Genomic DNA, 57,671 nt, shown 5'->3' with positions numbered 1-57,671 from the left:
AGTTGCTGCCTGGAGCCGTTGGGTGGAATGGGAAACCTGTTTTTCATGGGGCTGCAGGGGGGGGAATTTGCCGTAAATGGAAGGGTAACTCTTCCGTCATTATCTCATGCGCCCCCGGCTGCGTCCAGAGCAATTACCGGCTTCCTTCGGGTGTGTGTTTTCTTACGCGCAGCGTTTGCGGCGATTGCGCTGTGCGGGTATCCCTTTTCCCGGCATTGTCATCGGCAAGAGGAATGGAAGAGGACAGGCGCCGGGAAACGCGGAAGGAACCGGAACATTTGTCTTGTCCCTGCCGTTTTCCGAGCCTGTTCCCACCAGCCGCGACAACGTTCCGCAGGGTAGAAGATAGCGTCTTCCCCATCTGCCCGCGTTCCTTTCCCGGAAGAGGAATGCCCGGGCTTGCGGCATTGACACGGCGGGAGGCACGGGGGACTCTTCTGCGGCATATAATGATCAGTTTCACCAATATCAGCGGAGCCGAGGAAATTGGGGCCAATTGCTATTTGCTTGAGATGGACGGCACCAGGATCGTGCTTGACAGCGGGATGCACCCCAAGAAGGAGGGGAAGGCGGCCATGCCGGACTTTGATTCCCTGGAACCTAATTCCGTGGAAGCCGTTTTTTTAAGCCATTCCCACCTGGACCATCTGGGGACGCTGCCCGTGCTTCAGGAGAAACAGCCTGCGGCGGAGGTGTTCATGACGCCCGCCGCGGCAGCCCTGTCTGAAGTGATGCTGCACAATTCCGTGAATGTGATGAGCGCCAAGAGGCTGGACCTGGGCATTGTGGAGTATCCTTTTTTCACCCATAACGATCTGGACAGATTGAGCGACGCCTGGAATGCCAAATCCTGCAACGAAGTGTTCCGCGTGGGCTTTCGTCAGAACGTGCTGGCCACGTTTTATGATGCCGGGCACATCCTGGGGTCTGCCGGCGTGATGCTGGAGAGCGAGAGCGGCCATACCGTATTTTACACGGGGGACGTGCAGTTTGAGGACCAGAGCATGATTCCCGGGGCTGATTTTCCGGAATCCGGCGTAGATACGCTGGTGATGGAGTGCACGCGCGGCGGTTTCCAGCGCAGCGCCCACTATTCCAGGCCGGAAGAGATGGTGAGGTTCGGGAAAGCGATTGCGGAGACGCTGGAGCGCGGCGGCGCCGTACTGATTCCGGTATTCGCCATCGGCAAGAGCCAGGAGATGCTGTTCAATATCCACCGTTTCAAGCAGATGGGGGTGATTCCCGCCAATACTCCCGTGTACTTCGGCGGTCTGAGCGCGAAAGTTTCCCTGTTGTACGACCGTTTTGCCGGGTCAACGCGCAGGCATGACCATGAATTCAAACTGAAGGAGGAGATTCAGACCGTGCCCCTTCCGCGCAAGGGAAAAGCTCCGCTGGTGTGTTCACCGGGGAATATTTACGTGGTGTCCAGCGGCATGATGACGGAAAACACGCTTTCCAACGTTATGGCGGAACAGGTTCTTCCCCAGGAGAAGAACGCTATTTTGTTCGTAGGATATGCGGATCCTGATTCTCCCGCGGGACTGTTGAAGGCAACGCCTGAAGGGGAACTGGTGAAAATGCGGCCCAAGGGGCAGCCGGTGCGCCGCAAGTGCACCGTGGACTGTTTTGATTTTTCCGGGCATGCCACCCGGGATGCCCTGGTCAATTATGCCGTGAAGCTGAATCCCAGGCAGGTGGTTCTGGTGCACGGGGACCCGGATGCCGTGGAGTGGATGCGCCATACGTTATCCGCCAAAATGCCGGATTCCACCATCGTCGTTCCTGAGCCGGGGCGCCGCTACACTTTTGAGCCATGAGTTTTACAGGAGAAAGAAAGGGGAGGCTGGTCGTCTTTGAAGGTATTGACGGCACGGGCAAGTCCACCCACATCGGCCACTTGCGGAAGTATCTGGAGGGGAAGGGGCTGGAAGTGGTGCAGAGTTTTGAACCCACGCGCGGCCGGTGGGGCCGGATGCTCCGGGATTCCGCCGTGACCGGACGCCTTTCCGCAGAGGAGGAAGTGGCCCTGTTCCTGAAAGACAGGAGGGAACATGTAAAGACGCTGATTGCTCCCGCATTGGCGCGGGGGGCATGGGTTCTGCTGGATCGCTACTATCTTTCCATGATGGCTTACCAGGGCGCGCGCGGCATAGACCCGCAGGACATCCGCGCCGCCAATGAAGAGTTTGCCCCGGTGCCGGATGCCGTGGTCTGGCTGGATATTCCCGTTTCCGCGGCGTTGGAACGCATCGGAAACCGCGGGGAACGCGACGCTTTTGAGACGGAAGAGGGTCTGGCGGCCTGCCGCAGCGTGTTTGCTTCCGTCCATGCTCCCTGGATGCTCCGCGTAGAAGCAGACGCCGGAGAGGAAGAAGTGGCGGCAAGAGTGCGGAGGTCTCTTGCCGCGCGTTTTCCCGATGTCATTGAAGCATAGGCGCATCCCTCCGGCCGGAGGCCGGGGATTTTCCCTTGGCGGGTCATTACTGGCATTTAACTGCTATTTCGCAGGCGCATAAGCCGTTGGATCCGGAATCCCGGCTTCCCTGAAGGCTTCCCGGCGTTCCATGCAGGTGGAACAGACGCCGCAGTGGACGGCTCCGCCCTTGTAGCAGGAATAGGTGCGGGAAAAGTCCACGCCCAAATCCTGGCCCATGGCGGCGATGCCGCTCTTGGACATGTGGATGAAAGGGCGCAGGATGCCCAGACCGGCGTAGGTTCCCAGGCGAATGGCCTCCGTCATGGCGGCCATGAATTCCTCCCGGCAGTCCGGATAGATGCTATGATCACCGGAATGGGCCGCAATGACGAGCTGCTGCGCTCCGCAGCTTTCCGCAACCCCGGCGGCGATGGACAGGAAGATGCCGTTGCGGAAGGGGACGACGGTCTGTTTCATCAGTTCTTCATCATAGGAACCGTCCGGAATATCGTCCGCGCCGGAGAGAAGGGCGGATTTCAAATGGGCGGAGATGGAGGAGATGTCAATCACGCGGTGCTCTATACCCAGGCTGGCGGCCTGCCAGGCAGCGCATTCCAGTTCCCGTTCCGCGTGGTTGGAGGCATAGTCAAAGCTGAGGGCCACCCGGACGCGGTGGTTCCTGTGCGCCCAGTGCAGGGCTACGCTGGAGTCCAGGCCCCCGCTGAGCAGTACGGCTGTTTCCATCTTGTCCATGGTCTGGATTAAAGAGGGCGGTTTTCCGGATTGTGTTCGGCAACAGCGGTCAGCTGGATGCCGCCGCGGGGGGAGAAACGTCCTTCCACCTTCAGCCACCGCGGGGAAATGGCGGCCACCAGATCATCCGTGATGCGGTTGACGATTTGTTCGTTGAAAGCCGGGTAGTTGCGGTAGGAGGCCAGATAGTATTTGAGGGATTTGGTTTCCACGCACTTTTCCGCGGGAACGTAGGTGATCGTCAGGCGGCAGGAATCCGGTTGCCCGGTAACGGGGCAGAGGGAGGAAAATTCATGGGTGTCCAGCGTGATGGTGTAGGGACGCGTGCCGCGGTTGGGGAAGGATTCCAGCCTGGCGTCGTCAGGGCTGGTGAAGAAGGAGCTTTGAGAGCCTAATAGAGTCAGATGGTCGTCGGACATGGTTGATGTAGTATGGTAATGGATGGTTCAGGCCCCCTGGACGGGGGCGCCTTTTTCCAGGACGGGTTCTTCGCCGGGGAATTCTTTCACGTACAGGTCCTGTTGAGGGAACGGAATGGAAATGCCGTGTTCGTTGAACGCATTATAGATGTGTTCCCGCACGGAGGAAAGACTGGAGGATTTTGTCATGACGGGAACCCAGACCCATACGCCCAGATTGACGGCACTGTCTCCGAAATTGTCCAGCACCACGCTGGTTTTTTTGACCTTGGAAAGGAAGGGCAGGGAAGCCAGCGTTTCCAGAATGATTTTACGCGCCCTTTCCACGTCCGTTCCGTAGGAAATGCCCACTTCCACCTTCACGCATTCGAATTTATGGTTGCGGGTCATGTTGCGGAAGTTCTTGTTGAAGAGCTGGGAGTTCTGGAAGGCGATGATAGAGCCGTCCAGCGTCTCGATCATGGTGGAGCGGTAGCCCAGGGAGGAGACGCGGCCCCGGTAGCCGTCGCATTCAATCATGTCGCCCTGGCGCAGGCGCCCCAGCATCAGGGAGAGGCCGCAGATGATATTCTCAATGGTGTCTTTCAGGGCAAAGCCGATGCCCATGCTCAAGCCCCCCATGACCATCAGCAGCCCGTTGTAATTGGCGTTCATGATGATGAGCGCCGTAAAGACGAAGAGCCCCCAGAGAAAAAGGGAGGAGAGCGTCACGAAGGTGGGGATGATGCCTACTTCATAATCTTCTCCATAGACTTCGTGCAGCGTATTTTTCCCCAGGAATATCAGGTAGTTGAGAACAATGGCAATCAGGATGACCGTGATGACGCTGCTCCAGCTGAAAGTGAACAGATCCTTGATTTCCGTGGCGGCGAAAATTTTATTGATGATGAGGTCCCCCATGTCGAAGGTGGCGGCGGGCCAGATGAGGCTGAACAGGATGAGGAAGATGGTCAGGCAGGGAAGCGCCAGCTTGGAGACGAAAGGGCGGAACCACAGGATGACCCGCTTGTTCCGTTCCTTCCGGCGTTTTTCATAGTGGTGGAGCAGATCCCACAGGCCCACCAGCAACAGGATGCTGGTCATCAGCATGATCCAGGTCATCAGCACCAGGAAGGCCATGAAACTGAATCCAGTCCAGCACAGAACGCTGCCCAGGATAGTAAACACCAAAGATACGGTGGAGAAGAAACGGTCCAGCCGGGGCAGCTTGTGCCGCTGCCGCACCCAGGTCAGCAGGGAGAAGAGGGAAACCAGCGTGAACAGGATGGGCATGGAAATATCCACGATAATGTTGGGGGCCATGAACATGCGCAGAAGCATGAAGAATCCGCCCAGAAGAAGGTAGGGCATGTAGATGCGGATGCCGGAGTTAATGGTGCCGTAGGGGAGGCGCGTGACCAGGGAGAACAGGATGGCGCTGACCAGCAGAAGGAATTCCGCGCCCAGGGAAGCCGCGCTCTCCAGCAGGTAGTTCGGCGTGCGCAGTGAGGCAATGACGAGGATCAGCGCCACGATAAGAATGGTGGTGACGTTGGTGAACGCATGACGCTTGTTGTAGTTGCCCGTCTTTTTCAGCGTTTTTTTGAAGCCCAGGAAGACAATGAAGCGGGCAAGGCAGTAGGAGCACAGGATGATGCCCAGCAGGATAAGGCCGTAGTGTTTGAGCGTTTCCGAGTCTGATGGAAGCTGGAGCTTGCTGTCCGCGGATGTTTCCCATACGCTCATGCATATTTCATACGTCTTGAGCGGCTTGAGAAAGATATACCTGGCCGCATGGGACGGGGTGTAAAATATCCTGTTGAACAGGGAGGTGAACATTTGGGCGCTTTCATAGTTCAGCGTGTCTATCTTCCTGTTCAGATTATTGAAAAGTTCCTTAAGGTAAATGAACTGCTCCTTTTCTTCCTGAAGGGATTTTTCCAGTTCCTGGCAGGCATACAGAGCTTCATCCCTTTGCACCAGGGATGGTTCCGACAGGTTGGCCGTGTCGACTTCCTCCAGGGATTCCGCCAGTTTTTTAATGCGTTCTATTTCCTTGCCCAGCCGCTCCTCCTGTTCCTGGAAGTCCGGTTTTTGGGCGTAATACATTTCCACCAGCCTGGTGGCTGCCTTGCAGTAAAAAGCCAGCGTAAAGATTTTTTGATCGTCCAGGGCGTAAAGCACGGCGGACATTTCATATACCCTGGTGTCAAAATAATTGTAGGTGGCGTCCGCGTTCTTCACCAGCACTTCCCGGACGGCCATCCTTTTTTCCTCATTCTTTTTCAGGATGGTGATTTCATGGCACAGGGCCATGATAACCGCATCCATTTCCGATTGATCCGGCTGCGCCTGGGGCTGTTCCGGGGCGGCGGAAGGCGGTTCCGCCTGCTGTGCGGACACAGAACCTGAGGCCAGAAACCCCGCCAGAAAAAAGGCGGCGCAGAGGCGGAAAAAGATCCGGTAATCAGGGATGCTCATGAATGGTCCCTGTTCTAGGGGCTGCGGGCATTACGGTCAAGGTTATATATTCTCCTGCTGACGGAGGGGAGCTTCACAAGGAGAAGCCCGTTTTTTCAGAGCAAGCCGTATGGAAAGGGCGGGGCATTTTCCAAATTCCCGGGGAATGCCCCTTTGTAAACAGGAAACGCTCCGGAAATCCTCCGAAGCGTTTGAAGAGAAAGCTGATTCCTGCGGGAATCAGTTCAGAGAAAAGGAGCGGATTCTCTTTACGGTTTCCTCCCGGCCCAGCAGGGAAAAGACGGAGGAAAGATCCGGGCCTCCGCTTAACCCGGTGAGAGCCACCCGGGCAGGGAACATCACGGCTCCCATTTTGACGCCGTTTTCCTTGGCAAAGGCTTTCAGCACGCCGATGAGTTCATGTCCGTCCCATTCCGGTTCCTGTTCCAGCCTGTCAGCCAGTTTGGAAAGCAGTTCCAGCGCTTCCGGCTGAACCTTGGAGACAGCTTCCGGATCCATGTCCAGGTCAAAAAAGAAGCGGATTTTATCCGGAACTTCCGCCAGGGTCTGCACTTTCGTTTGCACGGTGGCGATGGCGGCGTCCAGAATCGGGGAATCCGGCAAACCGGATTTCAGACAGAAAGGCCGTGCCCGGAGAGCGAATTCTTCCGCAGGCAGGGCGATGATATGCTGCTGGTTGACCCAGCGGCATTTGGTGATGTCAAATTTGGCTGCGGAGTGGTTGACGGCTTCCAGAGAGAAGCGTTCGATCAGCTCCTGCGGGGAGAAGATTTCCGTATCGTCCTTGGGGGACCAGCCCAGCAGGGCCAGGAAGTTCATGACGCCTTCCGGCAGAAAGCCTTCTTCCGGGTAAGTTCCCAGGGCGGCGCCCACGTCGCGCTTGGACATTTTGGAGCCGTCCTGGTTCAAAATCAGCGGCATGTGGGCGAAAACCGGGGGGGTGACGCCGAAAGCCTCAAACAGCTGGATGTGCTTGGGCGTGTTCATGATGTGGTCTTCCCCGCGGATGACGTGGGTCATTTTCATCTCAATATCGTCCACCACGTTGACAAAGTGGAAGATGTAGGAACCGTCCGCACGGCGGATAGCCATGTCCGGCGTGTTGGAAGCGTCCCGGTAGTCAATGGTGATGTCTCCGCAAATCAGGTCATGGAAGGTGACGGGTTTGGAGCGGTCAAAGCGGAAACGCCAGGCTCCGCCGTCTTCGTACACGCGGCCGGCGTCCTGAAGCTTCTTGAAGTAGGCGTCGTAAATGTCGTTGCGCTGGCTTTGGAAATAGGGGCCGCAATCGCCGCCTTTCATGGGGCCCTCATCCCAGTCCAGCCCCAGCCATTCCATCCCGGTGAAGATTGCGCGGGTAGCCTCCTCCGTGTTGCGGGCGTTGTCCGTATCTTCAATGCGGAGGATGAAGGTTCCCCCCATCTTGCGGGCGAACAGCCAGTTGAACAGGGCGGTGCGGGCGCCCCCAATGTGAAGGTAGCCCGTGGGGGAAGGTGCGAATCTTGTTCTGACGTGACTCATGATGGGTAAGAGAGTAAGGGCCTGTCTGCCCGCGTCAAGCAGATACAGGGGGTGCATGCCAAAAAACGGGGGTGCGGAGGCAGTGGATTTTTTAGGACGTTGTCGGCCTTGCGGCTTGCCTGGAGAGGGTTTTTAGGCTTCATTTAACGCCGTGTTCTTTTTAAAACACATATTCCGTCTGCGGGAGAAGTGGCAGATTAAGAGGGAAGATGAGGAAAAGCCCTTTCTGGAGCATCTGGACGACCTGCGGACCATGCTGCTGAGGATGGCGCTGTGCCTGACCGTCAGCACGATTCTGTGTGCCGGGTTTGCGTCCAATCTGATGGATATCCTGAGACGCCCCGTCAACCAGGTGTGGGATATGTTTGAGGAATCCCATCTTCCGGCAGGGATTGGCCTGGAGGCCTGGGGTAAGGCCAAGGAAATGGCAACGGCCATGACGGGCCTGGGAGCTTCCCAGCGGGAATTGTTTCTCCGCCAGGTTTCCCCGTCCCAGGCAGATTTGACGGAGGCGGCCCTGGTGCTTCGCGGCGCGCAGCCGCTGCCGGAGGACAGGAAACAGATTTTCATCAGGGAAGGAAGCCCTTCCGCGTCCGTGCGGGATCTGGCGGAAGCCCTGTATGCCCAAGGAGCCGTTCTGGCGGACGGAACGGGGCGGGGGGCCCTCAAGATGATGAGCGCGTTCCAGCCAGGGGAGGCATTCATGCTGACCATCAAGCTTTCCCTGTATGCCGGGGTGGTGATTTCTTTCCCCCTTCTGCTGTACTTCCTGCTTCAATTCATCATTCCGGGATTGCTGGAACATGAACGCCACCTGTTGTATAAGTGCATGGCTGTCGGTTTCGGCCTGTTCCTGGCCGGGACGCTGTTTTGTTATTTCATTGTGCTTCCGCGGGTACTGGCGTTTTTCTACACTTATTCCCTGGAATTCGGCATTTCCAATGAATGGCGCATCGGTTATTATCTGTCCTTCGCCACGCAGATGATTTTGATGTTCGGCCTGGCTTTTGAACTGCCTGTGGTGGTGATGCCCTTCGTCAAGCTGGGAGTGCTGACCTATGATATGATGAAGTCCACGAGACGCTATGCCATTGTGGCTATCGCTATCCTGGCTGCGATCATCACCCCTACGCCGGACGTGGCCACCATGATGCTGATGGCCGTTCCCATGTATGCGCTGTATGAAATATGCATCATTCTCGCCTGGATGCATGAACGCAAGGAGGCCGCGCGCACCCGGGAGGAAATCGCCCGGTTTGAAGAAGATTTCAACAACAACAATTCTCCCTACAACCAGTAACTACATCCAACACGCATCAACATTATGAATCTTCTGGAAATTATTATTCTGGGTATTGTGGAAGGCCTGACCGAATACTTGCCGGTCAGCTCCACGGGGCATCTGCTCCTGACGGAATCCCTGTTGAACATGTCTCAGAGCAAGGAAGCCCTGGACGCCCTGGCCGTCTGCATCCAGGGGGGAGCCATCCTGGCGGTGCTGAGCCTGTATTTTCCCCGGGTAAAAACCATGGCGCAGGGCGTGCGCGGCAAGAACCCCGCCGGGCTGAAACTGCTGGTCAACATTATTCTGGCCTTTCTTCCGGCCGCCGTGGTGGGCCTGTGCTGCGCCTCCCTGATCAAGGAGTATCTGTTCAATACGTACACGGTGGCTTATTCATGGATCGTGGGGGGAGGCGTTATTCTGGCGTATTGCGCCTGGCGCGCCAGGGAGGGCCGTTCCAATGAAGGGAACTCCGGCGCTTCCATTGAAAGCCTGACGCCGGCCAAAGCGCTGACGGTGGGCGCGCTCCAGTGCGTGGCCATGATCCCCGGCACCAGCCGGAGCCTGATGACCATGCTGGGAGGCATGTTCGTGGGGTTGAGCGTGGAGGCGGCCGTGGAGTTCAGCTTTTTGCTGGGATTGATAACCCTGGGCGCAGCCACGGTCCATGATGCGTATAAGGACGGTGCGCTGATGCTTGAATCCTTCGGCTGGGAAGCTTTGGCCGTGGGAACGGCGGTCAGCTGGCTTTCCGCATGGCTGGCTGTAAAATGGATGGTATCCTATTTGCAAAGGCACAGTTTTTCCATATTCGGCTGGTACCGTATCGCCATTGGCATTGTGACCCTGGTCCTTCTGTCTATGGGACTGGTGCATTGAAAGACGTTTTCCGGCGTTTGAATGCCGGAAAACGCTTCTTCCCAGGCAAGGCGGATCCCCCCACAAGGAAACGGGTCTGGAACAATCCCGGAGAAGAATGACCGCTGTCTGGACAAAACCATGACGCAGGGCTATCTTGCATCCCCGGAGCAACACAGCCCTGCAATGAATGGCAGTTCAGGAAAGCTTATCTTCTGTGCGTTCCGTGGGAATGCCCGGGATTGGAAGGTTTAGGAGAAGGAGACGGACGGGATGGCGCAGATGAAGGGCGGGAGGACGGCCTGCCAGGTGCGTTGACGGAATGGGGCGGGGAAGAAGGCCTGGAAACGGAAGAGGGCCTGCCGGGACGGTTGACGCCGGAGTGTCCCGGATTGTGGGAGGAAGGCCTTGAAGCCGGCGGGGAGGAAGGTCGGCTGGGACGTCCGAAATCCGGTCTGGAGGGACGATTGACTTCCGGGCGGCTGATGCCGGGACGATTCGAGCCGCCGGGACGGGAAGGATGATTGGCGGAAGGGCGCGAAGGCCGTCCGGGCTGGTTGATTCCCGGATGGTGTACCGGAGGCCGATGAGAATTGCCGGGTTTTCCGACGTTCGGCCGCTGATTGGGCCGTACGGGGTGTGGGGCCGGCCTGTTGTTTCCCGGACGGAAGTGGTCGGGCCTGAACTGGGGTTTCATCGGCGGTCTTGCCATGGGCCGGCAATGGTGGGAACGGACATAATGCCCGCGGTAATAAGGAGCCGGCCCCCACGTGGGGATATAATAATTCGGACGAATCAGGTTGATGGAGTAAATGGGGCTTCCGAACGTGTCATAGGCATAGATGGGCCTTCCTCCATAATATCCGTAAATAGGATAGCCGGAGCTGTCATACATGTACGATACGCTGGAACCGCCGCTGCTGTAGGAGCCTGACACGCTGAAATGGTCATAATAAGGATCGTAGCAGCTGGACAAAGCACAGCCGATAGCGGCCGCCAGCAGTGAGTTTTTTAAGATAACGTATGCTTTCATGATGACGAAACGGGGTGAATTATCTTTTCCCTTCGCCTGAAAAGCGGCAAGGAAAAAGTACATTTGTTTAAAATTATTTTGCTTGGAAACGTGCTTCCTGTTGTCTTAGACTGCAAAAACGCTCTACGTGATGGGAATTCTCTTTCAAGATAAAACAGTCGGCTTGGCCCTGCTGTGTGATAACGCCCCTTATACGCTGGCCATGACTCTGGCTTCCTATGGCAGGTCCGGGCTGCTTGGCTATTTTGACAAAGCTTGCGCCGTTTTTCCGGAAAGCGCCGCCAAGGTGCGGGAGACGGCCCTTTCCCATGGACTTTCCGCGGTGGCCTCTCCGGTGGAAGGCGGTTTTATAGGGGCTCTCCATACGGCGGTCAACGCTCTTGATACGGATTACGTGCTGCTGGCGGAGGATGATTGCATGATCTGGGAGCATCTGCGCGGGGAAAATCTGGAAAAGCAGTTGAAACGGGCCTTGGAGCTGCTGATTTCCGGCCAGGCGGATATGGTGCGCCTGCGCCATGCATGGCGCGGTTGCACGCGTTACAAGGCCGCCTATACATATTCCTATTTTTATCCCGTGGAGCAGCTGGCTACCATGTGGGTGCATGCGGAAGGGTTGTCGGAAGCGCCTGACTGGATTAAAAGCATCCGGCGCTTTTTCCATCCTTTCCGCTCCAAGCGTTCGATAGGCCGCTGCGTTTATGTGGAGCAGAACCCGCATCTTCGCTTTCCCCAGTACATTACCAGGATTGATGAAGGCTATATCATTGACAGCGAGGTTTTCCAGTGGACCAATCAGCCTACGCTCATCGCGCGTTCCAGAATCAGGCAGATTCTGGCGGGGCTGGAGCAGGCTCCCGGCTCCATCGGGAAATTGCCGCAGGATTTTGAACATGCCGTCAATAGCCCGCGATGGAGGGATGCCCATATGAACATAGGCGTCATCAGCGGAATTTTCACTTAAATGCGTATGGAGGACGGAGGAAAAGCGGTGCGGTATGAATGCACCAGATGCGGCGCATGCTGCCGCTGGGCCGGGGATGTGTGCATTGAAGCGGATGAAATCCGCGAGATTTCCCGTTTCCTGCACATGGACGAACAGGTTTTTATTGACACATGCTGCCGGTTGAGAGCCAACCGGCGCGGATTGTCCATCAGGGACGCGGAGGACGGAGCCTGCATGATGCTGACGAAAGACGGCTGCCGGATCAATCCCGTTAAACCCCGCCAGTGCCGGGATTTTCCCAACAAATGGAATTTTCCCGGCTGGCGGGATTTATGCCGCGCCAGAGAAGTGGGGGAGGAAGGGAAAGTATAACGCTGCCGGAATGCCGCAAGATTCTTTTCCTGTTCCGGTATTATTCCATGAACAGGGTAAAATCCGGCTGGAATGTTGCGTTTTTTACAGGAACTGAGCCAGATCCCGTTCAAAACCGGGATAGGACGTATTGATGCATTCCGTATCCGTCACCACGGTTTCTCCCTGTGCGCTGAGCCCGGCCACCAGGAAACTCATGGCGATGCGGTGGTCCCCATAACTGGATAATTCCGTTCCTTTCAGTGGGGTGCCGCCGTGAACAACCATGCCGTCGTCAAATTCTTCCACATCCACGCCCATGAGCCGGAGATTGGCTGCCGTGGTGGCGATGCGGTCCGTTTCCTTGACGCGCAATTCGCGGGCGTTTCGGACGATGAAGTCTCCCCGGCCCAGGGCTCCCGCTACGGCCAGGATGGGTATCTCGTCAATGAGATTGGGGATTTCTTCCGGGAGGAGGCTGGTGCCGTGCAGGGAATCCGAGCCGTACACGGTAATATCTCCGTATGGTTCGCCGGCATCTGCCGGAGAAGTGGTCACAATGTCCATTCGTGCGCCCATCCTTTGCAGCGCGCTGATGACGGCGTTCCGCGTCTTGTTCAGCCCCACCTGGCGCAACGTCAGGCGGGAGCCCGGCCGGCCGGCGGCGGCCACCATCCAGAAAGCTGCGGAGGAAATATCTGCCGGGACTGTCAAATCATGGGCGACGGGGAGAGCCGGCCCGCAGGTTCCGACGGTCAGGCCGTCCACGGTGCAGGGAATGCCGAAATGACGGAACAGGCGTTCCGTGTGGTCGCGGGTGACGGCCGGCTGGCGCACGGTGGTGGCGCCGTCCGCAAACATGCCCGCCAGTAGAATGGCGCTTTTTACCTGGGCGCTTGCCATGGGAAGCGTGTAGGAAATCGGGTGCACCCGCCCGCCGTGAATGCTCAGCGGCGCACAGCCCGATTTGGTTCCCCTGGCCTCAATCCGCGCTCCCATTTGTTCCAGCGGCTGCATGATGCGGCCCATGGGGCGGGAACACAGGGAGGCGTCCCCAAACATTTCCGAATCAAAAGGGCAGGCGGCCAGCATCCCGGCCAGCAGTCTCATGCCCGTGCCGGAATTGCCGCAGTCAATGGGCCGTTCAGAGGCCTTGGGGCTCATGGCGACGCCCGTTATCCGGAAGCGTACTGGGCCATATCCCTGCCGTTCTTCCAGCACATCCACTTGGGCGCCCAGCTGCTCCATGGCGCGCAAGGTATTCAGGCAATCTTCACTGCATAGGAAATTATCCACTTCCGTCACTCCTTTCGCCAGGCCACCCAGAATGGCGGCGCGGTGGGAAATGCTTTTGTCTCCGGGTACGGTCAGTACCCCTTGCAGGGAGGGAATGGAATGGGAATGAAGGTTCATGAGCGTCCGGAAGAACTACCCTGTATCGGCTGCCGAATCAAGCCAATTACGAGGCGGACGGCCGCATCAGGGGGCTTCCCAGAATGGAGTTGATTTTCCGGAACGGTGGCGTATATTCATGTGCGTTATCGGCTGCATCCCCCTGAAAAGAAGGAGAGAGCTTTTCAGGATCAATGGATCAAGCTGGTTTTCATAGGTAGTAAGTTGGAGCGGCCACGGGAGCAGTCCTGTGGCCGCTTTACCTTGTTCAGGAAAGAGGGCGCCTGTTGGCTTGAAGAAGGAAGAAAGAAACAAAATGTTCTTCATGCCCGCTTTGGACTTTACCGCGAGCCGATGAAAGCGTATGTAGTCCCTGCCGATCAGGTTCGGGTGGTCGCTGTTCCGGTCTTCAGACCGGAGTAGAGGAAAGTCCGGACATCACAAGGCAGCGTGTCCCGTGAAAGCGGGAGACGGGAATCTCCCAAGGGTTCCCGGACGGAAAGTGCCACAGAAAACAAACCGCCCGGATGGGGTTCTCCCCCGTGCCGGGCAAGGGTGAAAAGGGGAGGTAAGAGCTCACCGCTCCGAGGGCGACCAAGGAGGCATGGTAAACCCCGCGCGATGCAAGACAAACAGGGGAAGGGTCGCCTGCCCGCCGGATCCCCGGGTATTAGTCGCATCCGTTTCGTGAAAACGAACGGGCGCGCGGAACGCCTGACCGCAGTCCGCGTGAGAAAAATGACCGCACAGCCGGCTCTGGCCGGCGGACAAAATCTGGCTTACAGAACCTGGTCGGTTCCTGTTTTATTTATCGTGCTGTTTTCATCCTCTCTTTTCCAGGGAAGAGAACCACTTGGAAATTGTCCCGTTCTGGGGGCTCTTTGGGGTTGCATGGGCGTGTCAAATGTGTAGAATCCGTCACTTAATTGCCACCCACTATGGAGAAGCTTGTCGTACATGGAGGTTTTACGCTGAGGGGAGCCGTCAATATCAGCGGTTCCAAAAATGCTTCCCTGCCTATTTTGGCCGCATCCCTGCTGACGGATGAGCCTGTAGTGGTGCGCCGTGTGCCGGATGTTTCCGATACCAATTTCATGGTGCAGATCATGGGCCAGCTGGGAGCCTCCGTGGAGCGGTCCAGTGGCAATGTGCGCGTGGAGGCCAGGAACCTGCATTCCGAAGCCGCTTATGAACAGGTGCGCAAGATGCGCGCCTCCATCTGCCTGATGGGGCCTTTGATGGCCCGCATGCAGCGGTGTGTGATTCCCCTGCCGGGCGGCTGTGTGATTGGCGACCGTCCTGTGGATTTGCATATCAGGGCCATCCAGGCATTGGGAGCGCAGGTGCAGATTGAGCGCGGCAACCTGATTATTGAAGCTCCCGGGGGATTGAAAGGAGCCACGGTGGATTTGCGCGGCGACCACGGCCCCACCGTTCTGGGAACGGACAATTTAATGATGGCCGCCGTATTGGCGAAAGGCACCACCGTTATTGAATCCGCAGCCTCCGAGCCGGAAGTGGTGGATCTGGCGAACTTCCTGATTAAGATGGGTGCCAATATTCAGGGTGCGGGAACGCGCCGGATCGTCATTGAGGGAGTGGAAAAGCTCCGCGGCTGCAACCATACCGTTATCCCGGACCGCATTGAGGCCGGCACCTTTATGGTGGCGGCGGCCATGATGGGGGATGGCGTGACCCTGCGGCGCGTCTGTGAGGAACATATGACCGTGGTGACGGATTTGCTCCGGAAATGCGGCCACCACGTGGAATTCAACGAACGGGGGGATACGGTCACCATCATTGCCGGGAAAACTCCCAAATGCGGAGAAATCAAGACAGCCCCGTATCCCGGCTACCCCACGGACATGCAGGCTCAGATGACGGCTCTCTTCGCCACGACGCCGGGCATTTCCGTGGTGAAGGACACCATTTTCCCGCAGCGTTTCATGCACTGCTCCGAACTCAAGCGCATGGGGGCGGACATCAAGGTGGACAACGGCACTGCCGTCATCTCCGGGGTGGAAACGCTCAGCGGCGCACCCGTCATGGCCTCCGACCTGCGGGCTTCCGCCGCCCTGGTGCTGGCAGCCCTGAAGGCGGAAGGCACCACGGAGATTCACCGCCTGTATCATATTGACCGGGGCTATGAAATGATTGATGAAAAACTCCTGGCAATCGGCGCCGCTGTGGAAAGATTGCCGGATGATGACAATTAACGCTGTTTTAAGTCCGGATTTTTCATCACACCACATTTTTTCTTTACTGTCAGAGTTCCATATGCTATTCACCGAAGTCCTATGAACAAGGCTCAACTGATTGAACTGATTCAAAGCAAGCTGGGTGCCGATACGACCAAGAAGCACGCTGAAGAAGCTCTGGCCGCTGTGCTGGAATCCATTAAGGAAGGCGTGAAAGAATCCGGCAAGGTGCAGATCATCGGCTTTGGTACGTTTGCTACCAAGACCCGTGAGGCCCGTACCGGCCGTAACCCGAAGACCGGCAACACGATCAATATCCCCGCCTCCAAGACGGTTGCTTTCAAGGCCTCTTCCGCCTTGAAGGACTAAGACGGCAATTGCTTTCTAAAGGAGCACTTTTCTTTCAGCACCCCGTCCTTTGCGGACCGGGGTGTTTTTTATGTCCCGCTGCGGATGCCGGCGACTTGACCGGATGAACGCCTCCGTCTAGAATGCCGCCATGTCCAGCAGCTTTGGTCAGGTGTTCAAGATTTCTACCTGGGGTGAATCCCATGGAACCGGGGTAGGCGTGGTGATTGACGGCTGTCCGTCTCTCGTTCCGGTGACGGAAGAAGACATTCAGCGGGAGCTGGACCGGCGCAGGCCGGGGCAGAGCGACATCGTAACCCCCCGCAAGGAAGAGGACCGCGCGGAAATCCTTTCCGGAGTGCTGGACGGCAAAACCCTGGGAACGCCTATAGCCGTCAGTGTCCGGAACAAGGACCATCGCTCCTCCGCCTATGACGAGATGGCCAGCACGTACCGGCCCTCCCATGCGGATTATACATACGACGCTAAATACGGTATTCGCGCCTGGGCGGGCGGCGGCCGGGCCTCCGCACGGGAAACTATCGGCCGCGTCGCAGCCGGAGCCGTGGCAAAAGCCGTCTTGAAGCAGGCTTTTCCCGATATGGAGGTTCTGGCCTGGGTGGACCAGGTTCACCATGTGAAAGCTTCCGTGGACTGGGGAGCCGTGACGGCTTCAGCCATTGAAAGCAATATCGTCCGTACGGCGGATCCCTCTGCGGCGGAAGCCATGATCGCCGCCATCAAGGAAGCCCGTGATTCCGGCAATTCCTTGGGCGGCGTGGTCAAATGCATGGTGCGCGGCTGTCCTCCCGGCCTGGGGGATCCCGTCTTTGACAAGCTGGACGCTACGCTTGCCCACGCCATGATGAGCATTCCCGCCACCAAGGCTTTCGCCGTGGGTTCCGGTTTTGAAGCGGCGGACATGACCGGCCTGGAACATAATGACCCTTTTTACATGCAGGGCGGCCGGGTGCGTACCGCCACCAACCACTCCGGCGGTATTCAGGGCGGCATCTCCAACGGAGAGGACATTCTGATGCGCATCGGCTTCAAGCCTACGGCCACCTTGATGATCGACCAGCAGACGGTCAACAGGGATGGGGAAGATGCCCGGCTCAAGGGCAGGGGACGGCATGACGCCTGCGTGCTGCCGCGCGCCGTGCCCATTGTGGAAGCCATGGCCTGGCTTTGCCTGTGCGACCACTACCTGCGCCAACGCTGCCAGCGGGCGCTGTAACAACCGGGTTCACGGCTTCTTTCCCGTTACTCATGGATTCCTCCCTCACATTTTACCTGGTTCTGGGCGCATTGCTGCTGGGCTTCATTGTGCTCGGCATGCTGAAGGGGATGATCAAGATGCTCCTGTTCGGCGCGGCAGTGCTCTCTTCCGTAGCCGCTTACTTCTGGTTATCCAAATATGGTTTCACCTATCTCTCTTTCATCACCAGTGACCCGCGGGAATGGATGGTCACCGTGCTGTCCGTCGGAGGCGCGGCGGCGGTCTTCTTTGTCTTTATGCACGGTCTCTTCTGGTTCAGCGATGTCTTTTCCTGGGGGAGGCGCATGGGTTTCGGGGGTGCCAAGGGAATCGTCACAACGGTACTGATGGCGGCAGTCGTATGCTGGGTGGGAGTCATGTGCATCTTCTTTTACGGCTCCATGGCGGAAATGACCCGCGCCCGTGAACTGGCCCTGTACCACATGGACCCCAACCGCACCATTTCCCTCCCTGCCATTTATTCCGTCAAGAAGTCCATCATGGACAATCCCCGCCTGAGCTGGCTGGAAAAGATATCTCCGGAGCACGATCCGGAACGGCTTTCCCTGGCAAAAATGATCGCCTATCTGGTGACGCTCCAGCCGGAGCTTTCTGACCAGCGGCGCGCTCAGCTGGACTGCTACATGCCCCGCTCCCGCATTACCAGCCGCGTGCTAAGCCTGAAAAGCCTGAGCGAAGACCCCGCCATCCGCCTTCTGGTGCAGAAGGGGGATATGCAGGGCCTTTACAACGATGTCAAGCTGACCCGCTTTCTGGAAGATCATGATGTCCGCTCCGTCCTGTCCCAACTGGATGTGGACCGTGTGCTGGGCTTCGTCACGGAAATTCGCCGGACGGCCCCAGCCGGGAATGAATACATTCCCGAAGCCACGCCAATTGAGGAATAAGCCCGGATTTTTTGTTCCGCCGGAATGGGTTTGTTCCTTTTATCCTCCTTTAATCCAAAATACAGGGGATTATCTTCCCTCCCGTGTCCGAACTGGAAAAAGAGAGTTCCGGCTTGTTTCTAGGAAAAAGCGCCTGTTCTGATGATTGGTCTGATAACGAAGCTTGATTAAATTAACTGCTCAGGCAAGGCAAAACAGCTGGACGACAGTTGAATTTTTCTTCCTTCAGGGCAGCTGGTTTTCCGGGATTTTTTCCGATATCTACACTAATTTTTTCTGATTATCAATGTGTTCGGATGCTGTGGAAAGGTGAAGCACCAGCCGAAAAGACGTGCAAAACGGTAGTACAGTCCCTTGCAGCGGGCATTTTGGCTGGTCATGATATCGTAAAAAGCCAGGTCAATCTGGCTTCTGGAAATGGGCGCTCCGTTCATTTTGGCGTGTAGCATGGCGTCGTGGAACAGGGAAGGGAGGAGCATATCCGGAGGGGTGGAACTACACGTGACGCCGTCCCAGCCATAGCCGGGAGTAATGCAGAAACGACCGCCCTCCGCCTGCATGCGTATGGATGAGTCATATGCGCTGACGGCCGTCCAGCGGCCAAAATCCGCTTTTTTTCTTCCGCTGGTCCAGCTGACGGCATTTTTAGTGATGTAGAAAGGCTTGTCTTCATAGATGGTTCCTTCATACCAGCCGGCCACGGGTACCGGAGCCGCAGCCGGAGTGGAGCAGGATTCCAGAAACATGGCTGCGCACATTGATGTGAACAATATGTAAATATTATGTGAATAAGAGATAAGGGGCATGAGGGGACGGCGCGTTATCCGGATAGTTGTTTCTTATTGAATTTCCAGCACGATGATTTCCGGAGGGCAGCAAAAGCGCAGGGGAAGAACGCTGCATCCCAGACCTCGGGTAATGAGGAAGGGGGTTCCGTTCAGCTGGGACCAGGGATAGGAAAATTGGACCTTCTCTCGTGAGATGTTTGCCAGGGGCCTGCCTCCGGGAAGGCATATCTGGCCTCCGTGGGTATGCGCGCTGATGACGGCGTCCGCCACGCCGGGAGCCAGCAGGGGGAAAATATCGGGTACATGTGAAAGAAGGATATGCGGAATATCCGGAGAAAAACGCAGTGGCAATTCCTCCTGCCTGATTCTCTGGTGATAGTCGTCCCTGACGGAGGAGAGCTGCAGCTCCCGCCCTCCGGGAAGGTGCAGCAGCAGGGAATCATTCCACATGGGCAGGATGCCCAGCCCGGCAAACATGTTGCGCCATAAGTCCCAGCCGTAATACTGGTCATGGTTGCCCTGCACGGCAAAAATGCCGAGAGGCGCTTTCAACATCTTGAAATATTCCCGGGCCGTTTCCGGGGCCATGCTGCTCTCCCGCGTGTGGCCGTTGGCGTAATCTCCCAGCAGGAAAATCATATCCGGCCGGGCTTCCATGATTGTTTCCATGTACCTGCGGGCCAGATCCCCGCCGTTTGGACGCAGATGAAAATCTCCGGCAATCACGATGCGGAGGGGCTGGCCTTCTTTTCCCTTCCACTGAGGCATCTCCATCACAGTCGTGACGGTTTCCACACGACTGGGTTCCACCTGCCATGCCCACATGAATAAGGAGAAGCCGATCATCAATACTGGGATAAGGATGATCGCCAATTTGTTGAGAAAGGGGCAGTGTGGGCGTGACTTCATGCAGGGCAGGACTCCTTACTGATTATGAGGCCTTTTACCCGCTTTTCAATCATTCGTGTTTGCTAATCGGGAATTTTGCTGGTATGATCCGTCCCGCTCAAGGTAGAGGCTGTCCGACGACTGCGGCTCTACTTCATATTAACATCCTAATACCATGCAGTTTACACACGAAATCGAACAAATGTGTTGCGTCAAGAAAGGCTGCAACCATGGTCCGGCCCCTATCCCGCAGGAAGGCAACTGGACGCAATCCAGGGAAATCACGGATATCTCCGGCCTGACCCACGGCGTGGGCTGGTGCGCTCCCCAGCAGGGCACTTGCAAACTGACGCTGAATGTCAAAAACGGCATTATTGAAGAAGCACTTGTGGAAACCAGCGGTTGCTCCGGCATGACCCACTCCGCCGCTATGGCTGCGGAAATCCTGCCCGGCAAGACCTTACTGGAAGCAATGAACACGGACCTCGTGTGCGACGCCATCAACACCGCCATGCGCGAACTGTTCCTGCAGATCGTGTACGGCCGCACCCAGAGCGCCTTCTCTGAAGGAGGGCTTCCCATCGGCGCCGGTCTTGAAGACCTCGGCAAGGGGCTCCGCTCCCAGATCGGCACTCTGTACGGCACCCGCGCCAAGGGGCCCCGTTATCTGGAAATGGCTGAAGGCTACATTACCAAGCTTGCCCTGGATGAAGACGGTGAAATCATCGGCTACGAATTTGTGCGCATGGGGCCGATGATGGAAATGATCAAGAAGGGCGTGGACGCCAACGAAGCCGTCGCCAAATGCACGGGCAACTACGGTCGTTTCGACGAGGCCGCCAAGTACATCGATCCTCGTCACGAATGAGATTGAATTAAAAAGAGTATCTTAACTTCAAGCACTATTACTATTATGCCTCTTTTCGAATCCTACGACCGCCGCATCAAGCAGATCAATGAAGCCCTGGCCAAATACGGCATCAGCTCCATTGAAGAAGCGGAACAACTCTGCCTTTCCAAGGGAATCAACCCCCGTGAAATTGTGAACGGCATTCAGCCCATCGCGTTTGAAAACGCCGGCTGGGCCTATGTGGTGGGAGCCGCCATCGCCATTAAGAAGGGCTGCACGAAAGCCGCCGACGCCGCTGAAGCCATCGGAGAAGGCCTTCAGTCCTTCTGCATTCCCGGTTCCGTTGCGGATGAACGCAAGGTGGGCCTGGGCCACGGCAACCTGGCCGCCATGCTCCTGCGCGATGAAACGGAATGCTTCTGCTTCCTGGCCGGGCACGAATCCTTTGCCGCCGCTGAAGGCGCCATCGGCATTGCCAAGTCCGCCAATCGCGTCCGCAAGCAGGATCTCCGCGTCTGCCTGAACGGCCTCGGCAAGGATGCCGCGTACATCATCTCCCGCATCAACGGGTTTACATATGTGCAAACCAAGTTCGACTACGCCACGGGCAAGCTGAACATCATCCAGGAGAAAGCTTTCTCCAAGGGCCCCAAGGCCGCCGTGCGCGTGTATGGCTGCGATGATGTGCGCGAAGGCGTGGCTGTCATGTGGAATGAAGGCGTGGACGTTTCCATTACCGGGAACTCCACCAACCCCACCCGCTTCCAGCACCCGGTAGCCGGCACCTACAAGAAGGAATGCAATGAGAAGGGCAAAAAATACTTCTCCGTGGCTTCCGGCGGCGGTACGGGCCGTACCCTGCACCCGGACAACATGGCTGCCGGTCCCGCTTCCTACGGCATGACTGACACCATGGGCCGCATGCACTCCGACGCCCAGTTCGCCGGTTCTTCCTCCGTGCCCGCCCATGTGGAAATGATGGGCCTCATCGGCATGGGCAACAACCCGATGGTCGGCGCTTCCGTAGCGGTGGCCGTGGCTGTTGAAGAAGCCGCCAAGCAGAACGCCTGAGCGCGCAGCTGATCAAAAATCGCAGAGCCGCTTTCCCAAACCGGGAAAGCGGCTCTTTTAGCAGTTGAAAAAAGGAGATAGGCCTATTCCTGCCTTTTTGTTTCCGCATCAGCTTCCGATACGGAATCTGCTGGCCCGGTCTGTTCGGGGAGGCAGCCCGCGCGAAGGAACGGATCTTCTGGAAATGGATTCCGGCCTGGAAGCTGCCGGCTTGACGGAGCGGATTTCCGGACGGGAAGAAGAAGCGGGAGCAACCGTTTTTTCCGGTTGCGTTCCGTGGGAAGACGGGAGAACAGGAACGGTTCCGACAACCGTTTTTTGCCGTTCATGGGCCTTATAGGCGCGTTGCAGGGTGAAATCCCTCTGTTCTCCCGGTCGCAGAGAATAATCCGCCTTTTGGGGAGTTCCGGCTTTTTGCGCCAGAGGTTCCACGCGTCGCTGCAGCTGCGCGGCGGCATCCAGTTTGCCGTCCACCCATTCCGGATTCCATTCAGGCTCGGATGCTTTCAGGGACTGGAGCAACTGAGCCGCTTTCTTGCCGCTTTCCAGGGCGGCCTTATAATCTCCCTCCTTCTCCTGCCGTGCCGCGCGCATCAGGGAAAGGTTGGCTTCGTAAAAAGCGTCTCCGGGATCGCCAAGGGCCGTTGCTGCCGCCAGGAACATGCAGAGCAGGGAACAGGGTAGAAGATGTCTTTTCATGATTGTTGGCACGATAACATGATTCTCCGTTTTGGAAAGGCCTTTCTTCCGGCATGTTTTGCGCAGGGCAGAACCCCGTTTCCCTTGCGGAGAAGAGGAAATGTTCTCCATTCCGAACCCCGGCACAACTTGACGGAAAGGCGGGAGTGCCGTATGATGGTTTAGACCTGCTATATGACCCGGAACGCGCCATCATCCCTTCCAGCTCCGCAGATGGAGGAAGATCCCAGATTCCTGACGGAACAAATTGTAACGTATCTGGGCAATAAGCGTTCCCTGCTTCATTTCCTGGGAACGGGATTGGAACAGGTGAAAAAACGCCTGGGTAAGGAACGGCTGAAAGCAGGGGATCTTTTTTCCGGCAGCGGCATTGTGGCGCGTTTTCTGAAACAGCATTCGGAAGAGTTGATCGTCAATGATCTGGAGGAATACAGCCGGATCGTCAATACCTGTTACCTGAGCAATGCGGAGGAAGTGGAGAATCTGGAGCTGGACAGGCATTACAGACGCCTGCTGCGGTATATGGAAACGCATGAATCCCCTGGCTTCATCACGGAACTGTACGCCCCCAGAAATCCGGACTGCATCACGGCGGATGACCGCGTTTTTTATACGCGCCGCAACGCCGTGTACCTGGATACGGCGAGGCAGACCATCAATTTGCTTCCGGCAGAAGTCAGGCCCTATTTTATCGCGCCTCTTCTGGCGGAAGCTTCCATTCACACAAACACATCCGGCGTATTCAAAGGCTTTTACAAAGACAGGAACGGAATCGGCAAATTCGGGGGAACGGGAGGCAACGCCCTTTCCCGCATTCTGGGAGACATTTCGTTGCCGTTTCCCGTGTTTTCCCGGTTTGACTGCCGGTATTCCATCCATTGCCGCGACGCCAATGAATTGGCTGCCGAGCTGCCGGAAATGGATGTGGTGTATCTGGACCCTCCCTATAACCAGCATCCGTACGGGTCCAATTATTTCATGCTGAATTTGCTGTCTTCTTATGAAAAGCCGGAGGAAACCAGCCGGGTTTCCGGCATCCCCGCAGATTGGAAACGCTCCACGTACAACAGCCGCCAGCATGCTCCGGAGGCCCTGTTCCGTCTGTTGGAGGATTGTCCGTCCAAATTTATTTTACTTTCCTACAGTTCTGAGGGGTTTATTAACTATGAGGAAATGACCGGTTTCCTCGGACGGCTGGGCCGTACCGTTACGCTGGAAACGCCGTACGCCGCATTCCGGGGCAGCCGGAATTTCAGAAACCGTCCTCAGAACGTGACGGAATTCCTGTTCCTGGTGGAACGGTTCTAACAAATGACAGGAAAGGCAAGCCTCCATGCAGACCCATTTGGAACGCTTCATCCGTTTTCTGGCCGCGGAGAAAGGCTTGAGTACCGCCTACCAGCTTTCCGTGAGGCAGACGCTGGAGGAATTCGCCCGGTTTCTGGAAACGGAAGATACTGGTCTTGCCCAAGCGGGCATCGATACGCTTTCGGCATTTCTGCGGCATTTGCAGGACCGGGGGATAGCCCGCAGCTCCATGCGGGTGGAAATGGTGCATTTGCGTATTTTTTTCCGGTGGCTGGCCGGAACGGGAATATTGGAAAAAGATCCTTCCGCATTTCTGGAAATGCCCCGGCAGGGGCTGTCGCTTCCCCATGTGCTGGATCAGAAAACCGTCTCAAATCTTCTTGAAAGCATTGATGTTCAAGATATTCCTCTAGGGTGTAGAGACAGGGCCCTCCTGGAAATGATCTACGCTTGCGGGATGCGTGTTAGCGAAATAATCAACTGCAAATTAGAGAGTTTTGATAAAGATGAAGCTTTTGTCCGCGTGCTGGGGAAGGGGGATAAAACCCGGCTGGTGCCCATAGGGAGGTCCGCCTTGGATGCTTTGCAAATGTATTTGGAAAAAGGAAGACCCAAACTGGTCAGGACGGGAACGAAAAACCATATCTTCCTGACGGTACGCGGCCGTCCGTTGACAAGGGAGCGGGTCCGCCAAATTCTCCGGGAACGCGCCAGAGCCGCAGGACTGGAACAGCATGTTTTCCCGCACATCCTGCGTCATTCCTTTGCCACGCATCTTCTGGAAAACGGAGCGGATCTGCGCATTATTCAGGAGATGCTGGGCCATGCCGATATTTCCACCACCCAGATCTATACGCATTTGGAGCAGCAGCGGCTGAATTCGATTCATCACCGTTTTCATCCCAGAGGATAGGAACGCTATTTCTTCCTTATTTCCATGCCACGTTTTTTCGCATTCTTCCAATCACATCATAATCATTTAACTATTAATGGACGGAGAATTATTTTACCGGCATTATATTTTGCATTACATATATTATGCGAAGTATAAATACAGAGAGAAATATATGTCCCACTTGCTCCGGTTATGTGTGAAAGAACAATCCCGTCTCCGGAAGCCCCCGTTTGACGCATCCCCAAAAAAGATGGCAGGAAATAAGATTCCCTGCTTATCAAGGATGTTACCAGATTCATATTCCGAGGACTTTTTTTACTCGTAAATCCGGGTGTGGAACGAATGACCCGCTACCTGTTCTGTTCTGAATGGAAATCATTCATCCATTACTCATTTTTGTTCCACTTCGGCTTATCCTTTTTTCTACCTGAAAAAACATTGAGGCGAATCTTTCCCTCCGCTTCTCTCTTGCCAGATCACCTTTCATCCTTCATAATAAAAAAAGCATGAATACTTTCGTTTCTCTTTGCCTGGTCGGGAGCCTCAGTCTGGGTTCCTTTTGTTATGCTCAGTACATGGATAACGATGCCAAGAAGAAGGTAATCAAGGATTTGGATAATCTGCTCGCTCTGAACAGGTCTGCAGAAACCAAGGTAATCAATGCCGCTATCAGCAAACTGAACTCCGCCGGCAGGGATCCCGGTGCCGCATATGACCTGCTGATCCAGTCCAAGAAGTTTCTGATGGAAACGGAAAAGGAGAAGGACAAGAGCCAGGGGAAGAGCGCCAAAATCGCCTCCAATTCCATGAAGGACTGGATGGATCGTGAAGCGAAGAAGTACCAGGATAAAAATGCCCGTAAAGGATTAATGCTTCAATATCAATGGGGAGTTCTCGTCCTCAAGGCTCGTCTTAAGGAAAATTTAATGAACGCCACCTCCCATTCCACCGGAGGGACAGCGGAGGAAACCCTGGACGTTACGGAGTTCCAGAAGCCGGCCATGGATTTGCTGAATGCCTACCTGTCCGCCTGCTCCGACCCTGATTTTATCGACCCTTCCTCTTCTAAAAATAATAATGGAGCAGCCGGAAGAGCCGGCGCCCGTATTGCGGAACAATCCGTCCTGAATACGGAAGTGGGTGAGGCCCTGGGCATCAGCAGCATGTCTTCCAAGGCTTTCCCGGATTCCATGAAAAACCGGGATGAAATTTTTGACAAGCTGTTTTTCACCGGATACCGGAAGACCCGCAACCTTCCCGCCCTCAGGCAGGCATGGAACAAGAGAATTTCCATGGAAGTGGCTCTGGGAAAAATCAGCCATGCCATTTCCTCCGGCAAGAAGTCCGGCATGCAGGGCCGCATCGCCAATGCGTCCGAAGACGAATTTGATGATCAGGGAGCCGCCGTTCTGGATCGGCTGCGCTGGCGTTGCGAACTGGATTGCTTCGACTTGGGAGACCAGGCAAACGCCACGAGGAATATGATGACGCTCATCCGAACGACGGTGGATCCCGTGCGCCGGGAACAGGGTATCCGCACCCTCCGGGATAAACTGGTTCAGAGCATGAAGAGCATGATGGATTCTCCGGAAGAAGGAAGCATGGCTGACAGTTCCGCTTTATCCCCTGCTCCGCGCCCTGCCGTGCGCGCGCCCAAAAAGAAGACTCCCTCCACCACGATCACGACCAGCCGTGAAATGGATGATCCCGGCGCCATTGGAACGGGTGCGCCGTCACCGCCCAAACCGGATCCAACCAGGAGCGACGATTTTTTTGAAGACGTTTGACGTTCTTCAGACAAAGATGCTGCCCGAACGGCGGTTTCCCTGTTCATGGAATGCACAGAGCATTCTTGACGACCGGAGCCGCCGTTTTATACAGTAAGGGCATGTATCAGCCATTTCAATTTTTCATGCCCGCGCAAATCTTCTTCGGCGCGGGTTCTTTGGACAATCTTGGTTCCGCTCCCCTGCCCGGCGCCAAGGCCCTGATCGTCATCGGCGGGACGTCCGTCAAACGCCTCGGGTATCTGGACCGCGTACAGGCTCTTCTGAAAAAACAGGGAGTGGAAAGCGTTGTTTTCGATAAAGTGCAGCCCAACCCCGTGGTGGAGCACGTAATGGAAGCCGCCTCCCTGGCCAGGGAAACGGGGTGTGATTTCGTCATCGGCCTGGGCGGAGGCAGCAGCATGGATTCCGCCAAGAGCATCGCCGTGATGGCGGCCAATCCCGGAACCTACTGGGATTACATCCAGGGCGGTTCCGGCAAGGGGCTTTCCATTCCCTGCAAACCTCTTCCCATCGTCTGCATCACCACTACGGCGGGAACCGGAACGGAGGCGGATCCGTGGACCGTCATCACGAAAGAGGACACGCAGGAAAAAATCGGTTTCGGTTTCAGGGGAACTTTCCCCACCATGTCTATCGTCGATCCGGAGTTGATGCTTTCCGTACCTCCCAAATTAACGGCATACCAGGGATTTGACGCCCTGTTCCATGCCGTGGAGGGATATATGGCCACAATCGCCTCCCCCATGGGGGACATGTTCGCGCTCCAGGCCATTGAATACATTGCCAAATATCTTCCGCGCGCCGTGAATAACGGGGATGACCTGGAGGCGCGCGCCTATGTGGCTCTGGCCAATACCTATTCCGGATTTGTGGAAACCATTTCCTGCTGTACGTCGGAACATTCCATTGAACATGCCCTCAGCGCCTTCCATCCTTCCCTGCCCCACGGCGCGGGGTTAATCATGATTTCCTGGGCCTACCATGAAGCCTACGCGCCCTCCTGCCCGGAACGTTACGCAAGAGTTGCCGCGGCCATGGGGCAGGAAGCCTCCGTGGACGGTTTCCTGAACGGCTTGAACAAACTGAAGGAAGCCTGCGGCGTGGACAAGCTGAAGATGTCCGAGTTCGGCATTACCCCGGATTTATTTGACGAATACGCTAAAACGGCTTTTTCCACCATGGGCAACCTGTTTGAGCTGGACCGTTGCAAATTGACTCCGGCGGACGTGGTCAGCATCCTGGAAAAATCCTATTCCTAGGAACAAACTTCCGGGGCTATCGCCCGCAGGGAAATATCCCTGCGGGAGCGAGAGATTTTAGCTCAGCCGCGGCATTACCAAGACGAACGCGGCGCGTATGATTCCGATTTCCTCTACACTTGTGGAACAGCTGAACTATTTCAAAGCAGAGGTTTTTCCTGCAGGATCTGATGAGCCAATGGTTCCTCTTTGATCATAGCCTTGCGTGTGGAATCTCCGGGTATTAAGCCTTCAGCCCCCTTTATCAGATGGTGGAAATCCATTGTCGTTTGTCTCTCATGCGTTGCCGCATAGTCGTTGATCATTTGTTGATAGCTCACTTGTCCAAAAAAGCAGCAATAGAATCCTGCTCAGACTTACAGGGAAACGGGAATTCCATATTGGCTTAACATGTTGCCTGAGATTTCAAAAAAGGTAGAACCAGATGCAAGCCTTTCGGATTTCTCCTTAATCATTTCTTCCATAAAATAAATGAAATAAGAATTTGCCCTACTCGTAAGTAAAGAGTAGGGCTGTATGAGCTGTCAGAATTCTAACAGAGCAATTTTGAAGTCCTAGTTGCGTGATTCGTCTGATACTGCGTTCAACATACCGCAACCCGGCCGTCTCTGCAGGTGCGTACCAATCAATATCTCCCTCCCAAAATGAGGGTTATTCAAGGGTTTCCCCTTGGCTCTTTTGCAGGAAATCTGCATTTCCTCCTCATGTCAGCATGACTTACGAGAGGTCAAAACCGCCGTTTGTGATGAAATCTCGGAGTATTTTGTCCAGTTTCATGGCCACTTTGGGTGGGGGTAATGGAGTGTGAGACCCGGTCTCGAAGTAGGCTTTGGCCTTTTTCTTATCCGCTGTAGCTTTCAATGCATCAAAGCGGCCAAAATCGTTGATGTTCCCCTCAGTCACCCGATGAGACATCATGCCGCGCAACAATGTTTCATCCAGACCAAACACGGCGGCAAAGCGGTGTATGCGGTCGTCCTGGGCTTTTGCCATGTACTCGGTCACATAGTCACGGAAAGTCTTACCCTCTACAGGTACAACATCACCACGCTTAATGTCGTGCAGGAAAATATCGGCATACTTCTGCTCTTCTTGAGAAAGGAACGCAAAGGACTTATGCAATTCCTGCTCCGTCTGCCGCAGCTCCTCCTCGGTAGCATTGCCCAGAAGCTTCCTGAACTTTTCAAAGCGGGAGTTCATGTAATCATTGTCGATTGCGCCGGTGGATATCGGGATAGGGAAGCCCGGAATATCGTAAGGAGACTCCGGCTCATGTCCATCGCTCTCACCTCCACTACCGCCGAAAAGCTCGTTGTAGCGCACGCTGAGAACATTGAAGGTGTGTTCATCCAGAGCAACCTCCATCGTGGCGTCTGCAAACTGATAGATGCGCTTATCCCAACGGAAGCCTTGAATCTTTGCTGCTTCCATGCGGGCATTCAAATCGCGGAACAACCGTGCGAACTCCTTGCGTTCCGCCGGCTCCGCAGGCAAGTGGGAGAAATCCTCAATTCCGGCCTGATTAAACAGATCAGAAATATCCTGATAGATAGTATTGAGCGATTCCAAATTCCTATTCAGCTTCTCCACGAACAATCCCAAAGGTTTATCGCCGGAGTACAGCTTCACCGCCTGCTGAACGTTGCGCTCCATGGTATGCGGCTTCCGGTAATAGCGGATGGTGCCGAAAGGCTTATCCAGACCAAACAGGCGATTGGTGCGGGAAAAGGCCTGGATGAGGTTTTCATAGTAAAGCATCTTATCCAAGTAGAGCGTGTTAATCCACTTGGAGTCAAAGCCCGTGAGCATTTGATCCACCACTATGAGCAAATCCAACTGCTGCTCCGGCGATTTGTCGATGCGCTCGTATGGCCGTTTATGCGCCAACCTTGCAGCAATGTCTTTTTTCATGCCGGCAAAGGTAGGAATCGAAAAATCCTGCCCGTAGCGAGCGTTGTAATCCTTGATGATTTCCACAAGCCCTTGCTCTTTCATCAGGCCATGGCCGTTGTTGTCGATGTTCGCGTCAAAGATGGCGGAGATTTTCAGGTTCGGGGCTTCTGCTTTCATGCGCCGGTAGTACTGGACTGCTTCCTGAATGCTGGCTGTGGCAAAAATAGCATGGAACTTGCCATTATGGCTCAAGACTACCCAATTTTTCAGAATGTCCGCGATGACAGCCTGTTGATGCTCCTCTCTTTCATATTGGCTGTTAGGCAGATAATGCTCGATGCCGTGCTTCGTTCCCGTTTCATCTTCATACACCGCCGGCATGGGCAGCCCCATGTAGTGCTGAAACACAGCGGCTTTCGCCGGGGTTGCGTAGGCTTCCTCTACTGTGTGCGCTTTCGCTTTTTCCAAGGCAACAGCCGTTTTCAGCTCGCTGTCCTCATAGGTCAAAACCTTGTAGGGGTCAAAGCCCAGGACATTCTTATCCCGAATACCATCGGCAATACTGTAGCGGTGCAGCTCATCTCCGAAAACCGTCGTCGTCGTATTGTCTTTCTTTTGGTTTTCCTCATGTATGGGAGTTCCGCTAAACCCAAAGAATATGGCTCGCGGGAAAGTGTTTTTGATGTTGATGAGCATATCACCGAACGTGGAACGATGGCATTCATCCACAATGAACACGATGCGCTTTCCGCTCATCAGTTCGATGTCAGCCGCTTTCAGTCCGCCCTCTGCCTCATTCTTAATGTTGTTCATCTTCTGAATGGAGGTAACAATGAGCGTATCGGAAGGGTTGCTGCTTTTCAGTTTTGTAACAAGCACGCCCGTGTTTTCCGTTGCCTGAACATCCAGACTGTCGCCGGCAAAGCCCCGGTATTCTTTCAGGCTTTGCGTTCCCAGTTCTATTCTATCCATCAGGAAGATAACCTTGTCTGCGTCTTTGGACGTGGCTATTAACTGGGCAGACTTGAAAGAGGTCATTGTTTTGCCTGAACCCGTGGTGTGCCAAACAAAACCGCCAAGCTGGTTCCGCTCGTCCCATTTTGTTTGCGCTACCTTATCCGAAATTTTGCTGGCTGCAAAAAACTGATAGCTGCGCATGACTTTCAACACTCCGTCCGAATTGTCGGCAACAGTATAAAAGCCTATCATCTGGTGCGCCATGGGGATTGACAACAGGGTGGAAATAACGCTTTTCCAGTCATTAACAGGCTCGTTATCCACATCAGCCCAATGGAAATAGTAATCCGGATTAAAGCGCCCGTCTATTCCGGGGTTGGCGAAATACAGCGTTTCTTCCGGTGTCATGCCAACAAACATCTGCACAAGCGAGAACAACCCGCTAAAGACGCCCTCTGCCGTGTATTTTTCTATCTGCCGGCAGGCCTGACTCACCGGAACGCCGCTCTTTTTCAGCTCCATATGAATCACGGGCATGCCGTTAATCAACAGCATTAAATCCCCGCGCCTATTATTGAGCAAGGGGGATGCTGTGGGAAACTTGGGCTGCTGCACAATCTGGTATCGGCTTTGCCCAGCGGCTATTTCCCTGCGGTCATAAATCTTGAGGGAAACCTCCTTGCCGTAGTGTAAGGTATCAGCCTCGTTATCGCGCGTAATCGTCACGTTTTGGCCGTTGATAAAACCGTTCAGCTTCAACGGCGATTTGAGCATGGCGATCTGCTCCAGAATTTGCAGCATTTCACCCTCCGTTAAAGGACAATTATTCAGGCTGTCTATGTCCCGGTTGTTCTCGAACAGGATGTCAGCCCAGTTTTGGATAAGCTGCTTTTCCGTGTAGTTTTTCAACACTGCGCTTTCCCATCCGTGTTCGGACAACATCTTAATGACGGCTTCCTCAAAGGCGCTTTCCGTTGTAAAAGTCATAAAGTCTCCTTTCAATTAAACAAACATCTTTTCCAGACAGGCTTTCTTGATGTTTTGCAGTTTTTCCAACTTACGCTGATGAAGGGTGATGAGGTGGTCGAGTTCTTCAAGAAAGCTCCCTATTCGCATTTGCTCGACTTTGCATGGAACAGCAATAGGCATTTCCATAAACACGAAATCCTTTATAGAAAAACGGTCAGAGCGAGCGCCTGAATCTCCGTTCAAGAACATGTATTGATGCCAATGGTGGCTTTTGAAATAATGCTCCAAATACAAAGCATCGATATCACGTGTCCGAAACACGGTGTATAGAGGAGACATTACTCCTCTGCTCTTCAACCTGTTACGATTGATAGGGCCTACAGGGGCGGTCGTGGATATTCTCGGATTGTACACGAAATCATCTTCTGAAACGATGTAATAGCCATCCAAATTTGCCGAGTTTGAAACGGCATGGTCGAAATAATCCCTTTGGCTAATTATGCCGTTTTCTGCGGAGTTGGTGAACGTTTCTGAATAAATACGGCTGCTGTTCTTTTCTGTTACCTTGTCTGCAATCTCCCCCAGCTTACGCCGTTCCCATGCGTCAGTAAATCCGGCAAAGCGGACTTCGGGGAAAAGCTCACCATTTTTCGGGAACATTTTGTCCAACATCGATTTTTTGATGTTGAGGAGCTTTTCATACTTACGCTGATGAAGGGTGATGAGGCGGTCGAGCAAACGGAAGAAATGGCCTATCTGGTTTTGTTCCTCAATGTTAGGCAGAGTAATTTCTAATGATTCAACATCTCCGGCATTGTACGAGGGTAAAGCTCCCACCTGAATTAACGAGGGAAGATTCACTGTGTCAAATAGTGCTTTTGCAAAATCAACATTCCATTTTTCTCCGCAAACGGAATATGCCATTGTATTATTATCCAAAAGGAATGGTGTTCTACATAAGCGTTTTCTATTCAGTAAGACGGCTGCACCAACCTTGGCGAAGAACATCGCAGGCACATCGAGAATAGGTGTCCACTTTTTCCGTTGTATCTGTTCTATAGAAACATAATTCTGACTTTTAGTCATTTCATGTTCGTTCCCAGAAATGTTCATATCGGAAACTTTAAAAAAAGGAAGCCCCTCAGTTCCTCCCTGTTCTGCATCAGGAAACCCTATGCCAGAGCGTACTTTCCCCAAATCCCCCAGCTTACACCGTTCCCATGCGTCAGTAAATCCGGTAAAGCGGATGGACGGAACCAACGATTTCTCATTCATGGGCGTTGCCTCCGAGTAGAGATTTGAGTTCCTGAATACCCTGCATATCGAACTCGTTGCCGGTCAATTCATCCAAAAGGGAAACAAGAGAGGACTCTGTCTCAACGATTTGGCTGTCCACCTCCGTAAATGTCGTTTCATATTTCCCTGCCAGGGCAAGGAGTCTGGCAATGAAATCGGCAATGACAGCGGAGGACAACCCGGCCATGCTATCCAGCAAGGGGGGAATCCACTTGAGCTTAATCATTTGCCTTGCCTGCTCGTCCGTCAATTCCTCAATGGTTTTTTTGGTGAGGAGGTGGAGCGCAGTACTGTCAGCCTTGATTTGTTTTTTGAGGGATTTTTCCTCATTATTCAGGGCTGTCACCTTTCGCAGGATGGCGAGCGTTTCAGGTTCCGTCTCCATGCTCTTGACGGCCTTTGCAACCTCTTTCGGCACAAAGGCGTCGCCATCATCATTGACAAAGGGCTTGTCCTTATCCTCCTCGCTCAGCTCATTAAGCAGGGATTCGTACTCTGCCGCGAGTTCACTCAAGCGGGCTTCCCTGGCGTTCAGCCTGGCGAGGTCAGCGGCGAGCAGGGTTTGCTGCACCAGGGCAAAGGGAATAATGTGTCCCATCCAGCCGTCCTGCACCTCCTGTTTTTTGCCGTCCCTGGTTTTAACGACCATGTTGGGGTCAACCTGTTTGGATGAGGCAAAACCCTCAGTCCTGATAATTTCCAGGTCCACAGAAATCTTTTTCCACTCATCATCCAGCAACTGGTAGGCTTTGTATTTGTCTACCAGGGGAAGCCCGTTCAGGCGAGAGAAAACATCATCACTGATGATGGATTCTTCTCTGGTGATATTGAGCGTTTCCATACCATCGAGCAATCGGGTGGTGAGGAATGCTTCAAAATCAGCAAAAGAGGAAGCGTAGCGGGCGGTAAATGCCGTAACATCAGCGTGCGTCAGAACGGACGACTTGAGGTCAGCCACGTTCAAGCGGCAATGAGCCGCCCCGGAAGCGGTGAACAAAGACTCTTTCAGACGAGGGAACGCTGCCCAGTACTCATGAAATTCCGCTAGTTCAGACAAGGGGATGCCGCCAAACATGGTAGCGAAAATATCCCAACTTTCGTTTTTGTCCGAGGAATCGACATAGCGCGGGATATTGAGGTTGTAATCATTGGCCCGGATTTCATCTCGGCTTACCACCTTGGCGAACTTCTCCACATCGGCGCGGGCAGAAACCACATCCACAATCTTCTTGATGTCGCACGCGCGGAGGACATTGTTCTTGCCCACCTTGGCAAAGCCCCTGGAAGCATCCACAATCAGCACATCCGTATTTTCCCGTTTCTGCTTGAGAACCATAATGATGGTGGGAATGCCGGTGCCAAAGAAAATGTTGGCAGGCAAGCCGATGATAGCGTCAATATGGTTGTATTCCACCAGATTCCTGCGGATAGCCCCCTCCGTACCGCCACGGAACAGGACGCCATGGGGAAGCACAATCGTCATGATGCCGTCACTCTTGAGGTGGAAAAGATCATGCAGCAGGAATGCGTAGTCCGCCTTGCCTTTCGGAGCAAGCCCAAAGCGGGCATAGCGCGGGTCGCTTTCCTTGTCTGCGGGGTTCCAAGGCTGAGAATAAGGAGGATTGGAGACAACAGCATCTACATAGAGCGGGTCATAAGTGTTGGACGGGTCGTTATCATCGAAATACGGCCAATCTTCCTCCAGCGTGTCGCCGTTGCGCGTCACGATATTGTTCGGCAAAATGCCCCGCATTACCAGATTCATGCGGGTCAGGTTGTAGGTGTTTTCCTTAAGCTCCTGAGCGTAGTATTTGATGTTGTCTCCCCCGCCCATGTAACGCGCCACGCACTTGCCGATATTGATAAGCAGGGAACCTGAACCGCTGGTGGGGTCATAAATCTTGATTTTCTGCCTGTCTTTGAGGTGGGCAGCCACGATTTCCGACATGAGGAGCGAAACCTCATGCGGGGTGTAGAACTCGCCCGCTTTCTTGCCCGCGTTTGCGGCAAAGTTGCTGATGAGGTATTCGTAGATAAACCCCAGGACATCATAATCCTGCCGCCCGTCCATGGGGATATCCTTGATGAGATGCAAGAGGTCGCGGATGGCTTTGGTGCGGGCACCGGAGTTTTCCCCAAGTTTGGAGAGGCCTGTTTCCAAGGTGGCGAACACCTTGTCAAAGACCTTTTTGTGAGAGGGATTGATCAGGCGGCTGAAAGCAGAAAGAGCCTCCGTCACATCTGCGGCGGTAAAGTCGCTGCCCTTGTCAATCCAAGTGGAAAAGAGGTGTTTGTAGGAGATGAAGTAACCTACATTGCTGCGGATATAGTCAACCGTCTCCGCGTCATCTTCCGTAACATGGGGCAAATCATCGTCTGTCCAGTCGTTCTCTTTCAGGAACTTGACTTCCTTATCGGAAAGGAACTTGTAGAAGATGAAGCCGAGAATGTAGTCCTTGTATTCATTGGCTTCAATTTTGGAGCGCATTTTGTTGGCAGACTCCCAAATCTTCGAGGCAAGCTGTTGTTTATTCATAGACAGGGTTAAACAGTATACACATATCTTCCCAAAAGTCCAGCGACAGGCCCATCAGCAACTCCGTTTTTTCCGCTTGAGGCGTGGTCTTTCCTCATTCGTTCTGCGGATGAGGAAGTATTGAGCTACGTCGCCCATCGAATTGACAGCGTTTAAGCCTCCCTTGTAGAAACAGCGCGGCAGGCCATGCGCAGCGCCGGGTTTCCATGTTTTTTCTTACCGGGCGGCCAGATAGCCCAGGCCAATGGCCAGGAGCCCCCCGGCAAAACTGATGAGGGTGTAAAGGAAGAAGGCGGAGAAGTTCCCTTCCTTCAACAGCAGGAAGGATTCATTCATCAGCGTGGAAAAGGTGGTGAAACCGCCGCACAGGCCTGCGGTAAGAAAGAGCCGCGTTTCCGTATGCGGCAGGTTCCGGTCGAACAAACCGTAGAGGGCGCCCAGGATAAAACATCCCAGCAGGTTGACTGCCGCCGTACCCCAGGGGAACGAACTTGCCGAATTGACCTGGACGAAACGGGACAGCAGGAAACGCAATACACCGCCCGCAAAGCTTCCCAGGCCCACTATCATCAGCATTTTCATCATATAGCGGCTTTTTCTATGTTTTAATGGGGAATAAAGTTTCGGAGCAGCGCCGAAATCTGCCGGGAAAGACGGGCTGCGGCTTCTTGTCCATGAAAGGGTTGCTGGCTGCGTTCCCGAAAACTGGTTTGGAAACGTTCGTGCCGCCTGGTGAAACCCTTTACCGGAAACAAGATTTCTGCGGAAGCTGTCGGTCTGTATGCCGGCAGAACCATTTCCTTTAACGTGTGCGGATAAAATACCCTGTTTTTTCCATATCGCCAGCCTTTTTGTTCTTGATTGCAGGGTAAAACCGTATTTCCTTTTTTCCATGTCCCTGCCCCTTCTCGTTACCGGAACCATCGGAATTGATACCATCCTTACTCCCGGCGGCAGGGCGGACGGTGTTCTGGGCGGTTCCGTTTCCTTTGCGGCCGTGGCTGCCCTTTTGTTTGCCGACCGCGTGGATGCCGTCAGCATCATCGGGGAGGATTTCCCCGCCCATTATGAAGCGGCCCTTGAGGCTAAAGGGGTGTGCATGAACGGTGTAGAACGCAAGAAAGGGCCTTCTTTTGCCTGGACCGGGGAATATTTTGACAATATGAACAAGCGGAGGACCGTTTGTGCCAATGATGCCGTGATGCTGGAATGGAATGTGCACGTTCCGGAGCCTTTGAGGAACCATCCGGTGCTGGTTTGCTGCTGCATGGTTCCGGCCCAGCAGCTCAAGTGCATGGAACAATGTCCGGACGCGGCGTTGGTACTTTCCGATTCCATGGACAAGTGGCTGCGCCGCCAGCCGGAATTGCTGGATGCCGTGATCAGCCGTTCCCATATCACCATGATGAATGAGGATGAGGCGAAGGAATATGCCCAGGCGTCCACCGTCATGGAAGCCGGGGAATTCCTGCTTTCCAAAGGCGCCGCGTACGCAGTGGTGAAACAGGGGGAATACGGGGCCACGCTTCTGGGCCGGGATGCCGGCGGGAATCTCCGGATGTTCCGTTGTCCCGCCTATCCTCTGAAAACACTGGTGGACCCCACCGGTGCGGGGGATACGTTCCTGGGGGCTCTGGCCGGCTATTTGTCCACCCTGCCTCCCGGCCTTCCTCCGTTTGAGGAAGTGAAGAAGGGGATTGTGTACGGAACGGTGGCGGCCTCCTTCACCTGCGAGTCCTTTTCGGCAGACGCCCTTCTTTCCATGACCAAAGAGACTTTTCGCCGCCGTCTTGAAGAGTACGCGGAGATGTGCCGCCTGCCTGATATCCGCCTCTTTTCCGCAAGTGACTGTTAAGACGGGATCAGATCCCCTGAAAAGGAGGAAATGCCGCCCTTCATGGTTCGTTTTCCGGTCTCCGTTTTTGCGGGCTGTCCGGAATGTTCAGGTAAAGAAAGCCAGGATGCGGAACATGAAAAACCCCGGCGTGGCATGCACAGCCGGGGTTTTCGTAAAAACAGGGGATGCTGTCGGCGGGATCAAGCATCCTGAAGGCCGAATTTAAGCTCGGCTTCCGAAACTACCTGGCCGTTCACCAGGCAGCGTGCCGTCGCCTGGCCGATGTTTCCGCGCATCTTGGTCAGTTCCGCTTCAATGATGAGCGTATCGCCGGGAACCACGACGCGGCGGAATTTTACCTTGTCCGCGCTCATGAAATAGCCGAGCTTGCTGGCATTGCCGGGCTGGCGCAGCATGACGATGGAGGCCACCTGGGCCATGGCTTCCACCTGGAGGACGCCCGGCATGACCGGATGGCCCGGGAAGTGGCCCTGGAAAAAGAGTTCGTTCATGGTCAGGTTCTTCAGACCCCGGCACTTGGTTTCTCCTTCAAAACCGATAATGCGGTCCACCATCAGGAAAGGATAGCGGTGCGGCAGAAGGCTCATTACTTCATTAATGTCCAGCACGGCGTCTCCGTACGGCACGTTGACGGGATTGGGGGCCATCTGCTGGTTGCGGTGGTGTTCCTTCTTGAGCTTGGCCGTGAGTTCGGTGTTCGGGCCGTGGCCCGGCTTGATGGCGATGACGTGGCCCAGAATGGGCTTGCCGCACAGGGTCAGGTCCCCAATAAGGTCCATGGCCTTGTGGCGGGCGAACTCATTGATGAAACGCATGGGTTCCTTGCTCATGAGCTCCTCTCCGCGGATGACCACGGCGTTTTCCAGGCTGCCGCCCTTGATGAGGCCCTTTTCCAGCAGGGGCTTGATGTCTTCGTAGAACGTAAAGGTGCGGGCCGGGGCCAGTTCCTTTTCATACGTTTCTGGCGTGATGACCGCGTCAAAGTACTGGGTGATGCGGTTTTCCGGTCCCACGCAGGTGACGGAAACGCGGAATTGCTTGGAGGGGAGAATGGTCAGGATGGAACCGCCCTTGGTTTCAATGGTGACGGCCTCGCGCACTTCCAGATAGCGGCGCGGCACATCCAGTTCCACGATGCCGGCGCGCTTGATCAGTTCTACGTAGGGGGCCGAGGAGCCGTCCCCGATGGGAGGTTCGTTGGCGTCCATTTCAATGACGGCGTTGTCAATGCCCATGCCCGTGAGGGCGGAGAGGATGTGTTCCACGGTATGCACCTTGACGGAACCTTCAGCCAGGCTGGTGGCGCGTTCCACAGTCTGCACCTTTTCCACATCCGCGCTGATGAAAGGCTGGTCCGGAATGTCCACCCGGCGGAATTTAATGCCGAAGTCGGCGGGAGCCGGTTTCAGGGTCAGGGTAACGGGCTGCCCCGTATGCAAAGAGGTACCGGCCAGGGAGGCCGGAGAGCCGACAGTTCTTTGGTTTCCACATGCCATGCGGGGATGCTAGTGAATGAGCTTCCGTTTGGAAAGCACGAAATCACGGATTTTCCTTTAAATTCAGGGAAGAGACGGTATTCCGGCGTGTCATCCCGGAAAGAAGTGGATAAAGGGCGCTTGAAAAAACGCCGCTCACCCGGTAGTGATGTTCCATGCACATCACGGCAGGCCTCCGCATTTCCCGCGCGTTTATTCTCGGCGCCGGGCTGGGTACCCGCCTGCGCCCTCTCACCGGCATTCTGCCCAAGCCGCTGATTCCCTTTTTCCATGAACCCCTTATTCTGCATTCCATGCGCCGATGCTACGATTGCGGCATACGGGAGTTCATCATTAACACCCACCATCTGGCGGCGGCATGGGATAAGGTGTTCCCTGAACGCTCATGGAACGGCTGCCCTGTTCATTTCAGCCATGAACCCGTGCTGCTGGATTCCGGCGGCGGCGTCAAAAAGATAGAGCCCCTGGCTTCCCCGGAAGAACCGCTGCTGGTGGTGAACGGAGACATGGCGGCCACATTTGACCTGGGCCGCCTTCTGGAGGAGCATTTGAGCCGTCGCCCTCCCGTGACGCTGGCCCTCCGCACCTCCGGAGATAAGAAGAACGTGGGGTTTGATTTTTCTTCCGGCCTGGTGACGGATATGAGGCACGCCCTGGGCCGCGACCCCGGCTCCTGCCAATTTACCGGCGCGTACTGCATGGAGCCGGAAGTATTCGGGCGCATCCCTTCCGGGGAGGCCGTTTCCATCATTCCCCTGTTTCTGGATTACATCCGGGAAGGGCGCCTGCGCGGCATTCTGGCGGATGACGGGTTGTGGATGGACATGGGAACGCCGGAGGCCTACCTTCAGGCCCATCTGGATTTCCCCTCCCCCGCTCCGCGCATCCACCCCCGGGCCCGGGTGTCCCCCCGCGCCTTTGCGGACGGTAATTGCGTGATAGGTCCCGGCGCAACGGTAGAGGACGGCTGCCGCCTGCAAGGCTGCGTTGTCTGGCCGGGCGTACGCGTGCCTTCAGGCACCTGCGCGGAACGCCGGATTTTCTACTGTTCCCCCAACGGCCATTGACCATGCTTTTGCTGCGCCTTCTTTCTCTGATGTTGTGCTTTTCCGGCCTGGTTCACGCGGAACACCGCGTTTTCACCAGGAAGGACGGCTTTTTGTCCATGCGGGACAAGCTGAACGTGTATTTTTTCCGTTCTGATACGCACCGTCTGCTGGTGAGGGACGAAGGAAGCGTCAAAACGCCCCGGTACGGCTCCCTGGACAAGGCCATGAGGAAAAGTCCCTGCGTGGCCGGCGTCAACGGAGGATTTTTCAGTGCGGACGCGGAGGGAACTCCCCTGGGCCTGGTCATTCAGGACGGCAAACGGCTTTCTCCGCTGGCTACGGGGTCTTTCGCCGTTTCCGGGGTCGTTTATGAAGGAGGCAGAAGCGGATTGACTCTGGTCCGCAGTTCCGTGCTGAAACGCATGAAAAAGCTTCCGGCCACGCAGGCAGCCATTCAGGGAGGCCCCTTTCTGGTGGAGAACGGCTCCGCCGTAAAAGGGCTTAACGCGCAGAAGTCCACTTACCGCACCTTCATTGCCACGGACGGAGGAAAAAGGTGGTGCATCGGCGTTTCCTCTTCCCTGACTTTGAAGGAACTGGCAGCCTGGCTGGCGACTCCCGGAGCATTGGGGAATTTCCGGGTGGAAACGGCCCTGAATATGGACGGCGGCTCGTCTTCCGCCTTCTGGTGCCATGAAACAGGCATTTCCTACCCTGCGTTCAAACAGGTCAGGAATTATCTGGGCGTAGCCCCCGTGGAACGCCGGTAAACGCCGTCCTCCACGGGGCCGTGAACACGTTTCCCGGCGCCTATCCTGCGCAGCAACAGAACCGCGAACGCCAGGAAACAAACCAGAACGGCCCAGTCGCCCAGCATGGCGTACAGGGTTATTTCCGTACAGCCCACAGGCAATGTGGCAGTCATCACCCCTCTGGTAAACGGCGAACCGGAGGAATCCCTCAAATCCGCAATAACCGCGCCATTGGGGGCCAGAGCCACGCTTACGCCGGTATTGGCGGCACGGACCATGGAACGCCGCAGTTCAATACAGCGGAACGCCGCATTGCGCCAATGCTGTTCATTGGCGCAGGAACGGTTGAACCACCCGTCATTGGTCACGTTCACCATCAACTGGGGTTCCTGCCGGACGAAGCGGCGCACCCAGCTTCCCACCACATCCTCAAAGCAGACCAGCGGAATAACGCCCACCGTAGAAGAGCTTCCGGGGCGGATAGGCACGGGAACGGGATTGAAGGAACACCCGGGCGTATAGTTCAGGCCCATGGCAGTTCCGGCGGAAGCCTCAAAGGCTTTTTCCAGAAACGGGAATGTTTCCCGCATAGGGATGTATTCTCCGAAGGGAACCAGCATGGCCTTGGCGTGCGGACGGGCTGTGGAATAATCCCCCTCAAAGACGGTAAGGCAGTTGTAAGCCCGCGCCACACGCCCTTCATCAGACAGGTAAATATCATCCGTGCCCGTCAGCAGGATAAAATTGCATATCCCGTTCCGAAGGGCCTGGACGTAATCCTCTTCCGCGCTCAGAAAGTTGACATTGTCCTGATTGGGGAAGCGTTCCCCAGTGGAATCACGGTAAAACGTGGAAATGGGGAAGGAACTTTCCGGCCAGATGACCCAGGCCGGCATATCCAGGGAGGCTTCCGCGCCGTCTTTGACCGCCTGTTCCAGAGCGCGGTTTTGAAGGTCCAGCATTCCCTGTTCCGTCATGTCCAGCAAAGCCCGGTAAATGCTTCCCCGATTGGCCGGATCCCATTTTTCCTTCTGGCTCAGATTCAGCTGCACGGCCATGACGGGAACGGTAAGCCTGCCGTTTCCCATGACCGCGGCAGACTGGGGGGAGTAACGAGCCGTCCAGAACACGCCGACGACAAACATGGTTAAAAGGACCGCCACCAGGATGAAAAAGTCCCAGGGAACGGTCCGTCTGCCTTCATGGACAATCATGATTCCGGCACGGCGGCAAACACGCCAGAGCCAGACGGAAAAGACGGCCGGAATAAAGGCCAGCGCCGTCACGCCAAGGTATTCCGCCCATTGGGCCAGCGGATTTCCGTACAGGGCCACGCCCAGATTGTTCCAGCCGAAACCCGGTATCAGCCAGCCCCGCCCCCATTCCAGGCATACCCATAAAGCGGCGCCCGCCAGAGCGGCGGAAGCGCTGGGCAATATGTCGCCCATGGCCCAGGCTTTCCAGGCGGCCCGGCGTTCCTTTGCCGCCAGCTTCGCATCAGGCAGCGGCCGGCCGGCCGGCCGGAAGAACACTCCCATGACCAGAGCCCATAAGCAGGGAAACAGGCCTCCGTAAAAAATCATCAGGGGAATATAGCCCAGCGTGCTGACCTCATTGACCCACCAGAAGGAGATGCCGTAAAATACCACGCCAAATACCCAGCCATACAGGGCGTACGCCAGCATTCCCCTTTTCCCCTCCCGTCTGCGGCCGTGCCACAGGGCTGTCAGCAAAGGCAGGAATCCTATCCATACGCACCCGCTCCAGTCTACCGGAATAAAGGCGCAGGCCATCAAAATTCCGGAAAAAGCGGCCAGCAGCAGCCCTGCCCACACGGGCAGGAGACGAGGGAGGGAAGCAGGTGGGGTATTCATCATGAAAAGCCTTTTATTCCGGGAACGGGAATGCCGCCATTGTCCCCCATGCTGACTCATTCCTGCAACAAAAAAGATTGCAAAATTTATTCAAATGCGGAAATAGTGGGTTCAGTTCATACAACCCATCATACACAATGGCAGATATCGACGAAAAAACACCTCTAAACGTCCCCGGCAAGTTTTACGTGGACAGTTCCTGCATTGACTGCGACCTTTGCCGCGAAACCGCTCCGGAAAACTTTGGACGGGATGACGACGAAGGAGTATCCTATGTCAAGAAGCAGCCGGAAAACGACGAAGAGCTGAGCGCATGCGAGGAAGCCATGGAAGGCTGCCCCGTGGAAGCGATTGGCGACGACGGCGAATAATATTTCTCCATATATTATTTTAACCGCCCGGGGCTGTTGGCATTCAACGCTCCGGGCTTTTATTTTCCATCCATGTCCTCCCCCTGGTCTCCCTACACGCCGGACAGGGACCGTCCGGATCCCTACGCCTCCCCAGTCCGGTATGATTATCTTTCCCGTGATGAGCAGGAGGTGAGGCAGGCGTTGGCGGACTGGTTCCAGATATCCCCCGCCGCCAGTGAAACACGCAACCTCCATACGGCGGAGTCCCTGCTGGGGGATATCCTGTCCAGGCTTCCCCTGGACGGCGACGGCATGGACCCCGAATTGCTCCGGGAAGGATGGCTGAAAGCTGCGGGGCCATTCCTGGGCCAGCAATCCAACCTTCTTTCCATTGTCAAGGGAGTAGCCACCATCCAGGTGCTTCAACCGGCCATGCGCTACCATCTTCAGCAGTGGCAGGGAGCCCTGCTGGGAAAACTGAAGGACCAGTTCGGCAAGGATGCCGTCCATTCCATCCGCATACGGATAGGATAATTTTGCCGCCGCACGGCATTTCTTCAAAATGCCTGATCCTCATTTCATGCATTATAACGGATGCGGAAAACCTTTCAGAATTTCTGATCCGCCGTCAAATGGATTTTCCTTTTTCTTAGGATCGTAAATTTTCTATCCTTCCCCATAATTTTCCCCCATATGAAAAGGAGGAAAAAGAAAAATTGTCAGTTTTTTTGCGATAGCGTTTTTTAGAGGCTTGGAAATTCTGTAATTACTATTCCAGATAAAGCGGAATTCCCTTCGTGACGGCTTGATTTCTATTTTCCAACCGGAGCGGAAGTCTGGATCTCCAGAAGAAAGAAAAAGGTGAGGAGATAGAAAAACAGTGTGCCGCGACATTAAAAATTTGACGAAAGAGAGTTTTTTATTTAAGTGTAATAGTTATCACATGCGATTTACTCTCCCTGCCCTTCTGCTGACGTCAAGCCTGACTCTTTGTTTTCCTTCTTCCTACGGAGATTGGACTTCCCCCCACTCCCTCCAGCAGGAAAAAGACGCGCCGGTTCCTCTCATTCCCTTTCCGTCCCAGGTGGACTGGAAAAGAGGGACATGCCCCAAAAAAGCACCCGTTTCCGTTAACAAGGACCCTGCCCTGGCCCAATCGCTGGGAAAAGAAGGCTATGAACTCCAGATTCGCCCCGGAGGGATCCTGATCAAGGCAGCTACGGATTCGGGCGTTTTCTATGCCCGCAGGACGCTGGATCAGCTGGGAGCCAAGGGAAATTACCCGTGCTGCGACATCAAGGACAGCCCGGCATTCGCCATTCGCGGCTTCATGCACGACGTAGGCCGCAATTTCCGGCCTATTGAAACGCTCAAGTCGGATATTGACGAAATGGCGCGGCTGAAACTGAATGCTTTCCACTGGCACCTGACGGACTATCCCGCATGGCGCATCCAGAGCAAAAAATATCCTGTCTTGAATGATCCCTCCAAGCGGATCAAGAACCGGGATGTCAATGACACCTACACCTACGAGCAGATCCGGGACCTGTTCCGCTATGCCAGGGCGCGTCACGTCCAGATCATCCCGGAAATTGATATGCCTGGACACAGCACTTATTTCAGAAACTGCTTCGGCTTTCCGATGCACGACCCCAGGGGCATGAAGATTCTGGAAGAACTGCTGGAAGAATTTTGCAGGGAAATTCCTGTGGAAATGTCTCCTTACCTGCACATTGGAGCTGATGAAATCCACATCCCCAACGGGAAGCAGTTTGCGGACCGGATGGCGGCCAAGGTCAAATCCCTGGGACGCCAGCCCATCCAATGGGCGGGCAACAATGACCTGCCTGTGTCCGGAGACAGTTATGCCCAGCTGTGGAATGACGAAAATTCCGTAGGTCTGCCGGATCCAGCCAGGCAGAAGAATCCCTATTTCGATTCCACAGCAGGGTACGTCAATTCCTTTGACCCCGGCATTCTGGTGCGCAGGAATTTCTTCCGCCAACCCTGCGGAACGGTGAAGAGCGACGAACATTCTTTGGGAGTCATTCAGTGCCTGTGGCCGGATACCCGGGTGGGGGACAAAAAGAATATTCCCATTCAGAGCCCTCAGTGGCCGGCCATGTTCGCCATGGCGGAACGCAGCTGGAAGGGGTTGCCGGCGGATGGTTCCCGCTTTGCCGGAAAACTACCTGAAAAAGATACGGAGGCCTATCAGGCCTTTTCCCTGTTCGAGAAGCGTATGGAAGCCCTGGCCGGAAACAGGCCCTTCCCCTATTGGCGGGATTCTTTTGTGGAATGGACCGTATTCGGTCCCGTTCCGAAGGACAGGCAGGAAGAAGTAAGGAACGGCCTGCTGGCAGGGAAATCTCCCGCAGGGCTGAACCCCATCCGAGCCCGGGGAGGCAACTTGTATTTCCGTACCCGTGCAGGGGCGGAAGGCCTATTTTCCAAGACCAAGCCGGGAAATACAGCCTGGGCGGAAACGACTTTTTATGCGGCCAGGCCCGGGACCATGTACGCCATGACAGGATTTGACGCGCCGGCCCGTTCCACGCGACGCTGTTCCGGGGTTCCGTCCGCCGGGGAATGGTCCCAATGCGAAACCAGAATATGGGTGAACGGAAAAGAAGTGAACAATCCCCAGACCTGCAGGCTGGCGGGACAGAGGCGTTATGAAAAGCACACCTGGAATTCCCCTGCCAATGAAATACCCTTTGACAATGAAGAATTCTGGTGGGCGCGTCCTCCCGTTTCCTTTCAGGTAAAGGCCGGAGAAAACAAAATCCTGATTGAACAGCCGTATACGGGAGAATTCCAGTCATGGGGAGTCAGCTTCATTCCGGTGAAAAAAGCCGGAGACCGCTGGATTGCCGACCCAAGCTGCTATGCCAAACCCGGGAGAGAGAAACAGGATGACGTCTCTCTGGTGCCATCAAAGTAAATATGGAACTCTCTCCCCGCGGACCTTTTCATGTTCCGTCCCATCATTCCAGAGGTCATTTTCCCCCGGTCATCAGGACGAGAGAGCGGGGAAAATATCGCTTGAGAAACACGTAAACGCTCCGCGCCATCATATAAACCGCAGGCACCAGGCACCACCACAACCAGGCAGGCCATGGGGAGGGAAAACAGTTCTCTACGCCTATCAGGACGATCAGCACGAAAATGTGGGAACAATACACGAAGAAGCTGCCGGACGCCCACAGGGACAGCCTTTCCGACCAGCCGGGGCTGACGGCTTTCACAATAATCCCGAAGCTGAGAAAGGCCAGAACAAGCAATCCGGAATAAGAGCCGTCCGGAATCAGGAAAGAGTCTGCACAGCTTGCCCATACAAGGGCCGCAGAAGCTAAAAGAATGGAAGTGTGCACGGCAAGGGGCATGTTGCCCCAGCGGTTCAGACAGCCTGGGGCGGCGGACGCCAGCATAACGCCGAGCGTAAAATCCCCGAACATGTACGGGCTGGGCCACGCCAGAGAGTCATCCCACCGGTGCAGAAACAGGCAGAACAGGCCAAGGGCGTAAAGAGCTGGACGGAAACGGGAGAACAAAAAAGCAGCCAGGGTAAAAATCATCAAGTCTCTCAGAAACCACATCGGGGTCAGCATGGGACATGCTCCCAGCCCAAACACGGAAATGAGCGCATTGGGGTCAAGAGGCATGCCGACCGCCAGCCAATAGGCCGCGCACCAGAAAAGATAGGGCCGCAGCAAAACCATCAGGCGGCGTGCCGTCCACGTTCCGGAGCCCTGATCCCCAAGGCCGGAGGCGGAAAAATAACCCGCCAGCAGGAAAAACGTCGCCAGCGCAGGACCAATCAGCCATTGGTTGGGAGGAAACGCCACGGAAGGAACGTGCTGCATGATGACCACAAGCGTCGCCAGCAACCGAGCAATCTCCACCCAGGGCAAACGGGGGTGAATTTCTTTACCGGACGTGGGGGAGACGGTCATGACTGCCTCATTCTGGATGATTGTTCTGAAAAAGCACTATTTTTATTGGTTTTGTAGACGGAATATTTCCGAAAAACAGCTTATTAACCTTCGCAAGCCTCACTTAGAGAAAATACTTGAGAATGAATTAAATTAAGCATTTTTCCCATATTTGCATTTATTGCTTACAGGCCAAACAGCATTTCTTTCTGCACACATTCCGAGCGGAGAGGCTGTATCAAATACGCTCCTGCGTTGATAAATGGGGAAATACGTCCCGTCCTGTTGACCTTCTTCATACAATTTATCCCATACATTCATGGCTTTATCTTCCATTTATCCGAACGGATCGCATTTCTTAACTGCCGCCCGAATACCCGTCATTTCCGGGAAATATCATCTGCCGCATGTTTACCGCCGTTCCCGTCAGCGTAAAAACCGTATTTTTTCCCATGTCTATCTATGGGAAGCCTCTTTCAGAAATAGCGAAAAAGGCTGGATTCCATAGAGAATCCAGCCTTTCGGAAAGGAAAGGATACACGGTTCAGGAATAAAAACCGATATCCGGTTCCCGGTCCCGCCGCCTGCGTTTCAAATACGGATTGCGGTATCGGTGAATGCATTTGCCGGAACTCCCGGGGGTATAATGAAGAGGATCCGCCTCCTTGGCGGCTTCACGGCTCAATATCTCCACAAAATCTTTCAAGGACATTTCCATATCCGCATCGTGGCATGCCAGCGCGGCGGACAGACGCACCTTACCGTTGCCATAGTCCACATACACGGCGAACAGCGTGGTCTGGTACAGATGCCATGATTCCCCGCCCATTTTTCCGGACCGGTGTTGGCTGATGGCCTCCAATAGCCACGTCAGCGCATGTTCCAGTTCCAGATTGTCCAGAACATCCCGTATGAGAGATGTTTCACGACCGAAAACGGCCACGCTTTCCTGTTGTTTTACCCTGTTGATTTTCATGTCCTGGTTCTCCTTTCCGGTTTCCCTTGTTAAGCAGGGCGGCGGATAATTATGCGGCCCCAATTACTTTGGACACTTTTTCCAACAGGTTGTTCAACCTGAATTCTCAACTGTGTCAGCCATGACCACTTTCCCAATGTACGGGAGTTCCCGATGATGCCCGTCCAGATCCATTCCAAAACCCACCAGGAAGTCGTTTCCCTGCGTAAAGGCCACGTAATCAGCCTCAAAAGGTACTTTCCGACAACAACGCTTGTCCACAGCCACGGCGGTGCGGACTTCCTTCACCCCTCTTCTTTTTAATTCCCTGCAAACTTCATCCAGCGTGGCGCCCGTATCCAGAACGTCATCTACCACCAGAACGGGCACATCGGGCTGGAAATCACCGCAATCTCCCTCCCACGCCACGGAGCCGGAATTTTTCATCCCGGCATAACTGGAAATTTTGACGGCTTTCACCACGGGCCGGGATTTCAAATGCTTCTCCAACATCGCAGCGAAAGGAAGAGCTCCGTTCAGCAGCAGCAATAAAATATAGGGTTTCCCTGCCATGGCCCTGTCAATGGATGCGGCCAGTTCCCTGACGCGCGCGCAGATGGCATCCTCTGCAATCAAAGGGGTGATGGTGTAAGTCATGGAAATGAGGTATGATAATGTTTCCTGTAAGGAAAATCAATCCTTGAAGAAGAACGAACGGAAATGGAAAATTTCCGGCCCGGATTCAGTGATTTTTTCAAAAACAGAATAAATCTCCACAGGCAGGAGGCATCAACAAGCGCTCTCAAGAGATGTTTTCCTTGCCCCGGCCGGCAGAGAATGCGGAGGCGCATTTAACGGTGGCTTCCCGCCGGACCGCATGGTAAAGTAAGGCAGAGATGACTGATTCCCCTTCCAAGCGCCTTTTTATTCTGGATGGAATGGCCCTGGCTTACAGAGCCCACTTCGCCTTTTTCTCCAATCCCATCCGCAATTCCAAGGGAGTCAATACTTCCGCCGTGTACGGCTTCGCCAATACGCTGCTGGGCATTCTGGAACATGAACTCCCCACGCATATCGCGGCCTGTTTCGACACTTCCGTTCCTACGGCGCGCCATAAGCTTTACCCTGCCTATAAAGCCAACCGGGAATCCATGCCGGAAGAGTTGAGCTTTCAAATGCCCCTGATTTTCAGATTGCTGGAGGCCATGAATATTCCCATTCTGCGTTATGAGGGTTATGAGGCGGACGATACGATAGGCACGCTGGCGCGCATTGCGGACGGTACGGAGGGGTTCCAGACCTACATGGTTTCCCAGGACAAGGATCTGGGCCAGCTTATTTCCTCCACCTGCTTTCTGTGGAAACCCGGCAAAAGGGGCAATGACCACGAAGTGATTGACCTGGAAAAACTCAAGGAGCAATGGGGCATTGAACGTGCGGACCAGGTAGTTGATATTCTGGCCCTGATGGGGGACAGCTCCGACAATATTCCGGGTCTTCCCGGCGTGGGGGAAAAGACGGCCAAACTGTTGATCGGAGAGTTCGGCTCCGTGGAAAACCTGCTGTCTAATACGGATAAGCTGAAAGGGAAGCGCAGGCAGATTGTGGAGGAAAACGGAGCCATGGCAACTCTTTCCAAACAACTGGCCACCATTGACCGGAACGTTCCCCTGACGGTGACCCTGCCTGGCCTGGTTAAAAAAGAGCCCAGCCCGGAGGAACTGCTGTCCCTTCTCCAGGAATTGGAGTTTCGCTCCATGCAAGCCAAGCTGTTCGGGAAAAAAGCGCCGGAGGCCAGAAAATCCCCCCTCCCTGCGGACGATTTGTTTGCTCCCGCCCCGCAGACGGAACAGCCTCCGTTGGAGGCGCTCTCCGCCCCCGTTTCGGGAGCACGGCAGAGCAGTTCCGGCCAAATGGACTTGTTTGAGGAACGCCATTTGAAAACAGTAGATGATTTCAGGCACGAGTATATTATTGCGGACACGGCGGAAGCCCGTTCCGCCATGGTTGCCGAGCTGGAAAAGCATGATTCCTGGTGCTTCGACACGGAAACGACGGGCCTGAATCCCCTTACGGACAATCTGCTGGGCGTCGCCTTCTGTGCGGAACCGCACAAGGCATGGTACATGCCTGTCTCCGGCCCGGAGGATCTGGAAGCGGTTAAACCGCTTCTGGAAGGCCCCGCAGAGAAGATAGGGCATCACCTGAAATTTGACCTGGAGGTTTTGAGAGCCAACGGCATTCACGTCAAAGGCCCCTTTTTCGACACGTTGCTGGCTCATGCCCTGATCGCTCCGGGCATGAAGCACGGAATGGACATTCTGGCGGAAAATCTGCTGCAATATTCCACGATTAAACTGAAGGACATTGCCGCGCCGGGAGCCAGGAAGCGCGAACTGGACACCAGCGGCATTCCCGTGGAGGTCATGGGCAAATATTCGGCGGAGGATGCGGATATCACCCTCCAGCTTTCCTCCATCCTGAAAAGACAGGTCAAGGAAAGCGGCATGGAGAAACTGTTCCGCACTGTGGAACTGCCCTTGCTTCCCGTGCTGGCGGACATGGAGTTCACCGGCATCCGCGTGCTTCCGGAATCCCTGGAAAAGGCTTCCGTCAAGGTAGGAGCCATCATTGACGGCCTGCGGGAAAGAATTGAAGAAGCCGCAGGCCATCCCCTGAACCTGAATTCCCCCAAGCAGCTCGGAGATTTCCTGTTCGGAGAACTGGAGCTGGTGAAGAAGCCCAAGAAGACGAAGACGGGCCAGTTCGTGACGGATGAAGACACCCTTTCCGCTCTGGCTCCCCAGCATCCCATTGTAGCGGATATCCTGGCCTACCGGGAGAATATGAAGCTGAAGAGCACGTATCTGGATGCGCTGCCCAAATATATCTGCCCGCGTGACGGACGCATCCATACCCAATTCCACCAGATGCTGACCGCTACCGGGAGGCTCGCCTCCCAGGATCCCAATCTTCAGAATATTCCGGTAAGGACGGAACAGGGGCGCCTGATCCGCACCGCTTTTGTCCCCGCCTCAGAGGAATACACCATGCTGTCCGCAGATTATTCCCAGATTGAACTGCGCATCATGGCGGCGCTTTCCGGAGACCCCGCCATGTGCGGAGCATTCAAGGAAGGGCGGGACATCCATACGGAAACGGCCGCCCGTGTGTACGGCATTCCCCGCGACCAGGTGGACGCCGTTATGCGCCGCGCGGCCAAAACGGTGAACTTCGGCATTATTTACGGCATTTCCGCCTTCGGTCTTTCCCAGAGGCTGGGCTGCCCCCGCGGAGAAGCCGCCACTCTGATTGAAAACTATTTCACCCAGTTCCCCGTAGTTAAATCCTTCATGGAAGACCTGGTTCACAAAGCGGAACAAGCCGGTTACGCGGAAACGCTGCTGGGGCGCCGGAGAATGATTCCGGAAATCAACTCCGCCAACAAGACCATTAAGTCCGCCGCGGAACGCACTGCCATCAACACCCCCATCCAGGGCACGGCGGCGGATATGATTAAAATAGCCATGATCCATGTGGACAAATTGCTGAAAGGCACCAGATCCCGGCTTATCCTCCAAATTCATGATGAATTGCTGGTGGACCTGCACAGGGATGAATTGGATCTTATTCCCAAGATAGAGGAAGCCATGATCAGCGCGCTGCCCCTGCCCAACGGCGTTCCCATTCTGGTGGAAGCCAGGACGGGCGGCAACTGGCTGGAAGCTCATTAAAAACATTCTTTCAGCAAGCTCCCATGCTCCCGCATACCGGGATTCCCGAGCTTTCCCGATGCCTTACTTTTTCTTCCAGCAGCACCGGTTCCCAGTCTGTGGACGTGCTGTCCCGCCAACGGAAAGTTTTTGAAAAAAGATTCCCCAGCGGCAGGAAAAATGAGTAGGAAAGGATATCCCTTTGAAAAAATGAGTTAAAGAATCAGAGCGTCCCCAGCCTGGAATTCCGGCACAGTCACCAGAGCGCTGCCGTCTTTCAACGTCACTACATGCACCTTGCGCTCCTGCATTCCTGACGGCGTTTTTACCTGGATGGAGCTGCCGTCCCTGACGGCGGAAGCGGGAATCCACGCGGAAACGGGAACCTGCACGTTGATGGCCACTTGAAGGGCCATGTTGACGGGAGCCACCTGCCACTCGGAGACATGGGAGGCATTCGGCTCCAGAGAGGCAATCAGCACGGCGGAATTGCTTTCGGAATCCAGCGCCGCATCCACCGCCGTAACGCGGCCCAGCCATTGCAGCCGTTTTCCATTATTCAGCACGCAAGAGGCGGTCAGAGCCGTATTCACTTTGCCCTGCTCATCCCTGGGCAACGCGGAAAATTCTTCCAGAGGAACGGGAATCCGTATCATCCGTTCCTGAAGAGGAATTACTTTCCCCACCGGCTGCCCGGCGACTACGCGGGCACCGGCGCCCACAGAGCATTCCACCACCTGGCAGGTATAGGGAGCTTCCAGCACCGTATCCCGGAGGGCCTGTTCCGCTTCCGCCACATACGCCTCCGCGGCGTTCAGCCTCGCGTTTACGGCTCTTCTCTGCGGCACCCGGAGCACCAGTTCGGATTCCTCACCGCTTTTGGAGACGGAGCTGTATGTCTTTTTGATGGCTTTCAGGGCTTCCGCCTGCTCCGTAGAAACATCCAGACGGGCCTGTTCCAGTTCCGCCTGGGCATTTGCAAGACGGGCGCGGTATTCAAATTTTTCCAATTCCATCAGGGGGGTTCCCTTCAGGACAATTTCCCCCACGTTAAACAGGGGATGCACTTTGTCCACCTTTCCGGAAACGCTGGGAGAAAGCATCGTCAGGTAGGAGGCCCTTACAATGCCGGGCGCGGAAATGGAAAGGGTGTTCGTCTGCAGCCGGAGGGGTTTCTCCGTTCCTGCGGACGCGCACCCCCTGTTCCCGGAAGAGGAAAATGAGACGGAAGGATCCGTTACAATAGCCGTGCCTGTCAAAAGCGCCACAATCCCCAGGCCGATGCCTATGGACCAGAATGTTCCCTTTTTTTGAGGGGCCTCGCTCATCGACAGTTCCGGGGGAAACGCGTCCCGTTATTTGGGATATTCCGTCTCCATGATGTGGGAATAGGCCTCCGCCGTTTCCACAGCCACGGTTTCAATATTCTTCATCAACTGGGCAAACTGGGCTTCCGAGAGGTCCATGCCTTCCAGAACGAAGGACTGGCGGTAATAAACGTACCCGCTGTTGGGGTCCAGCTGAAAGGCACCGGCAGTCTGGTCCGCATTCAGTTCGCTGAGGATAATGCTGACTTCCACACGGCGGGCTTCAGGGACCTTGGCGGCAAAAAGCACGTCAATGACCAGCGTCTCCGGACGTTCAATCATGGTGTACAGGAGGCTCACCGGGGTGAACGTATCACAGGGAACGAATGCGATGCCCGTCTTAATGTTGTGGTCATCAGCAGAAGTGATCCATTCCGTTTCTTCCCCTCTCTTTCTGAGAACGGTGTACACACGGTCCAAAAGGCTGAGATGCTGGTTTTCCATATTGAAAATTGTTTAACAGGGGGTTGCTTGCAAAGGCGCATGCAACGTACGCGCCCGTTTACTGAATCCAAGCTTACTGGCATCCTTCTGATTCGTCAAGCTCTCCTGACGTAAAGAAATTGAAAAAACATGTATGCAGCCGGCATAAAAAATACAGACGCCGTCCGAAGGGGCGGCGTCTGGAAAAAACGCGTGCGCCGGAAGTTCCGGCTTCTTTCCGAGGTTCTTTTTACAGGATATCCCCGGGCTGATAACCCGCTCCGTCCGGGAATCTGTCCGTCACTTCCTTCACCATGGAGCGGAATGCTTCCACCTGGGCGTCAGCCATGCCCGTAGCGGAGGAATTGGAATCAAAGATGCGCTGAAGATCCGCCCGGTCTATTCCCAGGCGCCCGTCTTCCGCCAGACGGTCCAGCAAATTGTTTTCCGTGATTTTTCCGGCCCGCAGGTCATTGGAGACGGCCACGGCATGTTCCTTGATCACCTCATGGGCGGTTTCCCGGCCAATGCCGCGCTTGACGGCCTCCATCAGGATGGTGGTTGTCATCAGGAAAGGAAGATAGCGGCGCAATTCCGCAGCCACCACGGCTTCATACACGCCCATCTGGTTCAGAACGGTCAGGAAGGTTTCAAATAGGCCATCCGCAGCGTAAAAGGAATCAGGCATGACTACGCGGCGCACCACGGAGCAGGAAACGTCCCCCTCATTCCACTGATCCCCGGCCAGCCCGGAAATCATCATCAGGAAACCCTTCAAGATGACATGGAAGCCGTTGACGCGCTCGCAGGAGCGGGCGTTCATCTTGTGCGGCATGGCGCTGGAGCCAGTCTGTCCCTTGGCGAACCCCTCCGTGGCCAGTTCATGGCCGGCCATCAGGCGCAGGGTCTTGGCAAAGGAGGAGCAGCCGGAGGTGAGTTCCACCAGTCCGGAAACTACGGAAAAGTCCAGAGAACGCGGATATACCTGCCCCACATTCATCCACTTGGCGGGAATGCCCAGGTGGGCGCACACGCGGTTTTCCAATTCCAGCACGCGGCCGGCATCCTGTCCGAAGAGGGAAAGCTGGTCAAGCTGGGTTCCAACGGCGCCCTTCAGCCCGCGTACGCTGTAACGATCCATGAGGGAAATCCATGTCCCCAGGCCGTGCACGATGTCTTCCCCGAACATGGCGACGCGCTTGCCCATGGTCGTGGTCTGTGCGGCTACATTGTGCGTGCGTCCGGCAATGGTCACGTGCTTCCATTGTTCGGCCAGGGCGCTCATGCGGTTCAACACGGCCACGGCCTTGTCCCGGATGATCTGCATGGATTTCCAGATCTGGAGCTGTTCCACATTTTCCGTCAGGTCCCGGGAGGTCATGCCCTTGTGGATATGCTCGCATCCGGCCAGTTCGCAGAATTCTTCTATGCGCGCCTTCACATCGTGGCGCGTCACGCGTTCACGCGCGTCAATGGAAGGAAGGTTTACCTGGTCTTTCACCCGTTCATAGGCCTCAATGACTCCGTCCGGAATATCCAGCCCCAGATCCTTCTGGGCTTTCATCACGGCAATCCAGAATTCGCGTTCCAGAATGATGCGGCCCTCTGCGGACCAGATGGATTTCATGGCGGCGGAGGCGTACCTTTCAGCCAGGACATTGGGAATCACGCTCATATCAAAATATGTCTATGCGGGGGGTTATCAACAACGGTAAGCCGCCATGATCATGACGGAAGGAAAAAAAGCAAGCACTTTCCCACAGCTTCACGGATTAGGGGCGCCGGGGAATTCAAAGCCATTCCTTTTATGAACTTGATTCAGTATTGCGCCTCCCTCCCAATAAAAGTTTCAGGAACAGGCAAAAATTTTTATTGCCGAATGCCGGAATCGCAACATTTCCGCTTATCGCCATGTTCCCTCACTCCCCCGGCGGCGGCTCCAGGCCGTACCGGGCATAACCGGAAACGATTTCCTGAAGGATGGCGGAAATTTTTTCCAGAGAACGGACAGGGACGTATTCATACTTTCCATGGAAGTTGTGGCCTCCGGCGCACAGGTTGGGACACGGCAGCCCCATGAAAGAGAGGCGTGCTCCGTCCGTGCCACCGCGCACAGGGATGATTTCCGGCCTCACTCCCACGGCTTCCATGGCCCTGCGGGCATGTTCCACCAGGTGCATGTGCGGGAGTATCTTCTCCTTCATGTTGTAATAGGAATCCGTAATTTCCACCTTTATTGTCCCCTCTCCGTATTTACGGTTCAGCAGGGCCGCGCATTCCTGCATGAACCCCTTCTTGCGCTCAAACGCCGCCCTGTCATGATCCCTGACGAGGTACTCCGCAACCGCCTGTTCCACGTCTCCCCGGAGAGAATCCAGATGATAAAAGCCCTCGTATCCTTCCGTGAAAGCGGGATTCTGGAACGCGGGCAGCATGCCCTGGAATTCCATGAGAACCAGGCAGGCATTCAACATCCTGCCCTTGGCGCTTCCGGGATGAATGGAAGAGCCCTGCACCGTCACCACCGCGGAAGCCGCATTGAAATTTTCGTATTCAATTTCCCCCAGGGCGCCTCCGTCCACGGTATAGGCGAAATCCGCGCCAAACCGCGCCACGTCAAAGGCATCCGTCCCGCGCCCTATTTCCTCATCCGGCGTGAAGGCAATCCGTATCTCGCCGTGAGGCCGTTCAGGGTTCAGCAGGAAGGAGGCGGCCATATCCATGATTTCCGCCACACCGGCCTTGTCGTCCGCGCCAAGCAGGGTAGTTCCGTCCGTCACGACCAGGTCCTGACCCAAATAATCCGCCAGCTCGGGAAAAACGGCGGGGGAAAGCACTATTCCCTGCTCCGGGTTGAGCTGGATGTCCCCGCCGTCGTACGAGCGTATGATGCGGGGGTTTACGCCGCTGCCGGAGACTCCCGGAGCCGTATCCACATGGGCCACCCAGCCGATGACGGGAACATTCCCTTCCACGTTGGAAGGAATGGAGGCGTAAACAATGCCGGAATCCTCATCCAGTTCCTCCTGCGCTCCCATGTCCTTCAGCTCCCCGGCCAACAGACGGGCCAGCTCCGTCTGGCCGGGGGTGGACGGCACGGTGGAGGAATCCGCGTCCGACTGGGAACCCACGGAGACATACTTCAAAAAACGGTCTAAAACGGAGATGTTCATGGGAAAAATCAAGGATTGGCAAGAGTCTAGCACCCGCCCCCGCGAACACAAGCACAAGACACGGTTTATTCTTGCGATTCAGGACGGTGTGCCGTATGTAAACAAAGCCTCTCCCCATGATGACACCTCTCCCCCTTGGCATTACCCTTGCTTTGTCCCTGACCAGCGTCTCCATGCCTCTTCTGGCCCAGGGGGTGTATATGCCCGGCCCCATGCCCGTCACCGCCGGAGCGAGGCAGGACCCAACGGATATGTATCTGGAGGCGTTGAAGCTGGTGACCCAAGCCGCGGGGCTGGTGGAAAAACGGGATTATATAGGAGCCATCCGCCTGACGCAGCAAGCGGAAGACAAGTTCGGACGCCTGGCCAAATCTTATCCCCAATGGCGGCCCAAACTGCTGCAAACGCGCCGCCAGCTCAACAGGGAAAATCTGGACCAGTGGCAGAAGCTGGCCCAGCAGCAGGCCGCCGCCTCTTCATCCAGCTCCGGCCTGGAGCTGGAACGCCCTGCCTCCGTGCCGAAGCGCCCCAGGCCCAAACCCAACATAGCCCTTCCTCCCGGCTACAAGGGCGTGGAATTCCCTACCCGGCCCGGAGAATCCCTAGTCAATACCATCCCGTCCCCCTCCGTTTCTCCCGGGGCGGCTCCGGAAGTGGTGGAAAGCAATTACGAACGCATTCGAAGACTGCTGGATAAAACCACCATGGAGAACAAGGCCCTGATCCAGGCTCTCAAGCGTACCCGCCGGGAGCAGGAGGAGGTTCTGGCGAAACTGGCCGTGGCATCCGCCGGAGAATCCGTTTACCGGGATGAATTGCTCAAGGTCAAAAAGCAGATGGAGGATGAGAGAAAGACCAGCAACAAGCTCATCCAGACCCTCACCAGGAGAGTGGAGGAACTGGAACAACATGTCACTTCCCTCAGCCAGGACAAGGCCCGTTACCTGGAGCAGGTCGCCGATCTTCAGCTGCAGCTCAAGGAGTACAAGGACAAACTGGACAAAGTGACGGATGAGAAAAACGCCCTCCAGAAAGACCGCGACCAGTTGGCGGCCCTGGTGGAGCTCAACAGTCCGGACAAAACAAAAAACCTGTTGGACCGCAACCTGACGCTGGCGGCCCAGCTCAAGGATGCCCAGGACAAAATCGCCGCTCTGGAAACGGCCAAGTCCGATTCCGAAGAACAGCGGAAAGCCAATCTGAAAGCGTTGGAAGAGGCGCGGGGGGAATCCGCAGACCTGAAACAGAAACTGATTGCCATCCGGGATGAAAACATCGGCTACCGCAAACGCATTACAGAGCTGAATACCAAGCTCATTAATGCGGATGTGGAACTGTCCAAGCTGGAGGCCAATCCGGAAAAAAGCCCGCTTCTTCT

At 55.3% G+C, this 57,671-nt stretch carries 48 protein-coding genes, 1 other RNA gene and 1 pseudogene (2 of these 50 cut by a window edge); 26 read left to right on the top strand and 24 right to left on the bottom strand.

The genetic code is table 11. The features are described 5' to 3' along the window. Nucleotides 1-47, bottom strand: partial view of a YkvA family protein gene (locus CI070_RS05015; RefSeq protein ID WP_094137075.1) — the beginning only. Its footprint begins 241 nt before the window's first position; only the first 47 of its 288 coding nucleotides appear in the window; it begins with the start codon at nt 45-47; the stop codon falls past the left edge of the window. A gap of 402 nt (nt 48-449) precedes the next feature. On the opposite strand from CI070_RS05015, the gene CI070_RS05010 reads away from it, so the two are divergent. Together CI070_RS05010 and tmk are read left to right on the top strand one after the other, a co-directional pair. Continuing rightward, the gene (locus CI070_RS05010; RefSeq protein ID WP_179218515.1) at nt 450-1,820 is read left to right on the top strand and encodes an MBL fold metallo-hydrolase; all 1,371 of its coding nucleotides are present in this window, start codon (nt 450-452) and stop codon (nt 1,818-1,820) included. Beyond that, the gene (gene tmk / locus CI070_RS05005; RefSeq protein ID WP_094137073.1) at nt 1,817-2,437 is read left to right on the top strand and encodes a dTMP kinase; all 621 of its coding nucleotides are present in this window, start codon (nt 1,817-1,819) and stop codon (nt 2,435-2,437) included. The genes CI070_RS05010 and tmk overlap by 4 nt, the downstream gene beginning before the upstream one ends. Before the next feature lie 63 nt (nt 2,438-2,500). Here the strand turns inward: tmk and queC are convergent, their stop codons facing one another. The 4 genes from queC to gltX all read right to left on the bottom strand — a co-directional run bounded on the left by queC (nt 2,501) and on the right by gltX (nt 7,572). Continuing rightward, nucleotides 2,501-3,172: a 7-cyano-7-deazaguanine synthase QueC gene (gene queC / locus CI070_RS05000; protein ID WP_094137072.1), complete on the bottom strand. Its 672-nt coding sequence runs from the start codon at nt 3,170-3,172 to the stop codon at nt 2,501-2,503. 8 nt (nt 3,173-3,180) lie between these two features. Continuing rightward, nucleotides 3,181-3,591 carry a preQ(1) synthase gene (queF, locus tag CI070_RS04995; RefSeq protein WP_094137071.1) on the bottom strand — a complete coding sequence of 137 codons (411 nt, stop codon included), beginning with the start codon at nt 3,589-3,591 and terminating at the stop codon, nt 3,181-3,183. A 27-nt stretch (nt 3,592-3,618) separates the two neighbouring features. Beyond that, nucleotides 3,619-6,051 carry a mechanosensitive ion channel domain-containing protein gene (locus CI070_RS04990; RefSeq protein WP_094137070.1) on the bottom strand — a complete coding sequence of 811 codons (2,433 nt, stop codon included), beginning with the start codon at nt 6,049-6,051 and terminating at the stop codon, nt 3,619-3,621. 219 nt (nt 6,052-6,270) lie between these two features. After that, entirely contained in the window at nt 6,271-7,572 is a 1,302-nt protein-coding gene (gltX, locus tag CI070_RS04985) for a glutamate--tRNA ligase (protein WP_094137128.1), read from the bottom strand. Between the two features lie 151 nt (nt 7,573-7,723). Between gltX and tatC the strand changes: the two genes are divergently transcribed. Then, complete coding sequence (gene tatC, locus CI070_RS04980; protein WP_094137069.1) at nt 7,724-8,872, top strand: twin-arginine translocase subunit TatC; 1,149 nt, start codon at nt 7,724-7,726, stop codon at nt 8,870-8,872. Nucleotides 8,873-8,896: 24 nt separating this feature from the next. After that, nucleotides 8,897-9,733 carry an undecaprenyl-diphosphate phosphatase gene (locus CI070_RS04975; protein ID WP_094137068.1) on the top strand — a complete coding sequence of 279 codons (837 nt, stop codon included), beginning with the start codon at nt 8,897-8,899 and terminating at the stop codon, nt 9,731-9,733. Between the two features lie 187 nt (nt 9,734-9,920). Here the strand turns inward: CI070_RS04975 and CI070_RS04970 are convergent, their stop codons facing one another. After that, nucleotides 9,921-10,745: a hypothetical protein gene (locus CI070_RS04970; protein ID WP_143245699.1), complete on the bottom strand. Its 825-nt coding sequence runs from the start codon at nt 10,743-10,745 to the stop codon at nt 9,921-9,923. Between the two features lie 127 nt (nt 10,746-10,872). Between CI070_RS04970 and CI070_RS04965 the strand changes: the two genes are divergently transcribed. Both CI070_RS04965 and CI070_RS04960 read left to right on the top strand, forming a co-directional pair. Next, nucleotides 10,873-11,709 carry a hypothetical protein gene (locus tag CI070_RS04965; protein WP_143245698.1) on the top strand — a complete coding sequence of 279 codons (837 nt, stop codon included), beginning with the start codon at nt 10,873-10,875 and terminating at the stop codon, nt 11,707-11,709. Beyond that, on the top strand, nt 11,710-12,063 hold the full coding sequence (locus tag CI070_RS04960) for a YkgJ family cysteine cluster protein (RefSeq protein ID WP_094137065.1): 354 nt from the start codon (nt 11,710-11,712) through the stop codon (nt 12,061-12,063). A gap of 84 nt (nt 12,064-12,147) precedes the next feature. Here CI070_RS04960 and aroA read toward each other — a convergent pair whose 3' ends face one another. Next, the gene (gene aroA / locus CI070_RS04955) at nt 12,148-13,455 is read right to left on the bottom strand and encodes a 3-phosphoshikimate 1-carboxyvinyltransferase (RefSeq protein ID WP_094137064.1); all 1,308 of its coding nucleotides are present in this window, start codon (nt 13,453-13,455) and stop codon (nt 12,148-12,150) included. 357 nt (nt 13,456-13,812) lie between these two features. Here aroA and rnpB point away from each other — a divergent pair. The 5 genes from rnpB to CI070_RS04930 all read left to right on the top strand — a co-directional run bounded on the left by rnpB (nt 13,813) and on the right by CI070_RS04930 (nt 18,146). Beyond that, nucleotides 13,813-14,232: RNase P RNA component class A (gene rnpB, locus CI070_RS04950), an RNA gene on the top strand. 140 nt (nt 14,233-14,372) lie between these two features. Further along, the gene (murA, locus tag CI070_RS04945) at nt 14,373-15,650 is read left to right on the top strand and encodes a UDP-N-acetylglucosamine 1-carboxyvinyltransferase (RefSeq protein WP_094137063.1); all 1,278 of its coding nucleotides are present in this window, start codon (nt 14,373-14,375) and stop codon (nt 15,648-15,650) included. Between the two features lie 81 nt (nt 15,651-15,731). After that, entirely contained in the window at nt 15,732-16,001 is a 270-nt protein-coding gene (locus CI070_RS04940; RefSeq protein WP_012420924.1) for an HU family DNA-binding protein, read from the top strand. A gap of 130 nt (nt 16,002-16,131) precedes the next feature. Further along, on the top strand, nt 16,132-17,217 hold the full coding sequence (aroC, locus tag CI070_RS04935) for a chorismate synthase (RefSeq protein WP_094137062.1): 1,086 nt from the start codon (nt 16,132-16,134) through the stop codon (nt 17,215-17,217). Nucleotides 17,218-17,249: 32 nt separating this feature from the next. Beyond that, entirely contained in the window at nt 17,250-18,146 is an 897-nt protein-coding gene (locus CI070_RS04930) for a hypothetical protein (RefSeq protein ID WP_094137061.1), read from the top strand. A gap of 266 nt (nt 18,147-18,412) precedes the next feature. Here the strand turns inward: CI070_RS04930 and CI070_RS04925 are convergent, their stop codons facing one another. Both CI070_RS04925 and CI070_RS04920 read right to left on the bottom strand, forming a co-directional pair. Next, the gene (locus CI070_RS04925; RefSeq protein WP_094137060.1) at nt 18,413-18,892 is read right to left on the bottom strand and encodes a hypothetical protein; all 480 of its coding nucleotides are present in this window, start codon (nt 18,890-18,892) and stop codon (nt 18,413-18,415) included. 93 nt (nt 18,893-18,985) lie between these two features. Further along, a complete protein-coding gene (locus tag CI070_RS04920; RefSeq protein ID WP_094137059.1) occupies nt 18,986-19,843 on the bottom strand; it encodes a metallophosphoesterase in 858 nt (285 codons plus the stop codon). 154 nt (nt 19,844-19,997) lie between these two features. On the opposite strand from CI070_RS04920, the gene CI070_RS04915 reads away from it, so the two are divergent. Both CI070_RS04915 and CI070_RS04910 read left to right on the top strand, forming a co-directional pair. Beyond that, on the top strand, nt 19,998-20,690 hold the full coding sequence (locus CI070_RS04915; protein WP_094137058.1) for an iron-sulfur cluster assembly scaffold protein: 693 nt from the start codon (nt 19,998-20,000) through the stop codon (nt 20,688-20,690). A gap of 45 nt (nt 20,691-20,735) precedes the next feature. Further along, entirely contained in the window at nt 20,736-21,743 is a 1,008-nt protein-coding gene (locus CI070_RS04910; protein ID WP_094137057.1) for a GGGtGRT protein, read from the top strand. A gap of 108 nt (nt 21,744-21,851) precedes the next feature. Here the strand turns inward: CI070_RS04910 and CI070_RS04905 are convergent, their stop codons facing one another. After that, nucleotides 21,852-22,442, bottom strand: a complete 591-nt coding sequence (locus tag CI070_RS04905; RefSeq protein ID WP_143245697.1) for a hypothetical protein — start codon at nt 22,440-22,442, stop codon at nt 21,852-21,854. 213 nt (nt 22,443-22,655) lie between these two features. On the opposite strand from CI070_RS04905, the gene CI070_RS04900 reads away from it, so the two are divergent. From CI070_RS04900 to CI070_RS04885, 4 genes are all read left to right on the top strand, one after another. Continuing rightward, on the top strand, nt 22,656-23,750 hold the full coding sequence (locus tag CI070_RS04900; RefSeq protein WP_094137055.1) for a DNA adenine methylase: 1,095 nt from the start codon (nt 22,656-22,658) through the stop codon (nt 23,748-23,750). A 25-nt stretch (nt 23,751-23,775) separates the two neighbouring features. Then, nucleotides 23,776-24,663 (top strand): tyrosine recombinase, encoded by an 888-nt coding sequence (locus CI070_RS04895; RefSeq protein ID WP_094137054.1) that lies wholly within the window; start codon nt 23,776-23,778, stop codon nt 24,661-24,663. 488 nt (nt 24,664-25,151) lie between these two features. After that, the gene (locus CI070_RS04890) at nt 25,152-26,432 is read left to right on the top strand and encodes a hypothetical protein (protein WP_094137053.1); all 1,281 of its coding nucleotides are present in this window, start codon (nt 25,152-25,154) and stop codon (nt 26,430-26,432) included. A gap of 101 nt (nt 26,433-26,533) precedes the next feature. Continuing rightward, nucleotides 26,534-27,694 carry an iron-containing alcohol dehydrogenase gene (locus CI070_RS04885; protein WP_094137127.1) on the top strand — a complete coding sequence of 387 codons (1,161 nt, stop codon included), beginning with the start codon at nt 26,534-26,536 and terminating at the stop codon, nt 27,692-27,694. A 188-nt stretch (nt 27,695-27,882) separates the two neighbouring features. Here CI070_RS04885 and CI070_RS14395 read toward each other — a convergent pair. The 5 genes and pseudogenes from CI070_RS14395 to crcB all read right to left on the bottom strand — a co-directional run. After that, a pseudogene (locus CI070_RS14395) lies at nt 27,883-28,017 on the bottom strand (site-specific integrase); the annotation flags it as partial. A 394-nt stretch (nt 28,018-28,411) separates the two neighbouring features. Then, nucleotides 28,412-31,531, bottom strand: a complete 3,120-nt coding sequence (locus CI070_RS04875; protein ID WP_094137126.1) for a type I restriction endonuclease subunit R — start codon at nt 31,529-31,531, stop codon at nt 28,412-28,414. A gap of 15 nt (nt 31,532-31,546) precedes the next feature. Continuing rightward, the gene (locus CI070_RS04870) at nt 31,547-32,788 is read right to left on the bottom strand and encodes a restriction endonuclease subunit S (RefSeq protein WP_094137051.1); all 1,242 of its coding nucleotides are present in this window, start codon (nt 32,786-32,788) and stop codon (nt 31,547-31,549) included. Further along, nucleotides 32,781-35,345 carry a type I restriction-modification system subunit M gene (locus CI070_RS04865; RefSeq protein ID WP_094137050.1) on the bottom strand — a complete coding sequence of 855 codons (2,565 nt, stop codon included), beginning with the start codon at nt 35,343-35,345 and terminating at the stop codon, nt 32,781-32,783. The genes CI070_RS04870 and CI070_RS04865 overlap by 8 nt, the downstream gene beginning before the upstream one ends. Nucleotides 35,346-35,561: 216 nt before the next feature. Continuing rightward, nucleotides 35,562-35,930, bottom strand: coding sequence for a fluoride efflux transporter CrcB (crcB, locus tag CI070_RS04860; RefSeq protein ID WP_094137049.1), 369 nt, complete (start codon nt 35,928-35,930; stop codon nt 35,562-35,564). Between the two features lie 307 nt (nt 35,931-36,237). On the opposite strand from crcB, the gene CI070_RS04850 reads away from it, so the two are divergent. Continuing rightward, a complete protein-coding gene (locus tag CI070_RS04850; protein ID WP_179218513.1) occupies nt 36,238-37,200 on the top strand; it encodes a PfkB family carbohydrate kinase in 963 nt (320 codons plus the stop codon). A 182-nt stretch (nt 37,201-37,382) separates the two neighbouring features. Here the strand turns inward: CI070_RS04850 and CI070_RS04845 are convergent, their stop codons facing one another. Continuing rightward, nucleotides 37,383-38,699: a bifunctional UDP-3-O-[3-hydroxymyristoyl] N-acetylglucosamine deacetylase/3-hydroxyacyl-ACP dehydratase gene (locus CI070_RS04845; RefSeq protein WP_094137046.1), complete on the bottom strand. Its 1,317-nt coding sequence runs from the start codon at nt 38,697-38,699 to the stop codon at nt 37,383-37,385. A gap of 155 nt (nt 38,700-38,854) precedes the next feature. Here CI070_RS04845 and CI070_RS04840 point away from each other — a divergent pair, with 155 nt between their 5' ends. Next, nucleotides 38,855-39,766 carry a nucleotidyltransferase family protein gene (locus CI070_RS04840; protein WP_094137045.1) on the top strand — a complete coding sequence of 304 codons (912 nt, stop codon included), beginning with the start codon at nt 38,855-38,857 and terminating at the stop codon, nt 39,764-39,766. Between the two features lie 2 nt (nt 39,767-39,768). Then, entirely contained in the window at nt 39,769-40,518 is a 750-nt protein-coding gene (locus CI070_RS04835; protein ID WP_143245696.1) for a phosphodiester glycosidase family protein, read from the top strand. Here the strand turns inward: CI070_RS04835 and lnt are convergent. After that, nucleotides 40,485-42,377, bottom strand: coding sequence for an apolipoprotein N-acyltransferase (lnt, locus tag CI070_RS04830; protein WP_179218512.1), 1,893 nt, complete (start codon nt 42,375-42,377; stop codon nt 40,485-40,487). The genes CI070_RS04835 and lnt overlap by 34 nt on opposite strands. A gap of 134 nt (nt 42,378-42,511) precedes the next feature. Between lnt and CI070_RS04825 the strand changes: the two genes are divergently transcribed. The 3 genes from CI070_RS04825 (at nt 42,512) to CI070_RS04815 (ending at nt 45,671) form a co-directional block, all read left to right on the top strand. Next, nucleotides 42,512-42,745, top strand: a complete 234-nt coding sequence (locus CI070_RS04825; protein WP_094137042.1) for a ferredoxin — start codon at nt 42,512-42,514, stop codon at nt 42,743-42,745. Between the two features lie 72 nt (nt 42,746-42,817). Continuing rightward, on the top strand, nt 42,818-43,261 hold the full coding sequence (locus tag CI070_RS04820; protein ID WP_143245695.1) for a DciA family protein: 444 nt from the start codon (nt 42,818-42,820) through the stop codon (nt 43,259-43,261). Between the two features lie 409 nt (nt 43,262-43,670). Next, nucleotides 43,671-45,671, top strand: a complete 2,001-nt coding sequence (locus CI070_RS04815) for a family 20 glycosylhydrolase (protein ID WP_094137040.1) — start codon at nt 43,671-43,673, stop codon at nt 45,669-45,671. 55 nt (nt 45,672-45,726) lie between these two features. Here CI070_RS04815 and CI070_RS04810 read toward each other — a convergent pair whose 3' ends face one another. Further along, entirely contained in the window at nt 45,727-46,683 is a 957-nt protein-coding gene (locus CI070_RS04810) for an acyltransferase family protein (RefSeq protein WP_094137039.1), read from the bottom strand. 298 nt (nt 46,684-46,981) lie between these two features. Here CI070_RS04810 and CI070_RS13495 point away from each other — a divergent pair, with 298 nt between their 5' ends. Beyond that, nucleotides 46,982-47,170 (top strand): hypothetical protein, encoded by a 189-nt coding sequence (locus CI070_RS13495; protein ID WP_143247146.1) that lies wholly within the window; start codon nt 46,982-46,984, stop codon nt 47,168-47,170. A 36-nt stretch (nt 47,171-47,206) separates the two neighbouring features. Here CI070_RS13495 and CI070_RS04800 read toward each other — a convergent pair whose 3' ends face one another. Together CI070_RS04800 and CI070_RS04795 are read right to left on the bottom strand one after the other, a co-directional pair. Further along, complete coding sequence (locus tag CI070_RS04800) at nt 47,207-47,638, bottom strand: hypothetical protein (protein WP_143245694.1); 432 nt, start codon at nt 47,636-47,638, stop codon at nt 47,207-47,209. 93 nt (nt 47,639-47,731) lie between these two features. Beyond that, on the bottom strand, nt 47,732-48,274 hold the full coding sequence (locus tag CI070_RS04795) for a phosphoribosyltransferase (protein ID WP_094137036.1): 543 nt from the start codon (nt 48,272-48,274) through the stop codon (nt 47,732-47,734). A gap of 239 nt (nt 48,275-48,513) precedes the next feature. Here CI070_RS04795 and polA point away from each other — a divergent pair, with 239 nt between their 5' ends. Next, nucleotides 48,514-51,351, top strand: coding sequence for a DNA polymerase I (polA, locus tag CI070_RS04790; RefSeq protein WP_094137035.1), 2,838 nt, complete (start codon nt 48,514-48,516; stop codon nt 51,349-51,351). Nucleotides 51,352-51,545: 194 nt separating this feature from the next. Here polA and CI070_RS04785 read toward each other — a convergent pair whose 3' ends face one another. The 4 genes from CI070_RS04785 to pepT all read right to left on the bottom strand — a co-directional run bounded on the left by CI070_RS04785 (nt 51,546) and on the right by pepT (nt 56,293). After that, nucleotides 51,546-52,658: an efflux RND transporter periplasmic adaptor subunit gene (locus tag CI070_RS04785; RefSeq protein WP_094137034.1), complete on the bottom strand. Its 1,113-nt coding sequence runs from the start codon at nt 52,656-52,658 to the stop codon at nt 51,546-51,548. 27 nt (nt 52,659-52,685) lie between these two features. Continuing rightward, nucleotides 52,686-53,141 carry a YbjN domain-containing protein gene (locus CI070_RS04780; protein ID WP_094137033.1) on the bottom strand — a complete coding sequence of 152 codons (456 nt, stop codon included), beginning with the start codon at nt 53,139-53,141 and terminating at the stop codon, nt 52,686-52,688. A gap of 229 nt (nt 53,142-53,370) precedes the next feature. Then, entirely contained in the window at nt 53,371-54,795 is a 1,425-nt protein-coding gene (gene purB / locus CI070_RS04775; RefSeq protein ID WP_094137032.1) for an adenylosuccinate lyase, read from the bottom strand. Between the two features lie 244 nt (nt 54,796-55,039). Beyond that, nucleotides 55,040-56,293, bottom strand: coding sequence for a peptidase T (gene pepT, locus CI070_RS04770; RefSeq protein ID WP_094137125.1), 1,254 nt, complete (start codon nt 56,291-56,293; stop codon nt 55,040-55,042). A gap of 116 nt (nt 56,294-56,409) precedes the next feature. On the opposite strand from pepT, the gene CI070_RS04765 reads away from it, so the two are divergent. Next, a protein-coding gene (locus CI070_RS04765) for a tetratricopeptide repeat protein (RefSeq protein ID WP_094137031.1) crosses the window boundary here: on the top strand, nt 56,410-57,671 show its start. Its footprint extends 1,495 nt past the window's final position; the window shows 1,262 of its 2,757 coding nt (coding positions 1-1,262); it begins with the start codon at nt 56,410-56,412; the stop codon falls past the right edge of the window.

The organism is Akkermansia muciniphila (genome assembly GCF_900184965.1).
GTDB classification, from domain to species: domain Bacteria; phylum Verrucomicrobiota; class Verrucomicrobiia; order Verrucomicrobiales; family Akkermansiaceae; genus Akkermansia; species Akkermansia muciniphila_A.
The sequence above is the reverse complement of the archived record's forward strand: the minus strand, read 5'-3'. Positions and strand labels throughout refer to the sequence as shown.

Excerpts from the sequence above, each read along its gene's own strand:
- CI070_RS05010 (WP_179218515.1), top strand. The coding sequence starts at position 450 with ATGATCAGTTTCACCAATATCAGCGGAGCCGAGGAAATTGGGGCCAAT.
- tmk (WP_094137073.1), top strand. The coding sequence starts at position 1,817 with ATGAGTTTTACAGGAGAAAGAAAGGGGAGGCTGGTCGTCTTTGAAGGT.
- queC (WP_094137072.1), bottom strand. The coding sequence starts at position 3,172 with ATGGACAAGATGGAAACAGCCGTACTGCTCAGCGGGGGCCTGGACTCC.
- queF (WP_094137071.1), bottom strand. The coding sequence starts at position 3,591 with ATGTCCGACGACCATCTGACTCTATTAGGCTCTCAAAGCTCCTTCTTC.
- CI070_RS04990 (WP_094137070.1), bottom strand. The coding sequence starts at position 6,051 with ATGAGCATCCCTGATTACCGGATCTTTTTCCGCCTCTGCGCCGCCTTT.
- gltX (WP_094137128.1), bottom strand. The coding sequence starts at position 7,572 with ATGAGTCACGTCAGAACAAGATTCGCACCTTCCCCCACGGGCTACCTT.
- CI070_RS04975 (WP_094137068.1), top strand. The coding sequence starts at position 8,897 with ATGAATCTTCTGGAAATTATTATTCTGGGTATTGTGGAAGGCCTGACC.
- CI070_RS04970 (WP_143245699.1), bottom strand. The coding sequence starts at position 10,745 with ATGAAAGCATACGTTATCTTAAAAAACTCACTGCTGGCGGCCGCTATC.
- CI070_RS04960 (WP_094137065.1), top strand. The coding sequence starts at position 11,710 with ATGCGTATGGAGGACGGAGGAAAAGCGGTGCGGTATGAATGCACCAGA.
- aroA (WP_094137064.1), bottom strand. The coding sequence starts at position 13,455 with ATGAACCTTCATTCCCATTCCATTCCCTCCCTGCAAGGGGTACTGACC.
- murA (WP_094137063.1), top strand. The coding sequence starts at position 14,373 with ATGGAGAAGCTTGTCGTACATGGAGGTTTTACGCTGAGGGGAGCCGTC.
- CI070_RS04940 (WP_012420924.1), top strand. The coding sequence starts at position 15,732 with ATGAACAAGGCTCAACTGATTGAACTGATTCAAAGCAAGCTGGGTGCC.
- aroC (WP_094137062.1), top strand. The coding sequence starts at position 16,132 with ATGTCCAGCAGCTTTGGTCAGGTGTTCAAGATTTCTACCTGGGGTGAA.
- CI070_RS04930 (WP_094137061.1), top strand. The coding sequence starts at position 17,250 with ATGGATTCCTCCCTCACATTTTACCTGGTTCTGGGCGCATTGCTGCTG.
- CI070_RS04925 (WP_094137060.1), bottom strand. The coding sequence starts at position 18,892 with ATGTTTCTGGAATCCTGCTCCACTCCGGCTGCGGCTCCGGTACCCGTG.
- CI070_RS04920 (WP_094137059.1), bottom strand. The coding sequence starts at position 19,843 with ATGAAGTCACGCCCACACTGCCCCTTTCTCAACAAATTGGCGATCATC.
- CI070_RS04915 (WP_094137058.1), top strand. The coding sequence starts at position 19,998 with ATGCAGTTTACACACGAAATCGAACAAATGTGTTGCGTCAAGAAAGGC.
- CI070_RS04910 (WP_094137057.1), top strand. The coding sequence starts at position 20,736 with ATGCCTCTTTTCGAATCCTACGACCGCCGCATCAAGCAGATCAATGAA.
- CI070_RS04905 (WP_143245697.1), bottom strand. The coding sequence starts at position 22,442 with ATGAAAAGACATCTTCTACCCTGTTCCCTGCTCTGCATGTTCCTGGCG.
- CI070_RS04900 (WP_094137055.1), top strand. The coding sequence starts at position 22,656 with ATGGAGGAAGATCCCAGATTCCTGACGGAACAAATTGTAACGTATCTG.
- CI070_RS04895 (WP_094137054.1), top strand. The coding sequence starts at position 23,776 with ATGCAGACCCATTTGGAACGCTTCATCCGTTTTCTGGCCGCGGAGAAA.
- CI070_RS04890 (WP_094137053.1), top strand. The coding sequence starts at position 25,152 with ATGAATACTTTCGTTTCTCTTTGCCTGGTCGGGAGCCTCAGTCTGGGT.
- CI070_RS04885 (WP_094137127.1), top strand. The coding sequence starts at position 26,534 with ATGTATCAGCCATTTCAATTTTTCATGCCCGCGCAAATCTTCTTCGGC.
- CI070_RS04875 (WP_094137126.1), bottom strand. The coding sequence starts at position 31,531 with ATGACTTTTACAACGGAAAGCGCCTTTGAGGAAGCCGTCATTAAGATG.
- CI070_RS04870 (WP_094137051.1), bottom strand. The coding sequence starts at position 32,788 with ATGAATGAGAAATCGTTGGTTCCGTCCATCCGCTTTACCGGATTTACT.
- CI070_RS04865 (WP_094137050.1), bottom strand. The coding sequence starts at position 35,345 with ATGAATAAACAACAGCTTGCCTCGAAGATTTGGGAGTCTGCCAACAAA.
- crcB (WP_094137049.1), bottom strand. The coding sequence starts at position 35,930 with ATGATGAAAATGCTGATGATAGTGGGCCTGGGAAGCTTTGCGGGCGGT.
- CI070_RS04850 (WP_179218513.1), top strand. The coding sequence starts at position 36,238 with ATGTCCCTGCCCCTTCTCGTTACCGGAACCATCGGAATTGATACCATC.
- CI070_RS04845 (WP_094137046.1), bottom strand. The coding sequence starts at position 38,699 with ATGGCATGTGGAAACCAAAGAACTGTCGGCTCTCCGGCCTCCCTGGCC.
- CI070_RS04840 (WP_094137045.1), top strand. The coding sequence starts at position 38,855 with ATGCACATCACGGCAGGCCTCCGCATTTCCCGCGCGTTTATTCTCGGC.
- CI070_RS04835 (WP_143245696.1), top strand. The coding sequence starts at position 39,769 with ATGCTTTTGCTGCGCCTTCTTTCTCTGATGTTGTGCTTTTCCGGCCTG.
- lnt (WP_179218512.1), bottom strand. The coding sequence starts at position 42,377 with ATGATGAATACCCCACCTGCTTCCCTCCCTCGTCTCCTGCCCGTGTGG.
- CI070_RS04825 (WP_094137042.1), top strand. The coding sequence starts at position 42,512 with ATGGCAGATATCGACGAAAAAACACCTCTAAACGTCCCCGGCAAGTTT.
- CI070_RS04820 (WP_143245695.1), top strand. The coding sequence starts at position 42,818 with ATGTCCTCCCCCTGGTCTCCCTACACGCCGGACAGGGACCGTCCGGAT.
- CI070_RS04815 (WP_094137040.1), top strand. The coding sequence starts at position 43,671 with ATGCGATTTACTCTCCCTGCCCTTCTGCTGACGTCAAGCCTGACTCTT.
- CI070_RS04810 (WP_094137039.1), bottom strand. The coding sequence starts at position 46,683 with ATGACCGTCTCCCCCACGTCCGGTAAAGAAATTCACCCCCGTTTGCCC.
- CI070_RS13495 (WP_143247146.1), top strand. The coding sequence starts at position 46,982 with ATGGCTTTATCTTCCATTTATCCGAACGGATCGCATTTCTTAACTGCC.
- CI070_RS04800 (WP_143245694.1), bottom strand. The coding sequence starts at position 47,638 with ATGAAAATCAACAGGGTAAAACAACAGGAAAGCGTGGCCGTTTTCGGT.
- CI070_RS04795 (WP_094137036.1), bottom strand. The coding sequence starts at position 48,274 with ATGACTTACACCATCACCCCTTTGATTGCAGAGGATGCCATCTGCGCG.
- polA (WP_094137035.1), top strand. The coding sequence starts at position 48,514 with ATGACTGATTCCCCTTCCAAGCGCCTTTTTATTCTGGATGGAATGGCC.
- CI070_RS04785 (WP_094137034.1), bottom strand. The coding sequence starts at position 52,658 with ATGAGCGAGGCCCCTCAAAAAAAGGGAACATTCTGGTCCATAGGCATC.
- CI070_RS04780 (WP_094137033.1), bottom strand. The coding sequence starts at position 53,141 with ATGGAAAACCAGCATCTCAGCCTTTTGGACCGTGTGTACACCGTTCTC.
- purB (WP_094137032.1), bottom strand. The coding sequence starts at position 54,795 with ATGAGCGTGATTCCCAATGTCCTGGCTGAAAGGTACGCCTCCGCCGCC.
- pepT (WP_094137125.1), bottom strand. The coding sequence starts at position 56,293 with ATGAACATCTCCGTTTTAGACCGTTTTTTGAAGTATGTCTCCGTGGGT.